We start from the raw sequence: 57,671 nt of genomic DNA, 5'->3' as shown, positions 1-57,671 counted from the left end.
CCTGTTGGTTTAGAAAAAGATGGAAAAAGACCATATGCAGTTGTGCAATTAAGACAGGATAATGCTGTGGGATCTCTTTATAATATTGTTGGTTTTCAAACCCATTTAAAATGGGGTGAACAGGAACGTATTATTCATATGATTCCTGGATTAGAAAATGCGAAGATTGTTCGATATGGTGTGATGCATCGTAATTGTTTTATCTGTTCGCCACGTTATTTGAAATCAACCTATCAATTTGTTCATCGTGATGATTTGTTTTTTGCTGGTCAAATGACAGGTGTTGAAGGATATGTGGAGTCTGCTCAAAGTGGAATGGTTGCCGGTATGAATATGGGACGTTATCTCCAACAAAAAGAGTTGCTTGTTTTCCCAAGGGAAACTGTGATGGGCTCACTGGCTTATTATATTACTCATGGTGATGAACAGGATTTTCAACCAATGAAAGCAAATTTTGGAATTTTGCCAGAACTAAAGGAAAGAGTCAAAAAGAAGCAACGTAAGGAAGCTTATGCAAAACGTGCTATTGAAGCGATGGAGGCTTTTATAGAAAATGTCTAAATTCAAGGATGATACGAATGCCTATTTGAATTATTTGCAGTATGTTAAGAATTATTCAACACTGACAATCGAGGGATATCAAAGAGATATTCAAGAGTTTATTCAGTATTGCCATCAGGAAAATATCGAGGATTTTAAAGAAGTGGAATATCCTTTTTTAAGAGGATATTTAGCTTATCTGCATACAAAAAATCTGTCTCCTAAAACAATTAATCATAAAATGAGTAGTTTACGAGGCTTATATCGTTATTTACAAAAAGAAGAATTGATAGATGATAATCCTTTTTTACTTGTGAGTTCCTTAAAAGAACCACAACGTCAACCGGATTTCCTATATATTGATGAAATGATTGATTTGTTGGATAGCATTGATACCCATACATCTTTAGGACGACGAAATAAGGCTATGCTGGAATTGATGTATGCTTCTGGATTGCGTTGTTCGGAAGTTGTTTCTTTACAATTGTCTCAAATTGATTTTTCTCGCCAATTTCTATTGATTCATGGAAAAGGTGGTAAAGATCGTTATGTTCCGTTTCATGATTATGCAGCAATGTGGCTGAAAGATTATATTGAAAATGATCGTCAGGAAATTATGATGAAGAATCATCAGGAACATGAATTTGTTTTTGTGAATAAATTTGGAAAGACTCTTACAAATCGAGGTGTCGAAGATATTGTGAATCGTGTTGTAAAAAACTATGATCCAACCAAGAAGATTCATCCTCATACATTTCGTCATTCTTTTGCAACACATCTATTAGAACAAGGGATTGATATTCGTATTGTCCAGGAACTGCTTGGGCATTCAAATTTATCGACAACGCAAGTTTATACCCATATAACAAATCAGCATTTAAAAGAAGTTTATGAACATGCTCATCCTCGCAATCAATAGTTGAAAGATTGCAAGAATATTTTTAAAAAAATATTGACGATAAGATAAGAAAATGATAATATACAAATGTTGTAGACCTCTAGCTACAACCGCACATACAAGGTATTAAAGCTAAGCTGCCTTGATTGGCGAGTCTGAGATTATAGTAAAAAGAAGGAGGTACATCATGTACGCAATTATTGAAACTGGTGGAAAACAATTAAAAGTTGAAGTTGGAGATACTATTTTTGTTGAAAAATTAGATGTTGCTGAAGGAGAAGAAGTTGTTTTAGACAAAGTTTTATTCATTGGTGATAAAACAAGTAAAATTGGTAACCCTTATATCAAAGGTGCTAGTGTAACTGCAAAAGTTGAAAAACAAGGAAAAGAAAAGAAAGTCTTAATTTACAAATATAATCCTAAGAAACATTATCATAAAAAACAAGGGCATAGACAACCTTATACAAAATTAGTTATCGAAGATATTAAAAAAACTGCTAGAAAAGCAGCTAAAAAAGAAGAAACAACTGAAGCTGCAGAATAATGATTGAAGCCGTTATAAAAAAGAGTCATCAATCAATATTACAAATAACAGTTTCTGGTCATGCTGAAAGTGATGAGTATGGTAAGGATTTGGTATGTGCAGGTGTGAGTACAGCCTGCTTTGGTATAGCAAATGCCTTAGCTCATTTTGATTTTTTATCACAGAAACTGGGAACAATTGAAATAAGAGAAGGATTTATGGATATTAAGGTTCATCAAAATCATAAGACAGTTCAAGTGGTGCTAGAGACATTTGAAGTGATGCTTAAAACAATTGAGGAATCTTATTCAAAATACATAAAAATCATAGAGATGGAGGTATGAAACCATGATGTTTAAATTAGATTTACAATTATTCGCTTCTAAAAAAGGTGTAGGTTCAACAAAGAATGGTCGTGATTCTGAATCTAAAAGATTAGGAGCAAAATTATCTGATGGGCAATTCTGTACTGCTGGTTCTATCATTTACAGACAAAGAGGAACAAAAATTCATCCTGGTGTAAATGTTGGAAAAGGTGGAGATGACACTTTATTTGCAAAAGTAGATGGTGTTGTTAAATTTGAAAGAGACGGAAGATCAAGAAAGAAAGTTTCTGTTTACCCAGCTGCTTAATAGGAACCCCTGATATGGGGTTCTTTTTTTGAAAAAGATAAAAAAGAAGGTGAGAAAATGAAGTTTATTGATAAGGTGCATATTTATGTTGAAGCTGGAAAAGGTGGAGATGGTGTTGTCGCTTTCCGTCGTGAAGCTTATGTTCCTAAAGGTGGTCCTGCCGGTGGTGATGGAGGAAAAGGTGGAAGTATTATTTTTGAAGCAACGACATCACTTTCAACATTATTAGATTTTAGATATCATCGTGAATATAAAGCCAAAAGTGGTGGTCAGGGAATGGCCAAGAAAATGCATGGAGCGGATGGTGCCGATATGATTTTGAAAGTGCCTGTTGGAACTATCATTTATGATGAAAATACAGGTCGCATTCTTGCTGATTTAACTCATGATAAGCAACGTGCCACTATTGCCAAAGGTGGACGTGGTGGTCGTGGGAATGCACGATTTGCGACAAGTCGTAACCCAGCACCTACGATTTGTGAAAGAGGAGAACCAGGTGAAAAGTATCATCTGATTTGTGAATTGAAATTATTGGCTGATGTTGGACTGGTTGGATTTCCTTCAGTAGGAAAGTCAACGTTACTTTCTGTTGTAACACGAGCAAAACCAGAAATTGCCGATTACCATTTTACAACGATTGTACCTAATTTAGGTGTTGCGCAATCAAAAGATGGGCGTTCATTTGTTATGGCAGATTTACCAGGTCTTATTGAAGGAGCTAGTCAGGGTAAAGGTTTAGGCCATCAATTTTTAAGACATATTGAAAGATGTCGTGTTATTGTACATGTTGTTGATATGGGTGGCACTGAAGGTCGTGATCCGTATGAAGATTATCTTGCAATTAATAAGGAATTGGGAGAATACAAATATCGTTTGTTAGAACGACCACAGATTATTGTTGCTAATAAAATGGATGAACCTGGTGCCCAAGAAAATTTAAAACGTTTTAAAGAAAAACTAGGTGAAGATATTCCTGTTTTCCCTGTGATTGCACTGATTCAAGAAGGTGTCGATATGGTTTTATATGCTATTGCAGATTTATTGGATCGTACACCATCATTTGCATCTGAAGCTGAAGAGCAGGAAAATAGTGTTCTTTATACATATGAAAAACCAGATGAAATTGGTTTTGAAATTCATAATATGGGAAATGGACAATGGCATGTCACTGGTGAAAAAGTAGAGAAGATTGTTCAAATGGCTTCTTTAGGTAGTGATGATGGTGTGAAACGTTTTGCTCAAAAAATGCGTAATATCGGTTTGGATGATGCATTACGTGTTGCTGGAGTTCAAGCTGGAGATACAGTTTCTATTTTAGATTTCGAATTTGAATTTTATGATTAAACCCATTTCTAAAAAAATGAGAAATTTGATTCTCATTTTTTTATTTATGATAATTTTGTGCTATAATGATGAAGATATTATGAAATGGGAGTTGTCAAATGTATAGTTATATTAAAGGTGTTATTATGGATATGTCTAAAGATCATATCGTTTTGGATAATCAAGGTATTGGTTATCAAATATATGTTTCAAATCCTTATCAGTTTACGAAAGGAAAGGAAACACTGGTTTATGTTTATCAGCAAGTGAAAGAAGATGGAATCCTTCTTTTTGGTTTTTTAACAAAAGAAGAAAAAGAATTGTTTTTAAAATTGATTTTAGTCAAAGGAATTGGTTGTAAAACAGCTATTGGTATTTTAGCAACGGGAGATGTCCAAGCTATTATTAATGCGATTGAATCAAAGAATATAGCTTATTTACGAAAAATTCCAGGTATTGGACCTAAAGCTGCACAACAGATTGTTTTGGATTTACAAGGAAAATTCCAGGTATCTTCATCTGAAATGGTTTTAACATCTGTAGAATTTGATGAAGCTGTGGAAGTACTTGTCGCTTTGGGATATAAACAACAGGATGTTGATCGTGTCATGAATACACTTGTGAATGAAAAATTAGATACAAATGGATATGTCAAAAAAGCACTTGGGTTATTAGTTAATATATAATGGGAGGTTCATTATGGATTTAAGTCAGGACATTTTAGATACAAAAGAACATATAGAAGATGAAGAAAATCAATTACGTCCTCAATCTTTTGATGAATATATTGGACAGAATACTTTGAAAAATAATCTTAAGGTTTTTGTTGGAGCAGCGAAGCTGAGAAATGAAACTTTAGATCATGTTTTGTTGTATGGACCACCTGGTCTTGGTAAGACAACAATGTCCATGATTATCGCTAATGAAATGGGAACGCATCTGAGAACAACAACAGGACCAAGTATTGAAAAAACAGGAGATTTGGTTGCTATTTTAACTTCCTTAGAACCTGGAGATGTCTTATTTATTGATGAGATTCATCGTTTAAATAAAGTCGTTGAAGAAATTTTATATCCTGCGATGGAAGATTTTTATGTTGATGTTGTGATTGGCAAGGAAGCATCTACACGCTCTATTCGTATTGATTTACCACCTTTTACGCTTGTTGGAGCAACAACCAGAGCAGGGGATTTATCAGCACCTTTACGAGATCGCTTTGGAATCGTTTCAAAGCTTGACTATTATAATGTTGATGAATTGACATATATTATCAATCGTACGAGCCAGGTTTATCATATTGAAATGGATGAGGAAGCCAAAAGAGAATTGGCTAAACGTTCACGAGGAACCCCAAGAATTGCCAATCGTTTATTTAGACGTGTTCGTGATTTTGCACAGTATAATGGTGATGACAAAATCACAAAAGAAAGAACAATAGAAGCTTTACAATGTTTAAAAGTTGATGAATTAGGATTAGATGATGTTGATCATAAATATTTATTAGGTATCATTCAACGTTTCAAAGGGGGACCTGTTGGTTTGGAAGCTATTGCAGCCAGCATCGGAGAAGAACCTTTAACATTGGAAGATGTTTATGAACCTTATTTATTACAAACAGGATTAATTAAAAGAACGCCAAGAGGACGCATTGTTACTGAATTGGCTTATCAGCATTTTCATATTTCAAAAGAATCTTAGGATTCTTTTTTTATTTGAGGAGGCAAATGAGATGAAAAAGAAATTTCAAATTGTAGGATTGATTGTATTAATGATTTGTTCTATTGTTTATGATTTTCAAAAACCAGAAAAACAGGAAAGTGAAGTGGTTTCTTTGTCATATGTCATGTTGGAAGGAGAGTTTTTACAAAATGGCAAGTATGAGTATGAAGGAGAAAAAACAGTTCAGGATCTTGTTGATGAGGTGGGTGTGACCTCACAAGCTAATTTACATGCTTTAACAATGGATAAAATTGTAGAAGATGAGAGTCGCTTGTATTTACCACCACAAAATGAAGATGCGATTTCATTGAATCAGGCGACACAGGAAGAATTAATGACTTTAAAAGGTGTTGGTGAAAAAACGGCTCTTAAAATTATTGATTATCGACAGCAACAACCTTTTGAAACAATTGAAGATATTATGGAAGTGAATGGTATTGGCGAAAAAACATATTTACGATTAAGAGAAAGTCTATGTTTATAAGATATCATCTTTTTTATTTTGCAATCGCAGCACTTTGCCTTGTTCTTGCCAAGATTATTCATCCGATATTTTATTGTGCTTTATTTGTTTATTTGTGTTTTATTTATCAAAGGTTGTCATTTTTTTATGTTGTGATGATGTTGATTTTATGTACTCTTTTGTGGTTTTGGTCAAGTCATATGGAAAGTTTACCTACAACCATTGAAGGATATGTTGTCAAAGAAAGTGAGAAATACTGCTATTTGAAAACAGATGAAGGGATAGTGAAACTCTATCATCAGTTTGATAATATAGAATATGGTGATTTTTTAAAGGTTAAACAAGAACCATTAGACATATATGATGCGAGTAATGATTATGCTTTTAGTGAGAGACATTATCTTTATGGTCAGAAGATTTTCCATAAATCATTTTTAAAACAGTTATTATCCCATCAAAAATCAGAAACATTCTATCATTGGATAAAAGATCATTTATCTACACATCAGGATGTTCGAGATTATCAGCTGCTATTTGTTTTAGGAGAACGTAGTGAAAATATCGCAGAAGATTATCAGTTAATGACAGATCTTTCTTTAGTTCACCTTTTTGCTTTGTCTGGAATGCATATTCATATTCTTTTTGCAATGTTAAAAGGACTTTTAGGATTGCTTTTACCACGCAAACTGTCTCGTATATTGACTTATCTGTTGATAGGTTTCTATATTTTTTCTATACCAATGCTCGTATCTTTATATCGTGCATTTTTTATTTTACTTTTATATGATTTATTGAAGAAATGGTTCAATAAATTAGATATTTTTGCTTTATTGGTTATTGCATCATTATTTTATAATCCTTATATGATCTATAATATTTCTTTTGTTTTTTCTTATTTTGTTTATTTTATTGTATTGTTGACACATCGTTTTCGTTATTCTGCTTTATGGATTTATTTATCAACAATACCTATTATTTTATCATTAAATGCTCAAATTCCCTTGATTGCTGTTTTTGTGGGTGATATTTTAAATCTCTTTATTGAATATTTTTATAGTTTATGTCTTTTATCAGTATTCTTTCCTATCTTAGAGAATGTAGTGATGATTTATGTATATGTTTTTCAAAATGTTTTATCTTTTTTACAGGTCATTAATCATTTTATAGTGTTTTCAAAACCACCACTAGCTTGGATAGTTATCTTTTATTTTATATATTTTCAAATGATCAGTCGTAAAGAACTTCAACAAAAAATACAACATCAAATATCTATGCTTATTGCATTGATGATTGTTTTACAGATTTTTGGACAATATAAGATTTATGGTGAAGTGACTATGATTGATGTTGGACAGGGGGATTGTACTTTCATTCGTCTTCCTATGAATCAGGGCAATATTTTGATTGATACAGGTGGTACCTATGACTATGATTTAGCAATGCAGACAATTATTCCATATTTAAAATCTATAGGTGTTTCTCATTTGGATTATGTTTATATATCACATTCAGATTTTGATCATAGTGGAGCTTTATCTTCATTAGTTGAACATTTTTCCATTGGACAAGTGATAGATGATTATGAAGCCAATCGTCAGATTGGCTGTGCACGTATTCAAATGTTGCAAACAAATAAAGTTTATACAGATACTAATGATCAATCATTAATAATGTATGTCACTTTGCCAGCTATGAATATTTTATTTATGGGTGATGCTTCTATACAGATCGAGAATGATTTACATGAACAGTTCAAAGAATTAGAGGTTGATATTTTGAAGGTTTCTCATCATGGAAGTGCCACAGCGACTTCATCTTACTTTTTAGATGCCATACAACCAGAAGTTGCAATGATTGGCGTTGGAAAAGATAATATGTATAACCATCCATCCTCACAAGTGATAGAACGTTTAAAAAGAAAAGGGATAACTATTTTGAGAACGGACGAAGATGGAATGTTTCATATCAGATTTTATGGAAAAGAGCGTTACATTTTACGCTGATTCATGTATAATGGAAAAGCGAGGTGGTATCATGAACTTTGTTATTTATGGTGAAGATAAATTGTTGATGGAACAAAGACTGAATACATTAAAGAAGAAATATCATATTCGTGAAGAAGATATGAATCTGGTTGTTTATTGGTGTCAGGAAACACCAATGTCAACTATTATTGAAGATGCTTTAACACCTCCTTTTTTAAGTGAGTATAAAATGATTGTTTTAAAGAATCCAACTTTTTTAACAACACAAAGACAAAAAGAGGTCAGTGATGAAGATATTGCCAAGTTTATGGATTATTTAAAGATGGATAATCCTACGACCATCTTTGTGATTTATCATGATCAGAGAAATTTTGATGAAAGAAAAAAGGTTGTGAAACAATTAAGAAAACAGGCACATTTTTATGAGATTGAAAAAATGGATGAGCATCAATTGTATAAAACAACTCATAAAGCATTTAAGAGTAGAGGTTGTGATATTGATGAAGATGCTTTAAGATTATTTTTATCACGTATGCCTAATAATTTACTGGAAATATCACAGGAAGTTAATAAATTGTGTTTATATACTCATCATATTACAGTGGAAACAATTGACTTATTAGTGACTAAACAGGTAGAAGAGAATGTTTTTGAGTTAAGTCAGGCTATATTAAAGAAAGAAACAGCAAAAAGCTTTCAAATTTATAAAGATCTGATTATGAATAAAGAAGAGCCTATCAAATTGATTGTTTTAATAGGAAATGCCATGCGTTTACTTTATCAGGTTAAATTATTGGATAGAAAAGGTTATAATGATAGAGAGATTGCACAAATGTTATCCATTAATCCCTATCGTTTAAAATATATAAGACGTGATAGTCAAAATTTTGATTTGAAAGAATTACTACAGCATATTGACGAATTGTCACAGCTTGATGTCGCTATCAAAACAGGAAAAGTTGATAAATATAAGGGATTAGAATTATTTTTAATGCGAATTGGAGGAAATGAATAATGGAATCAATGAGAGAATTGTTTAAGATTGGCTTTGGACCATCGTCCTCACATACGATGGGGCCACAGCGTGCAGCTCAAAAAATTTTGGAAATGTATCCTGATGCGACACACTTTCATGTTGATTTGCATGGGTCATTAGCATTAACAGGAAAGGGGCATCTGACAGACTATATTATTGAAAAGACTTTTGCACCTAAACCAGTCGATTTCTCTTTTAAAAGTGATGAATTACCATTACATCCTAATGGCATGATTGTTCATGTTTATAATCATGATCAAAAAATCAAGGACATTGAAGTCTATTCTATTGGTGGGGGTTCTATTCTTTTTAAAGGAGAACTGGCTGAAAAGCCTGTTCATGTTTATCAGCAAAATACAATGACAGATATTTTAAAATATGTTGATGAACATGGGATGTCTTTATATGACTATGTTTTAGAAAATGAAGGAGAAGATTTTGAGTATTTTCTTTCTTCCATTTTATCGGCTATGTTTGAAAGTGTTGAAAATGGTTTAAAGAAAGAAGGAATTATTCAAGGAAAGCTTCAGCTAAAAAGAGTGGCAAAATCGATGTTTCAACAGGCACAGAATACAAGACGAGAAGCGGATAGAGAAAGGTTATTTATTTCCAGTTATGCCTATGCCGTTGCTGAAGAAAATGCTGATGGTGGAAAGATTGTAACGGCGCCTACTTGTGGAGCAAGTGGGATTATGCCTGCTATTCTTTACTATTGTTATAAGCAGTTGCATATTGAAAAGAAAGATTTGATCAAAGCTCTAGCAATTGGTGGATTGTTTGGAAATGTTGTCAAAACCAATGCAACCATTTCTGGTGCTGATGGTGGTTGTCAGGCTGAAGTAGGGACAGCCTGTGCCATGGGGGCAGCCACTATGGCGTGGATTTATGAATTGAATAATTCTTTGATTGAATATGCTGCTGAAATGGGATTGGAACATAATTTGGGATTAACTTGTGATCCTGTTGGAGGATATGTACAAATTCCATGTATTGAACGTAATGGATATGGTTCTTTACGTGCCTTAGATGCAGCTATGCTTGCTAAACAATTAGGATATTTAAGAAAAAATAAAGTCTCTTTTGATACCATTGTCAAAGTCATGAAAGAAACTGGAAAAGATTTGTCAAGTGCCTATAAGGAAACTTCTTTAGGTGGCTTGGCCAAAGAGTTTGGTTTATCATGAGTGCTTTATATGTTCATATTCCTTTTTGTCAACATATCTGTAGTTATTGTGATTTCTGCAAGGTTTTTTATAATGAAAAATGGGCCTGGCAGTATTTGGAGGCCTTATCTTTTGAAATAAATGAGAAATCTTTACAAACAGATTATGACACGATTTATATTGGAGGAGGAACACCAACTGCCTTATCTTATGAACAGTTGAAATCTCTTTTTGAGTTATTAAAACCATATGCAAGTCAGGTCAAAGAATATACTATTGAAATCAATCCTGAAACAATGGACAAAGAAAAACTACAATTATGTGTGGATTATGGTGTCAATAGGTTGAGTGTGGGGATCCAAACATTTCATGATCATTTATTAAAAAATATTGGCAGAGTACATACTTCAAAGCAAGCTATATCATTTATTAAAGAAGCTCAACAGCTTGGTATTCAAGATATCAATGTCGATTTGATGTATGGATTACCCCAACAAACATTTGAAGATGTTAAAGAGGATATTGCTGTTTTGGCTCAGTTGGATGTAGGACATGTCTCTTATTATAGTTTGATTTTAGAAGACCATACTTTTTTGAAAAATCAGCATTACCAGCCGCTTGATGATGAAGAGGATGCACGCTGGTATGCCTATATTCGTCAGGAATTAAAGAGACAAGGATATCATCAATATGAAGTCAGCAATTATTATCGCTATAAACCTTCTTTACATAATCTGGTTTATTGGCATTATCATGATTATGATGGGATTGGTGTATCAGCACATGCTTTAAAGCAGTCGCATCGCTATGAAAATACGAAATCTCTGACACGTTATTTTCAGCATCAATATTTAGAAGAAGATATTGAGTTATCTAGACAAGATCAGTTATTTGAAAAGATAATGATGGGTCTGCGATTAAATCAGGGTATCAATATTCAAGACATCAATCAGTTATATGATATTGATTTTGAAAAGCAGTATCATCATGTGATTGAACGTTATCAGAATATGAAATTATTAGAAATTGATAATGGCTTTTTAAGAACGACAGAATTGGGTATGAATTATTTAAATACAATACTTATTGATTTTTTGGATGATTAACAAGTGAAAACTTGTTTTTCTTTGCTTTTTAGCACAAAAGTGTTGACAGTGCTAAAAAGATGAGTATAATGTAATTAGCACAAAGGTAAAAGGAGTGCTAAAGGAGGTTGTGATATGCTGACGGCTAGACAATTACTAATTCTAAAATGTATTGTTGAAGAGTTTGTTGAAACGGCTGAACCAGTAGGATCGAAAACCTTAATGACAAAGTATCAGCTTCCTTATTCGAGTGCAACAATCAGAAATGAAATGTCATTTCTAGAAGAACATGGTTATCTGGAAAAGACACATACGTCTTCTGGACGTGTTCCTTCAACGGCAGGGTATCGTTTTTATGTTGATACTTTAATGCAGCCTAGTGTAGATGATGAGATTAAAAATCAGGTTTCAACAATTTTGGGAGATCGACATCGTTCTTTAAATGAAATCATTAAAGAAAGTTGTCAGATTTTAAGCCAGTTGACTCATTTAACAACTGTTGCATTAGGACCAAATGCTATTTATGAACATTTGCAAAACATTACTCTTGTTCCCTTATCTGAACATACAGTAACAGCAATCATTGTGACAGATAAAGGACATGTAGAAAATCGTAATTTCAATATTAAGAATAATGCTTATATGGAAGATTTGACAAGTTGTGTAAATGTCATGAATGAATTGCTTGATGGAACACCAATGAATCAAGTTGTTTATCGTCTTGAAAGAGACGTCAAACCAATCTTGAGTGCTCGTATTAAAGAACATGAGGTTCTCTTTAATGCTTTTCTAGAGGCTTTCATGAAGTTCGCAAAAAATAACATCTATTTTTCTGGTAAAGAAAATATGTTATATCAGCCAGAATATAATGATGTGAATAAGTTGCGTCGCTTAGTGACAGCGTTTGAAAACTCTCAATCATGGAAGAGTCTGGAACCGATTGCTTTGGAGGATGGTGTGAGTGTAAGAATTGGTAGTGATTCACCTATTAAGGAACTTAATGATGTTTCGGTGATATCAGCTTCATTCAAAACAGGGAATGAATCTAAAGGATCTATTTCAGTCATTGGGCCAACACGTATGCCTTATGAAAAAGTCGTTTCTTTAGTTGAGTATATTTCAAAGAGCCTGGAAGAGGTTCTTGCAAATCATGATGATGACGAAGAAGATGAATAGAGGTGAAACAATGGCAAAGGAAAAAAACATGAAAGAAGAAAACGTAACAGAAGAAAAAGAAGTCAATGAAGAAGTCGTTGATGAAACGACAGAAAATCAGGAAGAATCAACACAAAATGATGATGACAAAGAAAGTTTAGAACAACAGTTAAGTAAATTAGAGGAAGAAGTCAATACATGGAAAACGGATTATTATAAAGTTTTTGCTGATATGGAAAACTTAAAAAGACGTTTAGAAAAAGAACATCAGAATTCATTAAAATTTATGATGCAATCTTTTATTGAAGAGTTACTTCCAGTTGTGGATAATTTTGAACGTTCTTTAAATGTTCAAAATCCAAGTGAAGAAGTTCAAACTTTCTTAAAGGGGTATCAGATGATTTTTGATCAGTTGATGGCTATTTTAAAGAAAAATGGTGTAGAAGTTATCGAAGCACAAGGTAAAGAATTCGATCCAAATCTACATCAGGCAGTGATGACAGCGCATGATGAAAATTTCGATCATAACGTTGTTGTCGAAGAACTTCAAAAAGGTTATAAGTTAAAAGATCGCGTTATTCGTGCATCTTTAGTGAAAGTGAATGAATAAATTTTAGGAGGATGATAATTATGGGTAATAAAATTATTGGTATTGATTTAGGTACAACAAACTCATGTGTAAGTGTGATGGAAAATGGTGAAGCAAAAGTTATTGCAAATCCAGAAGGTTCAAGAACAACTCCATCAGTTGTCGCATTTAAAAATGGAGAAATTATTGTTGGTGAAGCTGCTAAACGTCAAGCAGTTACAAACAAAGAAACTGTTATGTCAATTAAAAGACATATGGGTACAAATTATAAAGAACATGTTAATGGTAAAGATTATACACCTCAAGAAATTTCAGCTATGATTTTACAAAACTTAAAAGCAACTGCTGAAGCTTATTTAGGTGAACCAGTCAATCGTGCTGTTATTACAGTGCCTGCATATTTCAATGATGCTCAACGTCAAGCAACAAAAGATGCTGGTAAAATTGCTGGATTAGAAGTTGAACGTATTATTAACGAACCAACAGCAGCTGCGTTAGCATTTGGTGTTGATAAATTAGATAAAGAGCAAAAAGTTTTGGTTTATGACTTAGGTGGAGGAACATTTGACGTATCTATCCTTGACTTAGCTGATGGTATGTTTGAAGTTTTAGCAACTGCTGGTGACAACCATTTAGGTGGAGATGACTTTGACCAAGCTATCATGAATTGGATTGTTGATGAATTCAAGAAAGAACAAGGTGTTGATTTAAGCAATGATAAAATGGCTATGCAACGTGTTAAAGAAGCTGCAGAAAAAGCAAAGAAAGATCTTTCTGGTATGATGCAAACACAAATTTCATTACCATTCATTTCTGCAGGTCCAGCTGGTCCATTACATCTTGAATTAACATTAACAAGAGCTAAATTTGATGAATTAACACATGATTTAGTTATGCGTACAGAAGGACCAGTAAAACAAGCGTTAAGTGATGCTGGTATGTCTCCAAATGATATTGATCAAGTCTTATTAGTTGGTGGTTCTACACGTATTATTGCAGTTCAAGAATCAGTAAAGAGATTACTTGGAAAAGAACCTAACAAATCAGTTAACCCTGATGAAGTTGTTTCTATGGGTGCTGCAATCCAAGGTGGAGTTATCGCTGGAGATGTTAAAGACATTGTCTTATTGGATGTTACACCATTATCATTAGGTATTGAAACAATGGGTGGAGTTATGACTGTCTTAATTGAAAGAAATACTACTATCCCAACAACAAAATCACAAATCTTCTCTACTGCCGCTGATAATCAACCAGCTGTTGATATCAACGTATTACAAGGTGAAAGAACAATGGCTAAGGATAATAAACAATTAGGTTTATTTAAATTAGACGGTATTGAACCTGCACCAAGAGGAGTTCCACAAATTGAAGTCACTTTCAGCATTGATGTTAACGGTATTGTTAATGTTAAAGCTAAAGATATGAAAACACAAAAAGAACAATCTATCACTATTCAAAACTCAACTGGTTTAAGTGATGAAGAAATTGATAGAATGGTTAAAGAAGCTGAGGCTAATAAAGCTGATGATGAAAAGAAACGTAAAGATATCGAAACAAGAAATAAAGCTGAACAAATGATTAATGAAATCGATAAAGCTTTAGCAGAACAAGGTGATAAGATTGATGAAAATCAAAAATCACAAGCTACAGCTTTAAGAGATGAATTAAAGAAAGCATTAGATGCTAATGATATGGCTACACTTGAATCAAAAATGAGTGAATTAGAACAAGTTGCTCAACAAATGGCAGCATATCAATATCAACAATCACAACAAGGAGCTAATCCAACAGGTGATGCTTCAAATACAGCAACTAATGACGACGATGTTGTTGATGCAGACTTTACAGAAAAAAATTAAAATAAAGCCAAGGCTTTGCCTTGGTTTTATCTAGTCAAGAGGTGAGATTATGGCTGAAAAAAGAGATTACTATGAGGTGCTTGGTGTTTCTAAAAATGCCAGTGCTGATGAAATAAAAAGAGCATATCGTAAAATGGCTAAAAAATATCACCCTGATGTCAATAAGGAACCTGGTGCTGAAGAAAAGTTTAAAGAAGTTCAGGAAGCTTATGATGTCTTATCAGATGACAATAAGAAAGCTGCCTATGATCGTTATGGTCATGCTGCATTTGATCAAGCTGGTGGTTTTGGCGGAGGAGCCGGTGGCTTTAGTGGATTTGGTGGCTTTGAAGATGTTGACTTAGGTGATATTTTTGGTTCATTCTTTGGTGGTGGCGGATCACGTCAAAGAAAAAGTGGTCCAATGCGTGGAGAAGATCGTTTTGTTCAATTAGAAATTGATTTTATGGATGCTATCAAAGGAAAGAAAACAGATATTAAAATCAATTTTGATGAACAGTGTCCTCATTGTCATGGTACTGGGGCGAAGACACCAAATGATTACCAGACATGTTCTCGTTGTGGAGGAACAGGAACAATTCGTACGCAACAGCGTTCCCCATTTGGAACATTTGTTAATCAATCTACGTGTCCAGATTGCCATGGTACTGGAAAAGTGGTTAAAGAAAAATGTCCACACTGTCATGGTAATGGATACATCAATAAAAATATTACAGTTGAATTAAATATACCAGCAGGTATTAATACACATCAGCAATTGCGTGTTCAAGGTAAAGGACATCGAGGAACAAATGGTGGTCCTAATGGTGACTTATATGTTGAAATTTATGTCAGACCACATCAACACTTCCAACGTGATGGTAGAAACATTTATATTTCCATTCCAATTTCAGCAGTTGATGCCACACTCGGTTGTGAAGTAGATGTACCAACAGTTTATGGTGATGTCACATTAAAAGTTCCAGAAGGAACACAACCAGGAACAACATTGCGTTTAAAAGGTAAAGGTGTCAAAGACTTGCGTAGTGATAATTATGGTGATCAATATGTTAAGATTGATGTTAAAATTCCTACAAAATTGTCACGTGAAGAAAAAGACCTTTATCATAAACTGAAAAAAGCATCAAAGAAGGAATCTATCTTTGATCAGTTTAAAAAGGGATTTAAAAGATAACATGAATTTGTTATCTTTTTTTTCGTATAATATATATTATGATAAATAAAAAAAGCATCCTTATAGGATGCAATCTTTATCATTAAGCACTCTTTCTTAGACTTCTTAATTCTCTTGCTGAAATTTTTACTTTTTTTGGTTTACCATTGACTAAAATAGTAGCTTTTTGTAAGTTAACATTCCATTTTCTCTTTGTTGCATTTAATGCATGAGAACGAGAATTACCAGACATAGGTCCTTTTCCGCTCACTTCACATTTTCTAGCCATTATTTTCACCATCCTTTACAAAGTGTCATTCACATACTTTAGTATAATAGCATTAATAAATAAAAAATGCAAATACTTTTTTATATAATTCGTAAAATTAAATGTTATACGAATGAAAATATCATATATGAAAAGTATGAATATTTCAATATTTTTTTAAATTTTATTTACAAGATATTCTAAGTGGGTTATAATGCGTATGCATTACTATGAAATATTGTCATTAATTTAAAAATAAGATATAATATATTTAACTATTTATAAATTTATGATAAGAACGGAGGAATAGTTATGATAACAAAAACAACTGATTTAGGAGATATACATCTTTCATTAGATGTTGTTGCAAGCATTACTGGGGGAGCTGCAACAGAATGCTATGGTGTTGTTGGTATGGCAAGTCAAAAGATTATGAAAGATGGTTTTTATGATCTTTTAGGCAAAGATAATTATGCTAAAGGGATTGTCGTAGAAGATGGGGAAACTGGGATTATTTTAAATGTCTATATTATCGTTGGATATGGAGTCAAGATTTCTGAAGTTGTGTATGAAGTTCAAAAGAAAGTGAAATATGTTTTAGAAACAACTTTGGATATTGATATTGAAGCAGTGAATGTTTTTGTACAAAGCATTCGTGTGACTGATTAGTGGAGGGTTAACATGAAAATCATTGATGGTAAGCTGTTTAAAGAGATGGTTATTACAGGAGCAGCAGTCTTGCATAATAATCATCCTGAAATTGATGCGCTCAATGTCTTTCCGGTTCCTGATGGGGATACTGGAACAAATATGTCTTTGACATTTAGTTCAGGTGCGAGCGAAATCGAGAAAATTGATTCTAACGATATTTATGAAATTTCAAAGAAATTATCTAAAGGTTTGTTGATGGGAGCAAGAGGAAACTCAGGTGTTATTCTATCTCAGATTTTTAGAGGGATTTCTATGGCGTTTGAAGGAAAAAAACAGGTTGATGCTGTAGAACTGGCACAAGCTTTACAAAATGGTGCGAAGGTGGCTTATAAAGCTGTTATGAGACCGGTAGAAGGAACAATCTTAACTGTTATTCGTGAATCTAGTGAAGCTGTTGTAAAATATGCACAACCTGGAATGGAAATTGAAGATGTTTTTTCTTACTTTGTTAAGGAAGCTGAAGAATCATTGGAAAGAACACCAGAATTGTTACCAGTTTTAAAAGAAGTTGGTGTTGTTGACAGTGGTGGAGCTGGACTATTATTAATTATGACTGGGTTTATGGCTGCTTTAGCTGGTGAAGAAATTGAACGTGTAGATATTAAAGGTGAAAATAAGAAAGAAGCATTGGTAGAAGTTGAATCTGATAGTGAAGATGCTTATGGATATTGTACTGAATTTATTTTTAGATTAGATCCTGCAAAGATGAAAGCTTTCAAGGAAGAAAATCTAAGAAATGAATTAGAAAGATTACCTGGAAATAGTATTGTTGTTGTTCAAGATGATGATATTGTTAAAGTGCATGTACACACATTAAAACCAGGAAATGCTTTGAATGTGGCACAACGTTATGGTGAATTTATAAAGTTAAAAATAGAAAATATGCAGGAACAGCATAATTCTATTTTAGAAGCTAATAATACTCCAGCTGCCAATGCCAAAGCAACTTTAACTGCACCAAAAGCAGAACCAAAAGATGTTTCAATTATTAGTGTGGCTGCTGGTGATGGAATTAAAGATATGTTTTTAGAATTACATTGTGATTACGTTGTTAGTGGTGGGCAAACAATGAATCCTTCAGCTGAGGATATTGTTCAGGCTATCCGAGATGTTCATGCAAAACATGTCATTATCTTACCTAATAATTCTAATATTGTAATGACTGCTCAACAAGCTGCAATTATTTTAGAAGATGAAGTTGATGTTCATGTGATTCCTTCTAAAACAATTCCTCAAGGATTATCTGCATGTATCATGTTTAATCCTGAAGTTTCTTTAGAAGACAATTTGAATGAAATGAATGATGCGATTGCTCATGTGAAAACTGGACAAGTCACATTTGCAATTAAAGATACAAATATTGATGGTATAGATATTAAAGCTAATCAGTATATGGCACTATGTGAAAAAGAAATCGTCGCATGTGTACCAGAAAAAGTTGAGGCATTGAAAGAAACATTAAATGGATTAGTAGATGAAGATTCAGAAATTATCACTTTAATTTATGGTGAAGATGTGACTGAAGATGAAGTTGAAGAAATTGAAAACTATGTCGAAGATCAATTTGATGTTGAAATTGAAACAGTTAATGGAAAACAACCTGTTTATTCATTTATTGTGGGTGTTGAATAAAATATTTATTGTAGAATACGAAAAGCTCGATTTTATCGAGCTTTTTTCATGTCTGAATGTCATAAAAAATCAAGTAATGTTTTTCTAATGATTTTTAGTACGTATTTTTATTTGGTTTTGTTTATTTAAACAATTTATTTTTTCTATAATAATATCAAATATTGTTTTTAAAATATTTTTTTATTGCTATTCATTAATAAAACAATAAGTATTAGACATATTTATTTTGTTTAAGAAAAAGATAAATTTGATAAAATTGTTTTTACTACTACTTAAAGTATTGATATAATGAACTGCGTGAGATGAAGTATGATATGATTCTATTAAAAGGTTAAGGTGAAAATGATGCTACAAATGACATTATTAAATATGTTTTCTGAGTTTTGTTTTTTTGACGCTTATTATAAGACAATCAAAAAAAAGAAATCAAGACTGTTACTCCTCATGCTTGGCTTGATTGCAAGCTGTTTAAATTCATTTGTTTTATATCCTCTTTATTATCGTTATCATCTAGGACCTCTTTCTTTTAGTACGATTATCAGTATAACACTTAATTGTTGTGCAATCATTGTTCTTGAAAGAAGAAATATAAAAGAAATTATCATGCGAATTACAATCCTCTATCTTTTCTTTCTTATGATAACATTTCCTATTGCAATGATATTGGTATCACTCTGGCAATATGTCTGCGTTATTTTAAATGTTTCTGCATCAATTTTAAGTATTGGCAATACTTTATCAAACGCAATAGGTTTCATTGTCTATTATTATTTAATGCTTTGGATTTATAAAAGGTTTGAATTAGAGAATGTAATGCAAAACATTCTTAAAAAATATAAAAGAACATGGAAAATGATATGTTTCGAAGCAGCTGTTTTCTTTTTGATATGTGGTATGGAGATTTCACAAAGTATTGAGTTAAATACAGTAGGCATTAATATTTTAACGTATATCTTTATGTATGTAGGTGTTATTTCATTTACAAGAAGAGTACGACTTCAACAGCTTCAAAAAGAAAGCGAAGAATTGAAAAACATGATTGTTGATCAACAAAACATGTATATTAATGAATTAGAAGATATTCAAAAACAAATGCGTATTTTTCGACATGACTATCAGAATCAAATGTCATCATTATATTTATCAAGCCAAAAAGGGGATATAGAAAATGTAGAAAGATCATTAAAAACAATGATCAATGATTTTGATGAACACATTGGAAAGAAAATGAACATAACCAATCAATTAGCTAATATTCAAATTCCAGAAGTGAAAAGTTTGTTGATGAAGAAAATGACAGAGATGCAGAAATCTCATATCTCAGTAAAGTTGGAAGTTTTATATCCATTTTCTAAAATAAATATGCCATTATTTGATTTTATACGTTGTCTAGGAATTCTTATCGACAATGCAATAGAAGAAGTAAAAGATAATAAAGGTTTTATTCATCTTGTTTTACTGGTGGGTTCCCACGGTCAGCTGACATTAACTATTAGCAATACGATTCATAGAGAAATTGACTGCGAGAAAATATTTCAAGAAGGATATTCAACAAAAGGAAATAATCGCGGGATGGGATTAAGTATACTTCAAGAAATCATACATCGTAGTGAAAATATGACGATGGAAACAAGAGTGGAAAATAATGAATTTATTCAGGAGATAATGATATGTTAGTAACTATTTTAGAAAATTTAATTTTAAACTTTCTTTTAGCTTTTCTGATTCTCATTCATTATCAAAAAATAAGATATATGCAAGTTAATTATTTGAAAGCATTCGGAGTAACATTATTATCTTGTATTGTCTATACACCTCTATTTGGAATACTGCAGATGCTTTTTCCTTCTCTCAATTCCTTTTTAAATAGCAATAGCGCTATTTATTATTTTTTTGCGAATATATCCAATATTATAGTCTTTGAGATTATGATTTATTTTTTAATTGATAGAAATCTAAAGTTATCCATCTTTCTTTTTTCACTTTTATGGTCCTTATATCAGCTAATTATCTATACATTTAATAACATTATTTACTTATTTTCTAATCATCAGCATATACTTTATTACTTGTTTTCCTATGTGAATTTATTTTTAACATATATGGTCATTGATTATCTAATCAAACGAAGTCATATTCATACTTATATCAATATGCTAGAGGAACATCCTATATCCTATTCTAAAATCATTGGATTATCTGTTGGGTTTTTGTCAATTTTTCCAGTAATACAGATAATCATTCAAAGAGAAGAACCAGGGTTTATGGCAATAGAACAATTCATACTGACATTTGTTGTTATAGGTATTCTTGCTTTATTCTATTTCGTTATTCAAAGTGTTCAAGCCAAAGAACAACAAAAATATTTGAGTATGATGTTACAACAACAAAATCTTTATATTCAGTCATTGGAAACAATTCAACAGAATATGAGAGAGTTTAAACATGATTATCATAACATGATGGTTTCCCTGTATTTACAAAGCAAAGAAGGAAATGTACAGAAAATTGAACAGCAGCTAGCTCAAATGATGAATGATTTTGATGATTCTATTGGTGAAAAAATGAATCTTGTAACACAATTATCGAATATTAAGATTAGTGAAATAAAGTCTTTGCTGATGGAAAAACTTACCATTATGCAAAAAAAGAAAATCCCTGTTAAACTAGAGATATTATATGAAATCAAATCTATCAACATGAATGTTATAGATTTTACACGTATTCTAGGTATCCTATTAGATAATAGTATTGAGGGAGTTGAATCCTATCATGGAGATATTGTAATTATTATGCTTCAGCAGGATTCTCGTCTTTCTTTGCGTGTTGAAAATACCATTCATGAACAGATAGATATTCATGAAATCAGTAAACCAGGGTATTCAACAAAAGGAAGTACAAGAGGAATGGGACTTTCAAGTTTAGAAAAAATAATCGTGAAATATCCCAATATTATACATAATGTCATGTGTGAAAATGATAGATTTATTCAGGAAATAACGATTCTAGAGAGGAGTAGGACAAATGATAAAAATCTTTCTTTGTGATGATGAGACAGTTATTTTAAATAGAATCAAAGAACTTATAGAAAAAGAAATTATCATTCATGCATATGATTTTTGTATAGAGGGTTCATTTGACAGTCCTATAGCATTATTGGAAAAGGTTCGTACATCTAAAGATAGACGCAATATCTATTTTTTAGATGTTGAATTAAAACATCCAGAGTATGATGGATTTCTATTAGGAAAAGAAATCAGAAGTATGGATCCCAATGCGACGATTGTCTATATAACGAGTTTTAAGGATTTAGCTTATAAAACATTCCAGTATCATATAGAAGCTTTTGACTATATTGTGAAAGATAAAGATAAACTTAAGGATAGTATTTCAAAGTGTTTGCAATCAATTATTTCACGATTACAAGAGGAAAGAAAAGATCCAGTGGAATGCTATACATTTCGTAGTGGTGATATGATTCGTCATATTCCTATTGATGACATTCTATTCTTTGAAACATCTTCACGTCCTCATTTTGTGATATTACATGGACTTCATCAGCGCATTGAGTTCATTGGTAATTTAAGTGATATTGAAAAAGAGCTAGGAAAAAACTTTCTAAAGATCCATCGCTCTTACCTGATAGCGTTAAATAAAATAGATCATATCGATCTTAAGAGAAATATTGTAAAAATTGGAAACAGCGAATGTGCTGTATCTAGAAGAATGAAATCAGAACTATTGAAACGTATGAATCAGTAGTTCTTTTTCATTTTAGGAAGTGAGACATACCGATTAGGAAGGATGAATCACAAACTTTCTCTATTTTGATATATTGCTCTTGTAAAGGAGGAATTATCTATGGATAAAGAAGTGATTCGTTTGGATCATATTTCAAAACAGTTCAATCAGACACCAGTATTAAAAGACATCACTGCAAAACTGCATAAAGGTGAAATCTTAGGTTTTTTAGGACCAAGTGGTGCTGGAAAAACAACAACAATAAAGATCATCACAGGACAATTACATCAGACATCTGGAGAAGCTTATATTTTAGGAATCAATTCCAAACACATAGATGAAACAATCTATGAGCAGATCGGTATTGTCACAGACACAAGTGGAATCTATGATTATGTCAGTGTTTATCAGAATATGGAAATGTTTGCGAAAATCCTAGGAGTCAAGAAAACAAATATTGAAGAGATTTTAAAGAAAGTTGATTTATGGGAACATCGTCAGAAACTAGCTGGTAAGTTATCCAAAGGACAGACACAACGATTGATTCTCGCAAGAGCTATTTTGCATAAACCAAGAGTGTTATTTTTAGATGAACCAACGTCTGGACTTGATCCATCAACAGCAATGGAAATTCATAAACTATTAAAGCAGTTGAAAGAAGAAGGCATGGCTATCTTTTTAACAACGCATAACATGGAAGAAGCTACAAAACTATGTGACTATGTCGCTTTATTAAATAATGGAGTTATTGTTGAATATGGAACACCAGAATCATTATGTTTGAAATATAATCAACAGAAAAAATACAAAATCAAACTTAGAGATGGAAATAGCTATTTTATGGAACAGAATCCTGAAAATTCAAATCAGATTTCAAAGTGGCTCATTCAAAAGGAAATAGAAACGATTCATTCATGTGAACCAACATTAGAAACTGTATTTTTAGAAGTGACAGGGAGGGAGTTATCATGAAAACAATTCATATCAACAAGATAGCAGCCGTTATTGAAATGAAAACGAGAGCATTCTTTAGAAAAAACTGTATCATCATGCCAATATTTGCGATTGGTTTTACCATTATGTTACGATTCTTATATCAATATGTCGCAAACGATGGTGCGTTTAATGCAGTATTGAATGCTGAAGCATTAGCAATGGGACTTGTGACCAATATTGGAGGAAATGGAATTTATTGCTGTAGTTTATTATTAGCAGAAGAAAAGGAAAAGAAGACACTAAGAGTATTGATGACATCTTCTGTCAATGCATTGGAGTTCTTTCTAGGAAGTATTCTACCCGTTTTTTTCTTTACATCAGTGATTAACTTTCTTTTAGTACCTATCAGTGGAATGACTTTAACATTAACGCAATGGACTTGGTTTGCAGTTATGACAATACTAGGAACACTAACAAGTTGTATCCTTGGTATGTTATTAGGCATTTTTGCGAAAGATCAGGTCAGCACATCAACAATCACAACACCATTCATTTTAACATTAATGCTAGTGCCAATGTTTTCAACAATCATTGAAAGTTTCAAAACGTTTTCGCATTTCATATTTACAGGAGCCATTATGGAAATGATATCAAACATGGCATCTCATCAAACTCCATATGTAGAATTGGGAGGTCTATTTGTCATGATTATAGAGATTATTCTCGCTATTTTATTGTTTATCTTTTTTTATAAGAAAAATGGATATGAGAAAGACTAAAAGGCTGTAACGAGTTATGAGATTAAAATTCTCACTCGTACAGCCTTTTGTCTGTTATTGATGGATAAAATCTATAACCATCTGTGCTGTTTCTAAAGCTTTTGTAGCAATCAAAGGATGATTTCCGTTTTCCCATATTTTATATTGAATAAGTGTATTGTTTTTTGCAATCTCATGAAATTCTTTTTCTAAATCATTATTCAACATTTCATCAGTTTTGCTTGCACTCATCAATAATGGAATCTTTATATCAGATATATCAGAAATAAATAAAGGGATATTTTTCTTTTTCAGATTGATAAGTGCTTCTGTATCTTTATCAATGACTTCTTCCCAATCATATCCTTGACACCATTCATAAAAACCTCTTGACTGCTCATCAGATTTCGCAAATTCCCTTTCTTTTAAAATACCTTCTGCAAAACCAACTGGAAGTGTTCTTCCATCAAAACTGTCTGCGATGACTTTATGAAATCGTTCAGGTGCTTCTAAAGCGGCATTAATGGCGGCATATGCACCACCGCTTGTTCCTAAAAGATTAATATTGTCGATATTTAAATGATTTGCTAGGGCTATGATTTGATGTCCTTGGTCAATCCAAATATTTTCAGGAAATTGATTAATACGCTCAGAAAGACCGTTTCCTAAAAAATCAATGAGAATAATTTGAAAATCATTTTTATAGAAATCTAGAAGAAACGTGAACATTTTTGATGATGCAGTATTTCCATGAAGCAACATTAAAGGAATTCCTTCACCAATAACAGAATAATAGATATTTTTATTATGATATTGAAAATAGCTCATATTGTTAGCCTCTCATAAATTTATCATTGTTTTATCGCAAGGCTCATATGATTGCCTTGCAGATTATTCGATTCTCATTTTGATCACCATTCCTTTATATAGTTAATTGATTGATTTTCTGTTGTAAAAGATCTAAAAATTCACAAGCTTCCATACCATCCATTTGGACATGATGAAATTGAAAAGATATTTTGAGTTCTGTTGTTTGGTTGTTTTCTTTATATTTTCCCCATAGCATAAATGGATTATTAAATATACCACTATACATATTAATGATGCCATCAATATCATATTTGATTAAGCTAGATGTTCCGATGATCATATGATCTTCAATTTCATAGTCTTGGCAAGTTTCATAGACTTTCTTGGTTAATTGAAGATATGACTGATTAAAATCTTCTAGATTTGAAGTAAATGGGATATCACAAGTATTTATCGTACCTGAGTTATTTGCAACAATGACATTTAATCCTATCTTGTTATACTGAAACATTTTTTGAACTATAGGTAATAAATAAAACTCTTTAATTTCACTGGCGGCCAATCCAATGCAGTAGCACATCAGCATGTTTAATTTATATCCACCTTTTTTTAATTTCATTAAATGAGATATATCTAGTGTTTTAAATATTGTCACCATAGGCATTGGGGCATTGATATAGAGTTCAAAACTTTTCGCTCGATTGGTATCTTTTGGATTGATTTCTTGCATATTCCTACCTCCACTATATATTTTTATTATAACGCTATTTGAATAAAAGTTAAATCTTCATTGTTTTGATTACTTTTTTAAAGTGGGAACTATTATAATTTGTTGAAAACAATCTTGACATTTTATTATCTATCTTCTTTTGTTAGAAAAATGAATATAAAAAGATTGAAAATGAGTATAAACTGAATTTTTTTCATTTATGAAAAGAAGTATATTGACATCTGTACATAACAGTATTATACTGTACTTGTAAAAGCAATACAGTATAATACAAAAGGACGGTGATTGAATGGAAATATTTATAAATAATCATGCGAGCGTTCCTATTTATGAACAGATTTCATCACAAATAAAAGCACTGATCATTAGTGGAGAGCTAAAAGCTGGTGAAGCACTTCCTTCTATTCGAGGACTTGCAAAATCATTGCATATTAGTGTTTTAACGGTACAGAAAGCATATGATACTCTTCAAGCAGATGGTTTTATTGAAACAACAGCAGGAAAAGGATGTTTTGTATCTGCACAAAATCAGGATTTCTATTTAGAAGAGCAACAGAAAAGGATTGAAGAGCATTTTACAGAAGCTATAGAAATAGCGAAAGTCAGTGGAATAAAACTTGATCAACTGCAGTCTTTATTATCTTTGTTATATGAGGAGGATTAAGATTATGGAGAAATTAGCATTAAAACTTGATGGTGTGACAAAACATTATAAGGATTTTACCTTAGATAAGATTTCTTTTTGTGTTCCTGAGGGAAGCATCGTGGGATTGATTGGTGAAAATGGTGCGGGAAAAAGTACAACTATTCAATCGATATTAGGTTTGACTAAAAAAGACAGTGGAACAATTACATTGTTGGGAAGTTCCGATATTGATGAAGTTTCTAAAGATGAAATTGGAGTTGTATTTGATGGAAATAATTATCCGGATGTACTCAATGCAAAACAGCTAGGAAAAATTTTTGCCAATATCTATAGTTCATGGGATATGAACACATATGAACAATTACTGTCAAAATTTAAACTTCCAATGAATAAAAAAATCAAGAATTTCTCTAAAGGAATGAAAATGAAATATGCCATATCTGTAGCTTTTTCGCATCATTCAAAACTATTGATACTTGATGAAGCGACAAGTGGCTTAGATCCTATCATTCGAGATGAAATACTAGATATGCTGTTAGACTTTATCCAAGATGAAGAACATTCAGTTTTGGTTTCATCTCATATCACAAGTGATTTAGAAAAGATAGCTGATTATATTGTATTCATTCATGAAGGTAAGATCATTTTCTCAAAACCTAAAGATGAACTGTTAGAAAAATATGGCATTATCAAATGTGGTGCAGCTCAATTTGATGCATTGGATAAGGAAGAAATTATCGCATATAGAAAACAGGATTATGAATGGCAGGTATTGGTAGCTGATAGACAGAAAGCAGAAAAGAAATATCCAAAAGCTATGGTTATACCTGCAAATATTGATGAAATCATGCTGATGTATGTAAAGGGGGCGAACTAGATGAAAGGTTTATTATTAAAAGATTATTACATTATCAAAAGCAGTTTGCTTATCTTAGCAGTCGTATTTGTTATTATTGGAGCAAGTCTATCTTATCTTTCAACACCATGGGTGTTAACCGTATTGGCAACAGTATTATTAGGAATGATTGTTACAACGACGATTACTTTAGATAAATCATCAGGATGGATCAAAACAGTCTTAACAACTCAGATTTCTAGAGGAACATACACTGATAGTAAATACATTTCTTATTTAGGATTAAGTTTAATTGGATTAATATTTGGAATCATCTTTGGTTATATCGCCTCAACTGTCATTGGAAAAAGCAATGATGGTGCAATGGTATTTGTATGTGTCAGTGTCGCCATGGCATTGCTTGCAGGCGGAATCATTCTGCCATTCTATTTTCTTACTGATGAAACAAAAAGTATTCTAGGTTCAATTATCGCTTATCCTGTTTCTGCCGGAGTGTTTATTGGTTTATTCCTTCTTTTAGGAAATCACTTATCAACATATGTGATTATTTTGATTGTATCACTAGCTGCCTTCATTGTATCTTGGGTTCTTACTAAAAAGGTATTGTTAGTAAAAGATTTATAGGGAGGAAATCATATGAAACAGTATGAATATGTTGAATTAAAATATGAAGCTAAAGATGTATTGTTTCTCATGACTTCTGATTATAAGAAAATCATCAATGAATATGCAGAAAACGGATATTCCTATGTAGGATACATCCCAAAGTTGATTGATACAAAAGGATGCTTAAGAAAAATTGATTTGATATTTGAAAAAGCGAATTAGGCATTATTTAACTGTACCAAAAAAGGTGCAGTTTTTTTAATGCCAGTTTTAATTTGATATTATATAGTTTATGTTGAAAATAAAAGAATCCTATACATTCTTAATAAAGAATTATATGTAATGTAATTATAGTTTTGAAAAATGAACGTAACTTAATTTATGATTTTTTATAATGACTATCTATTGTATTATGAGTATCTTTGCCATATTCTATAAATATGGAGGAGATAAAAATGCAAACAAAAAAAGAAGATATAGAACAGAGGATTATCGAAGTAGCAACAGATGAATTCATGAAAAAAGGATACGAGAACACTTCAATGAGAGTCATTGCATATAAAGCAAATACTAGCCTCGGAAATATATATCATTATTTTAAAAACAAGGAACTCTTATTACAAACAATTATTATGCCAACATTAGAAAATATTGAATATATGATGGATCAGCATATATTCAATAGTAAAGATAATATGCTAACGAAAGATGAAGCAATGGCGTATGCAGATCATCTGGATGAATTATTTGAACAAAGTGAGTTAAGATGTTTTCTTGATAAAAAGGTCGTTATAATTCTAAATTTAGAGAGTTCTTCTTTGCTAGAGAGAAAAGAAAAACTATTAAAAAAATTACAAGAACATATACAGCTACATTTTTATATGCAAGAAAATGGGCATTATTCAAAATTGATAATAGATGTATTAGCAGATTGTTTAAGACATGTTCTAATAGAATATGAGGATATTGAACAAGCAAAGATAGAATTTATTAATGTATTCAAATTATTCAGTACAGGAATAATAGGTCAAATGAAGTGTCAGTAATCCAAAAGGAGCATAAGGTTATGGCAAAAAAGAGGATGCTAAAAATCAGCAGATACTATTTAATGTTTATGCTAGTTGCATGTACTGGCGCAAGTATATGGCAATTATATTTACCACAAATAGGAGAAGCATTTACAGATTGGGGTATATCTGTTGGCTGGCAACGTGAAATTTCGTTATGGAATATAGCGATTATTGTTTCAATTGTAATTGCTTTAAGAAGCAATAATACAGAAATGATAAAAATATTAGTTATACAATCAGTAATACTCTGCTGGTTACTTGGAATCAATCATCTTATTTCGTTGTTAATGAATTTCACTTTTAAATATTTGATTCACATATTAGGAATATTTGAAGTAATGCTAGTAGGGGGTGTATGGGGAACATATATTTTGTATAAATATTTCATTCAACAAAAATGTATCTCAATTGAACATATGAATTAAAACTGTGCCTAGTAAAAGGTGCAGTTTTTTTGAAACATACTTGTTTATTTTTTTGCATATATCGTAGACTAAATAATGGGTTTAAATATCTATATTTCAATATAAATTTTAATTCATTGACATAAAATTTTTATTCAATTAAGATTGAAATTGAGGAAGATCTTGCTCGAAATCAACGAGGAGGAAAAATAATATGTATCATGGAAGATTCAAAGGTAGTCACTATGATTGTGGTTTTCGTTGGGGAACTTTATTAAGAAAAAATAATAAAATTATTGCGAATCAGCATACATTTGTTGTCAATGAAGAAAAAAAGGAATTTGCTAAGCAATGTGTGTCTATTTATGAAAAATATTATCCAGAAATTTTAGATGAAATAAAAGGGATTGCTGATGGACAGCAAACGTCATATGAAGATATGCTCACTTTTTTATTGAGTATGTACTGTTTTGAATTCAATAATAAATGTACGTGTATGGCAATCAGTGATAAAAATCAAATTATCTTAGGAAGAAACAGTGATTTTTTAGTTGAATTAGAGAAACTTTATATGAACTGTTTGTATAATTTAGATAATTGCTACTCATTTAATGGAAATACGACAGCGTTTGTTGAAATGGAAGATGGTATCAATGAGCATGGCTTAGCAGTAGGGATGACATTTATTTATCCGCAGAACATTATGCCTGGAATGAATGCAGGAATGCTCGTTCGCTATATTCTGGAAAAATGTCAAACACTACAGGAAGCTATTCAATTTATTAAGACAGTTCCCGTTGCTTCTAATCAAACGATTACAATAGCAGATGCTTTAGGAAACATTGCAATAGTAGAGTGTAATAGTCAAAATGTTGTGGTCATTTATCCTTTAGAAAATGAAAATTTTGTTACTACAGCAAACAACTTTAACTCGTCACAAATGAAAAAATATAATGAACACAATATTGATGACTGGAATTCATCATTAAGACATCAAATTGCATATCAGTCATTAAAAAATAATGATTTATCAATGGAACTTATTTTTGATATATTATCTGGAAAGCATGGATTTATGTGTCAGTATGATAGAAGAAAAGGTGCAGATACTGTATGGTCTGTAGTTTATGATATTAAAAATAAAAAAATATATAGAGTTGAAGGAAATCCATCAAGAAAACAATATCAGGAAGATCATCGATTTAAATTTTCTTATTGATATAGTTAATGATTGTCAAACATTTTTTATAATGGGATAATGATTATATCAAGTACATTATAAAGGAGAAAATAAAAATGAAATTAAAGAACCCTATGTTAGTAGTCACTGATATAGATAAATCAGTTGAGTTTTATAAAAGAGTCTTTGGACTTCATGTGATTATGGATTTTGGAGCTAATAAAACTTTAACTGGAGGTTTGTCTTTACAGACAGTTGAAACATACAAAGAATTTATCAGTGCAAGTGAAATCACCTTTGGAGGTAATAATTTTGAAATTTATTTTGAAGAAGATAATTTTGATAAGTTTATTGATAAATTAAAAGAGTGTGACATTGAATATGTACATCCTGTTATAGAACATTCATGGGGACAACGTGTAGTTCGATTCTATGATCCAGATAAGCATATTATCGAAGTTGGAGAAAATTTAAAAGTCGTATGCAAACGTTTCTTAAATAGTGGACTGACACCTGAAAAAGTAGCAGAACGTATGAATGTACCCATGAAATTTGTAAATGCGTGTTTAAAGTAAATCAATAAAAATAGTCAAAAAGAAGTTATTTATATGGTCTAGAGATTGTAAGCATTATTTCAAACAGTCTCATTGCATTGAATTTCTTATCTCTTTATAATAAAGATAGGAGGTGTTAAAGTATGGCTAATGAAGAAAAAAAGGATTTTAATGCCATGTTACACGATAATAAAGATATGCCTAAGTTTCAGGTAATTACAGATCAAAAAAGTATTGAAAAATATGGTGGAAATAATATGTATTTTGCTCCACCAATTGATTACGACAAAGTCATGAAGAAAATACCTTATGGAAAAGTTATCACTATAGGGAAAATTCGAGAATTTTTTGCAAAAGAGAACGGTGCAGATTTTACCGAACCTATTACTGCAGGAGTTTTTGTATCTATTGCAGCATGGGCGAGCTATCAGCGAACTGAGGATGAAACTCCATACTGGAGAACATTAAAAGCAAATGGAGAATTGAATTCAAAATATCCAGGAGGTATAGAAGTCCAAAAAGAAAAACTTGAGGCTGAAGGACATACAATTATAAAAAAGGGACGCAAGAATATAAAGTATTATGTAAAAGATTATGAAGATGTACTTTTTGATTTGAATAAGGAACATTGAAGGTGATTAAAAAACGAAAGTGAGGGGAACTCATTTGAAAAAAGTTATTATATATATTCATGGTAAAGGTGGCAATTATCTTGAAGCTGAGCAATATAAGAAAAATTGCCCTGGCTTTGATATTTACGGAATAGATTTTAACGACTATCTTCCTTGGATTGTAAAAAATAAATTTGTTGATTTTTATAATAATGTTCAAAATACATATGATCAAATTTATATACTGGCAAATAGTATTGGTGCCTATCTAGCAATGCACTCACTACAGAAATGTAAAATCAAAAAAGCGTTATTTATATCTCCGATATTAGATATGGAGCAGTTGATAATAGATATGATAAATTGGGCAAATACTTCAGAAAAAGAATTGGCTGAGAAAAGAGAAATACAGACAGATTTTGGAGAAACATTATCTTGGGAATACTTATGTTTTGTTAGAGATAATCCAATAATATGGAATGTTAAAACTGAAATATTGTATGCAGAACATGATAATTTAACATCAAGAAAAACGGTAGATGAGTTTATAAATGATCATAATGCACATCTTACCATAATGGAAAATGGTGAGCATTGGTTTCATACTGATGAGCAAATAGAGTTTTTAAATAACTGGATGAAAAATGTCATATAACAAAAAAACTTATAGAAAGTTATAAATACGAGTTGAGGAGGTACATAGCCATAAAAAATATGATTGCATATTGTGGACTTGATTGTGAAAAATGTGATGCATATCTTGCAACAATGAATGATGACCAGGAGTTGAGAAAGAAAACTGCTAAGCTATGGTCTCAATTAAATAATGCCCCAATTTTTCCAGAGCATATTAATTGTCAAGGGTGTCGTGTTAATGGTGTGAAAACTGTATTTTGTGATAGTATGTGTGGTATTCGTCAGTGTGCATTGAAAAAGGGTGCTGGTACTTGTGGTGATTGTTCAGATTTAGAAAAATGTCCTATTGTTGGTGCAATTCTAAAAAATAATCCGTCTGCTTTAAAAAATTTAAAAGAATGAATTTTCATTTGAAAGGAAGTGTAAAAATGCCGACTTCTCATATAAAAGTACTGATTGATAGTGATATCCAAAAAGTTTGGGAAGTTGTTTTCAATGTTGATCAATACAAGTTATGGCGTAGTGATTTAAGTCAAGTAGAAATCATAAATGAAAAACAATTTATTGAATACACTAAAGAACATTTTGCTACTACTTTCACTGTTACTGTTGTAGAACCGTATAAACGTTGGGAATTTGATATGGAAAATAATAATATACAAGGTCATTGGATTGGTATTTTTATTTCTAAAGAAAAGCAAACAGAAATAGAATTTATTGAAGATGTACAAGCTAAAAAATGGTTTATGAAGCCATTTGTTAAATCTTATTTAAAGAAACAACAAGTACAATTTGTTGAAGATTTGAAGAAGTCATTAAAGAGGTATTGAAATTAAGGAGGGGGTATTCATGAAAATAGAGATTGGAAAGGATTTTCCTAAGTATTTCAAGTCTTCATACCCAGAAGAATTTGAATTGTTTTCACATTTTGAAGTGACAGCAGGAATACCTACAGTTTTATTTGCAGTGACGACTTGGAAAGAGAATGGGTTCCCAAATGTATGTTTTCATTCCTGGAGCAGTTTTCATGGAGATAAGACAGCTTTCTTTGCGGTGATGGGGAATTTATACCAACATACGCATACATATGCAAATATAAAACGAGATAAATGTTTCTGTATTAATTTTCTTCCTATTAGTTACTATGATCAACTTGTCAATACAATTCATCATAATCAAATTGAAGATGATGAATTTTCAGTAGGGCAATTGACACTTGATTATGCCAAAACTATATATGCGCCTGTTATTCGTGAAGCTTTTATCAATATGGAATGTACTTTAAAAGATATACAAGATTTGAGTGGAACAGGAATCACTGCAATGATTATTGGTCAAGTACAGCATATATCGGTTGATGAGAATTATGCACAAGGATATAAGCGATATGAAGAGGATGGATTTATGATGCTTATACCTGCACCTCAAGATCTTCTTACTGGAGAACCGAATCAATCTGCTATAGCTACAATAAAAATTGAAAAATACGATTAAAAAATAGAAAAAACAAAATTGAGTTAATTGAAGATGAAATATATTAAATAAAGATACTTTGAGTATGTTTCAATTGATTCTTTTTTGTTTTTCATTTATAATTATACATACCAAGAGTATGTAAAGGAGTGATGATGATGGCAAGAAATAAACATCCTGAAATAACAGTCAACAAAATATTAGAAGTCTCTCAACGATTATTCTTAGAAAAAGGATATGATAACACAAAAATTCAAGATATAGCAGATGAATTAGGTATGACAAAAGGAGCCATATATCATCATTTTGAGTCTAAAGAAGAAATCATGAATAAGCTGGGTGAAACCATGTTTATTCATAATAATCCTTTTGAGATAGTCAAAAAAAGAAAGGATTTAAATGGTTTAGAAAAAATGAAGTTAGTCATTCAACTTCATCAGTCTGATGAACACATGGTAGAATTGACAAACCAGGCATTACCACTTTTAGAAAATCCTCAAATACTAGCCAAAATGTTTGAATCTAATTATCAGAATTTGCTTCCTTATTGGCTTGAATTGATTAAAGAAGGACAAGAGGATGGTTCTATAAAAACAAATCAGCCAAAAGAGTTAGCTGAACTCTTCATATTAACGGATTTATGGATGATTCCATCACTGTTTCCTGGAAATGCCGATGACATCAAGAATCGTTATAAGTTTGTTACTATCATGTTAGGGAAGATAGGATTGCCGCTTTATGATGAAGAGATGATCGAAAAAATTGGTAAGTTACCATATTATAAATGAAAATATTGCCTTTTGATAAGGCAATTTCAAATGGGAATATACATACTTCAGGTATGTATTTGGTAAGAAGGAGGAAGAAAAATGACAAAAATATTTATTCATGGTTCAGGGCATAAAGGTAGCAGCTGGAATGAAGTGGTTAAGAATATGTATTATAACAAAGATATATTATGTCCAGATTTATCGTCAATTCTTAATGGCAAAGGAGCATGTTATTCTCATTTGTATTCTTCATTTGTTGAATATTGTCGTGAAATGGAAGGACAAATTGATTTATGTGGGCTTTCATTAGGTGGAATATTAGCTTTAAATTACGCTATAGAATATCCTGAAAAAATAAGATCATTAGTCCTTATTGGAACACCGTATAAAGTGCCAAAATTTATGTTTCTTATCCAAAATATTATTTTTAGATTATTACCAAAGTCAACATTTAAGGGTATGGCTTTTGATAAGAAAAATACATTTATTTTAGGACATTCTATGAAGAAGCTGGATTTTAGTCATAAAGTACAACTGATCAAATGTCCAACATTAATCATTTGTGGAGAAAAAGATAATGCTAATATGAAGTCAGCTTCTTTTTTATCTCAAAATATCACAAAATCAAAATTTGTTGTTATCAAACAAGCTGGACACGTTATCAATGAAGATAAGCCAAAAGAATTAGCATATATACTTGATCAATATTATGCTGGAATTGAATGACTCTTTTTCATTATAAGATTTTAGTTTATAAATATTTGATTAAAGAGATGAGCAAATCTCATTTCTATAAAGATTATACTGTGCTTTCTTTTAAGTAAGTACTTTACAAATTGGGTATATCAAAATATAATAGAATTGTAACTATTATAGGACAAGTGAGTAAGTTTATGGAATCCATTCATTCGCAAGATTTTAAAGATATTTCACGCATTTTATCATATTGAAATGATATCAAAATGTAATGAAAATCTTATGAAATCAGTATTTGTAAAATGGTTATTGGATGAATATGTAGATTTCATGTATTTAGCAAATGAATGGAAAATATTTGCTAGAGTTTTGACTTAATTTTAATAAGGAGGAATTTGATCATGAGAAAAAATATTCAAACAACTGAGGCTATATTCCCAATGCCAGTATTGATGATAGCGACTTATAACGAAGATGGAAGCATTGATGTTATGAATGCCGCTTGGGGAACAATGTTAAGTAGAGATCAGGTGATATTAAATTTAACTGAAACACATAAGACTGTTAAAAATATTAAACAAAGAAAAGCCTTTACTGTTAGTATTGCTGATGGTCAACATGTTGTAGAAGCTGATTATTTTGGAGTTGTATCAGGTCATAATACACCAAATAAATTTGAAAATAGTGGCCTTACAGCAACAAAATCAGAAAATGTAGATGCACCAATTATCAATGAATTTCCTATTTGCTTTGAATGTGAATTTATCGAGTATCAAGATGATGAGTATGGATGTGGAGTCATTGGAAAAGTTGTCAATGTTACTGCTGATGAAAAAGTTATGAAAGGAGACAATGTTGATATTGAATTAGTGAATGCTATTGCATTTGATCCATATACTCATGGATACTATACAGTAACAAAAAGAGTTGGAGAAGCCTTTAAGGACGGCTTAAAATTAAAAAAATAAGACTTTGATGAAAAGACAGATGATTAATGAAAGTTATCTGTCTTTTATAGTCTAAAGGCAAATAATCATTATACATTGAATGATATTGTGTCAAAATAATCAATGTAAAAAATAGTTATTGGAAAACTATCAAAATAGCATTAGAAACACATGGTGAAATGAAAGATTAATTTTATTGAAAAAGAAATGATGATATTACTAAAAATAATTTTATAAAATATATAAAAAAATTACTCTCATTTAATAGAAAGTGTTGATTGAATGAATTCTTTTGTTGAATTCATGTTTTTATTAGGACTGAACTTGTGTGAATATTCACATATCGTTATTTGTTTATCATATTGACTTATTTTTGTCAGTGTTCTTTTGCTTGTTTAATTTTGTTTAATTCTTCCTCGAGTTTTTGGAAACTTTTCTTTAAAAGATCATATTCTTTGTCTGAATGATCTGTTTGTGTATCTGGACTTTGTTCATCTGATTGATCAGAAGTTTGAAATAAAGAAAGATAGCTGCTATTAAGGGCTAATAAATCACCAAGTACATTAAAAAATGCGCCCACAATCGCTTGTTCATCAACTGATAAACTTTCTGTTAATGGAGCAACTAATAAAATAGCTAAACCATCAAGAGCGATAGGATGAATAAGGGGTAAGGACATTGTGATCACCATGAATATCATATGTTAAGGTTGATAATTTGAATATTATAAATGACTTGAGTTGGTTGAGTATGAGTAGATTTTTTTTCATAAGTTGAAATTTATATGCATAAAGCGTCATTTATGATATGATAATAGTGACTTTCAACAAGACTTAACGAAAGTAATGAAATCTTTTATCAAAGAATGGGAAGCGTGATATTTTGTCAAAAGTTAATGATTTAAAACACATGAATATTCAAAAAGTGAGACAATGTTTTTATGATGGAAAAGTATGGACAAAAACGCAGTTAGCTGATGTGACACAATTGTCTTTATCATCTATGACAAATATTTTACAACAGCTTTTAACGAACGAAGAAATATTTTTTATTGGTGAGAGTGCTTCAACAGGTGGGAGAAAATCACAACAATATGTTTTAAATCAAGATTATTGTCATATATTGAAGATTATTCTCAAAAGACAAATCAATAGTTATGAATTTCTATGTCAAAACGTTAATCTTTTCAATCAGGTTATTTCATCACAAAACATTTCTTCATTATATGGTAGTGTTGATGAATTGATATCATTAGTAAAAAATATTTTAACAAATGATACATCTATCAAAATGATTTGTTTGAGTATTCCAGGGGTCTGTCATGATGGTTATATTGATGTTTGTGATTTTGAATTATTTGAAAATGTGAATCTTTCACAAAAAATGAATGAATTTTATGATGGACAAATGGTTTTGGAAAATGATGTTAATATTGCCAGTATTGGTTTTTATCATCATTATCCAAAATGTCAGCATTTGGCATTTGTTTATCAGCCAGCTGTTCAATATATTGGATGCGGGATGATTATAAATGGAAAATTATATAACGGCTTTACACATTTTGCAGGTGAATTAAGATATTTACCGTTTTATACACCTGAACAACAAAATCAAATGTTAAAAACACAACCCAAAGAATTGTTGGAAAAACAGTTGTCGGCGCTTTGTTGTGTTGTCAATCCTGAAATGATAGGGGTTTGTAGTGATGTTATTGATTGTTTGGATGATTTTCATTTAGATGCTATTCCATGGAGACATAGACCACAATTGATTTATGTGAAAGATTTAGATTCATTGATAGAAGATGGGCTTTATCAAATGAGTATTCAAAAAATATTAGAGGAGGATAAATGATGACAAAAAGTTATATTGATTTACATATGCATAGTATGTATAGTGACGATGGAGAATATACACCAACACAATTAGTAGATATGTGCCATGAGGCAGGAGTGAAAATCATGGCAATTGCTGATCACAACTGGGTGAAAGCGAATAAAGAAGCTAAACAGCATGCTAATGAATTGGGGATGATATATATTCCTGCTATTGAAATTGATTGTACTTATAAAGGGGTTAATTTACATGTTTTAGGTTATGGTATTGATGATTGTCAGGATGCTTTTAACCAATTAGGTGAAAATATTGAAAAACAGGAAATTACATGTAGTATCAAGAAATTAGAGTTGACGAATGCTTTAGGGTTTGATTTGAAAAAAGAACAGTTGGATACATTATCAGCAAATGGTGTTTATACCGGTGAAATGTTTGGAGAAGCATTGTTAAATGATCCACGATATGAAAATCATGAATTATTGAAACCTTATCGTCCAGGTGGTTCAAGAAGTGATAATCCATTTGTGAATTTTTATTGGGATTATTATGCACAAGGAAAACCATGTTATACCGAAATTCATTTTTCAACATTAGAAGAAACGATAGCATTAATTCATCAACATGGTGGAGTTGCTGTGTTGGCTCATCCTGGTAATAATTTAAAAGGACAATTTGAACTGTTTGATGAAATGGTCACTTTGGGATTGGATGGCGTAGAATGTTTTTCAAGCTATCATACAACAGAAACAAATGAGTACTTTTATCATAAAGCGAAAGCATTCAATGTTTTATATACATGTGGAAGTGATTTCCATGGTAAAACAAAACCATCTATTCATTTAGGAGAAAATGGTTGTTTAAATCCACAGGAAATAGAAGACTGTTTAAAAAACTATCATCTTATCTGATGCAATAAAGCACTACATTCTTTGAAAGAATAAGTAGTGTTTTTTTATTTATCTATGAAGTTGTCTTTTTCTTTAAGCGCTTACATAAAAGTGATAAAATATGAATATGTAGGTGAGGAGGGAATGTATGTTAAGAGATTATAAATTTGAACAAATTGAAATTGCACCTGATATTGAAGAATGTCTAGAAAATGCAAAACTTGAATTATCTAAAAAGCAGATGGTATTAAAGGAAAAGAAATTGCCTGTTGTGGTTTTGTTTGAAGGATGGGGAGCATCAGGAATTGGCACAACTCTTGGCAAAGTGATTCAAAATATGGATCCCCGTTTTTATAATGTAGAAACAATGAATAAGATCAGTGAAGATGAACAAAGAAGACCATTCTTATATCGTTATTTTTTACGTATACCAGAAAATGGGATGGCAACATTTTATGATCATGGCTGGATGAATGATGTGACAAAACAATATATGCATAAACAGCTTTCGAAGAAACAATATCATCAAAGAATTGAAAGTATTCAAAAATTTGAAAGAACTCTCGTAGACAATGGTTATATTGTCATTAAATTCTTTTTTCATATTTCTCAATATGAACAGACAACACGTACTCATAAATTATTGAAAAGCAAGAATACAAAATGGCGTGTCAGTGATGAGGATTTGTGGCAGAATAAACATTATGAGGAATATTTGAATTTGTATGATGAGTATATGAATGCGACAAATGAAGCCTATGCGCCATGGTATATTATTGATGCAACAAATAAAAAATTGGCTCAATTACAGGTTCTTGAAACATTGATGAGTTGCATTCAGGAACGTTTAGAACATGCTAAACAGGATGTACCATTGATTGATAATGTTTTTGAAATGAGAGAAAGAATTCATTTAAAAGACTATGATTTGAGTGTAAGTATCAGTGAAGAAACATATCGTAAAGAATTGAAAAAATGTCGTAAAAAAATGATGAAACTACATAATAAACTTTATCGTAAAAAAATACCTGTGATTATTGCCTATGAAGGTTGGGATGCAGCAGGTAAAGGTGGAAATATCAAAAGAGTGACTTCTGGATTAGATCCCCGTGGTTATACTGTTTATCCTATTGCTGCACCTGATAAGAGTGAATTGAATCGACATTATTTGTGGCGCTTTTATAAACGTTTGCCAAAGGATGGTCATATTGCTATTTTTGATAGAACATGGTATGGACGTGTTATGGTTGAAAGATTAGAAGGATTATGTAGTGAAAATGACTGGCAACGTGCCTATAATGAGATGAATGAATTTGAAAAAGAACTTTGTGACTGGGGTGCTATTGTTATTAAATTTTGGGTTCAAATTGATAATCAAACACAGCTAGAACGTTTTACTGAACGACAAAATACACCAGAAAAGCAATGGAAGATTACCGAAGAAGATTGGCGTAATCGAGAAAAATGGGATTTGTATGAAAATGCTATTGACGAAATGCTTCAAAAAACGAATACAGTTTTTGCTCCATGGTATGTATTAGAGTCAGTAGATAAAAAATATGCACGTATTAAAGCAATGAAAATTGTGATTCGTGAAATTGAAAAAAGACTAGATGCATACAAAAAACAAGAATAAGACATCCCCTTATTCTTGTTTTTCAAATAATTGGAAATGAGCACAGGCATGCAAAATGCCATCATCATCGACATCATCTGTGATATAATCGGCAATAGACTTGACTTCATCACTGGCATTACCCATTGCGACACTGATGGCAACATGTTGTAACATAGGAATATCATTACCACCATCTCCAAAGGCCATAGTCTCTGATAAATCAATATGATAATGTTTTAAGAATTCATCAATGCCATGTTGTTTTGACCCACCGATTGGAGATATATCGCAAAAAGTTGGATACCATCTTGAAGCATGACAATGAGGCATGACTTTTAATAATTCTTTTTCTTCATTTTCATCAACAAAACACATACATTGGTATATTTTTTTATGAATCACCTGACTACAATCACGAGCAGGATGATCATCATTATGAGTAATGGCATGAACTTCATCAACAAGATGATTACGCATATTAAAATACTTTGTATGTTCTTCAGTAAAACCACAAGGGAAAGGCTTTTCTTTTAAATAGTCCAATAAAGCTGAAATATCCTGTGAATCAATTGTGTTTTCATAAATAAGTTCATCATTTGTAAAACAATATTGCCCATTTAATGTAATATAGCCATCAAAAGGGAAGTTCTGTAAAATATCTAGGCCATCTTTTCCTCTACCAGTTGCGATAAAGAGTTTGATTCCATTATTTTGAAGTCTATTGAGAGCATCAAAAGTTGATTTGGGAATTTGATGAGTTTTGAAACTGGCTAATGTTCCATCGATATCAAAGAATATAGCTTTTATCATTCAATGCTTACCTCCTTATTGCCCTATTATATCAAGTTTATTTCATTTTATAAAATTTTTTCATATTTTGTTTGTTTTCTGTTTTTTTGAAAAGAAGTGTTATAATGCAAAAAGGAGAGGGGCAGAAAAATGTTTGAAGTATTAGTGACATCATTAACTTTTGTTTTCATTATTATCATTGCATATACTCTCAAAAAAATAAAAGTTTTAAAAAAGAGTGATGCAAATATTTTAGCAACCATTATTATGAACGTAACGTTACCTTGTGCACTGATTACAAGTGCTAATGGAATTACCTTAGATATCACAATTTTTATTCTGATTTCTGTAGGAATTCTTTCTAATGTTACAATGATTATTATAGGATATTTCTTTTCAAGGAAAGAGAAATCAATTATGAAGGGTGCGTATATGATCAATGTGTCTGGTTACAATATTGGGAATTTTGTTTTACCATTTGTGCAATGTTTTTTCCCGGGAATGGGAGTGGCGTATCTATGTTCTTTTGACATAGGAAATGCATTAATGGGACTTGGAATAACATATGCTTTAGCAGATCATGTCGCAAGTGGAGAAAATCATTTTGATATTAGAGAAGTTTTTAAAAAATTATTTTCGTCCATTCCTTTTGATGTCTATTTATTGATTTTTGTGATGGCAATTTTCCAAATACAGTTCCCATCATTTATTTTATCTATGGCAGATACGATTGGATCGGGAAATAGTTTTTTAGCTATGATGATGATTGGGCTTATGCTTGAAATTAAAATATCACCTAGAGAATCACATCATGTTTTCAAGGTTTTGATATTAAGAATTCTAGGAATGATTGTTATTGGTAGTTTGGTTTTCTTTGTATTGCCTTTACCTTTATTAGCAAAAGAAATATTAATGATGGCTTGTTGTGCACCATTATCAACAGTTTCAGCAGTTTTCACACAAAGAATTGGATACAATGGAGATATGGCAGCAACAGCAAATTCTTTAAGCATTATTTTATCTATTATCATTATGGTTGTCTTGTTATTGATTTTTATTTGATTTTTTTATAAGGTATTCTCAATGAGGGGAGTATCTTTTTTTTGAATTTATGGTAAAATAGTCAGCAGGCAGGTGATCAGATGAATGATATAAAATTGTTGAAAACAACATCAAAACGTTATGATATTCTTTCACAGATGAATATTAAGACTTTAGAAGATCTGATTCATCATTATCCTTATCGCTATGCAATCATTGAAGAAAAATATCCTACAGATGAAGATGAGCATATGATCATAGAAGCGACTGTTATTTCGCCAATAAAGATTTTTTTTAAAGGAAGAATGTCAAGAATGACTTTTGAGGTTGAAGATCGATATTTACAACATTTTCAAGTCACGATTTTTAATCGTCATTTTTTAAGACAATACTTAAAGTTAGATACGACGATTACAATTATTGGGAAATGTCACAATCATCGTATTACAGCCTCTGATATTAAAATAAAAACATTAAACGAACTTGCAGGGATTTATCCTGTTTATTCATTGAAGGAAGGCATTAATCAAAAATCATTCAGACAATATGTACAAAAAGCTTTACGTTTATTAAAAGGACAAATTGTTGATGATATTCCTGAAAAATATATCATGCAACATCGTTTGATTCATAAAGAAAATGCTCTTTATTGCATTCATTTTCCAGAAAATAAAAAAGATATTCAGGAAGCTTTAAAATATTTGAAATATGAAGAATTTTTACAGTTTCAATTGACAATGCAACTGACAAAACAACAAAGAGTACAGACCATGGGAATTGAAAAGAAATTAGATGTTATGAAACTGCAAGATTTTATTTTATCATTGCCTTTTTCTTTGACAGCAGATCAACAAACATCTATTAAAGAAATTGTGACAGATTTGATGAGTCCACGTATGATGTATCGTTTTTTACAGGGAGATGTTGGAAGTGGAAAAACAGTTGTGAGTTCAGTGGCTTTATATGCCAATTATCTGGCGGGATATCAAGGAGCACTGATGGCACCAACTGAAATTTTAGCGACACAGCATTATAAGACTTTGAATGCTTTTTTTGAAAATACTGATGTTTGTGTGGAATTGTTGACTGGGTCTTTATCAGCTAAAGAAAAAGAACAGGTCTATGAAAGAATTGAAAGTGGCCAAGCTGATATTATTGTTGGAACGCATGCATTATTTCAAAAGAAAGTTCAATATCATAATTTAGGACTGGTCATTACGGATGAACAACATCGTTTTGGTGTGATGCAAAGAAAAGCATTAAAAAACAAAGGACATCAGGTTGATTTTCTGATTATGAGTGCGACACCTATACCACGTACGCTAGCTATTTCCATGTATGGCGATATGGATGTTTCTACAATCAAAACAATGCCTCAAGGGCGTTTGCCTGTTGTGACCAAATATATTCAATCTTCATCTATGAAACCTATTTTAAAAGAGTTAAAAAATTATTTGGCTCATGGTGGACAATGTTATGTGATATGTCCATTGGTTGAAGATAGTGAACATTTAGAAGCTAAAAGCGCTTCACAGATTGCAACAGCGATGCGGGCTTATTTTAAAACACAGTATCATGTTGGTTTATTACATGGACAAATGAAGGATGAAGAAAAAGAAAAAGTCATGAATGGCTTTTTCAATAATACAATTCAGATACTTGTTTCAACAACAGTTGTAGAAGTTGGCGTTGATGTCAAAAATGCCAATATGATGGTGATTTATAATGCGGAACGTTTTGGAATGAGTCAGTTACATCAGTTACGTGGGCGTATTGGACGAGGAAAAGAGCAGGCCTATTGTTATCTGATGAGTTCTTCAAAGGCACCTGAAGCTATTGAACGTTTAAAATATATGGAAAAGAGTCATGATGGTTTTGAAATTTCTTTATATGATTTGAAGTTAAGAGGTCCAGGAGAGGTTTTGGGACAAAGACAAAGTGGATTGCCAACCTTTTTGATTGCCGATATTATGAAAGATTTTCCTGTTTTATCTATTGCCAGAAAAGATGCTGAAGAAATTGTGAACGATTATATTGAAAAAAATGAATATTTTGGGCTAATTGGCAGGATACAGGATAAATTAAAAGAGAATAATGAATATATTGATTAAATATGTTATACTATACAAACAAGGAGTGAAGGAATCATGTATAAATTATCAATAGATGCTATGAGTGGAGATTTAGGGAGTTCGATTGTTGTGGAAGCTTGTCAGATGTTTATGCAGACACATCAAGATGTTGAACTTTATGTCACTGGAAAAAAGGAAGAACTGGAAAGTTTATCATCATATGAAAATATACATATTGTGGATGCTAGAGATGTTGTGACAATGGATGAAGGAATTATGTCAGTGCGTCGTAAAAAAGAATCAAGTATGGTCAAAGCTGTGATGATGGCACGTGAAGGTGTTGTCGATGGTGTTGTTTCATGTGGTTCAACAGGAGCTTTTTATACAAGTGCAATGCTTTTTTTAAAACGTATTCAAGGTGTAGAAAAATCATGTTTGATGGTAACAATGCCAACATATAATCAAAAAGGTGTATTAATGTTGGATGTGGGAGCTAATGCCGAAAATACACCAGAGCAATTGTATGATTTTGCGATTATGGGAAATATTTATGCCAAAAATATAAGAGGAATAGATAGTCCGCGTGTTGCTTTACTTAATATTGGAAGTGAATCTAAAAAAGGTGATGAAGTTCATCAGCAGACATATCAATTATTACAACAAAGCGATCGTTTACAATTTGTAGGTAATGTTGAAGGTCGTGATATTTTAAGTGGTGATTATGATGTTGTGGTAACAGATGGATTTAGTGGAAACATTGCTTTAAAGACTTGTGAGGGTGTGGCTTCAACATTAATGAAGATGATTAAAGAAACCATGATGTCTTCATTGAAAGGAAAAATTGGAGCTTTGTTTGCGAAATCATCTCTTTATAGTCTGAAAGAAAAATTCGATTATAAATCTGTTGGAGGAGCATTGATGATGGGATTTGAAAAGGCAGTCGTCAAAGCTCATGGAGCAAGTGATGCGAAAGCTTTTTGTAATGCGATGGATTTGGCTTATCGTATGGTCAAAATGGATGTGGTTTCTCAAATGAAGGAAGGATTAAATCAAAAATGAAAATATTAGACTTTTTACAAAAGGAAGATATTCCTTTTCATGATATTGCAATTTATAAAGAAGCTTTTACGCATGCATCTTATGCTAATGAGTCTCATTATGTTCATAAAGATTATGAGCGTTTAGAATTTATGGGAGATGCTGTATTACAGTTATATGTTTCAGAATTTTTATTTAAACTTTTTCCGGATGCACCTGAAGGAACTTTAACAACACTTCGTAGTAAGCTTGTACGCGAAGAATCTTTGGCGCGTTTTTCTAAAGAACTCGGGCTTGGAGAATTATTGTATTTAGGTGTTGGTGAAGAAAAAAGTGGTGGAAGAGAAAGAGAAAGTGTTTTGGCTAATATTTTTGAATCTTTCATTGGTGCTTTATATTTAGACTGTGGCAAAGATGAAGTCTTAAAAGTCTTGCAGCAGACGATTTTTAAACATGTCAATGATTTAGATTATGATGATATTACGGATTATAAGACAACTCTTCAGGAGTTAATTCAAGCTGATCAGCGTCGAACAGTGACATATGAACTTTTAGAAACTTCAGGGCCATCTAATGCACCTGAATTTAAAGTGGCTGTTATGATGGATGATATGTGTTTGGGTATTGGAAAAGGAACAAGTAAAAAAAGAGCAGAGCAACAGGCAGCTAAAGATGCTTTGAATAAATTAGCAACGAAATAAAAAAATACTGTTTTTTGCCTATACATGATCAACATTTTTTCATAAATTATTTTGGGAGTGATAATCATGTATAATCCATATATGTATGATGACGAAAGAGTCATTAATCCAAGAGTAGGAGAAATTGTATTATATACTGTGCATAAAGGTGATAATGTTTATCGTATTGCGAAAACGTTGAATAGTGAAGTGGCTTGGATTCAGGCAATGAACCAGTTAGGTGATGATTTATTGATTCATCCTCAACAACAATTACTGGTTCCTATTGTTTTCCAAAAAATACCACCAATGCCACAACCTTATCAAAGAGAAACTTATGATTTATATTTTTAAAAAATTGCATAAGATTTGATTTTAAGCAAAAACTATAAATAGGAGGTTTGAAATGATGAAAAAAATAATCATCCTGTTTATAGCAACGCTTTTATGTGGTTGTACACAAAAGGCACCAGATGAAACAAAAGAATCTCAATATAAAGATGGCACTTATGAAACAACAGCTATGGGTTATGGAGGAGAATTTCAGGTAGAAACAGTTATTAAAGATGATCAGATTCAGGATATTGTGATCAAAGAGCATAATGAAACGCCTTCTATTGGAGGAGTGGCTTTAGAACAAATGATTGAAAATATGAAAGAACAAAATCGATATGATGTTGATACCATTTCTGGAGCAACCAGATCTTCTCAAGCCTTAAAAGAAGCAGTTGAAAAAGCTTTTGAGCAAGCAAAAAACAATTCTTGATTGAAAATGGATAAAGAGTAGTTACAGTGATTGTGGCTACTTTTTTCGTGTTTCAAAAAGAAGAAAGGCTTTATTTTTTAAGAAAATTGGTATATGATAATGAAAAATGATAGGGGGATAGATAATGGAAAAAAATTATGTTGGTCAAGAAAGAAATATCACTCTTATTATGGATTTTTATGAATTAACAATGTCTTATAATTATTTTAAGATGGGTAAGAAAGATGAAATAGTTTATTTTGATATGTTTTATCGAAAAAATCCAGATAATGGTGGTTTCGTTATTTTTGCTGGATTACAGCAATTGATCGAGGCTATTGAAAATATGCATTTTAGTGAAGGAGATATTGCGTATTTAAGATCTTTAAATGTTTTTGATGAAGAATTTTTTGATTATTTAAGAACTTTCAAGTTTACTGGGACAATTTATTCTGTCAAAGAAGGAACACCAGTTTTTCCATATGAACCATTGGTGACAGTGAAAGCAAAGCTCATTGAAGCTCAGCTTATAGAAACATTTTTATTAGTGACTATTAACCATCAGTCTTTAATTGCGACAAAGGCGCGACGTATTGTTCAGGAAGCCAAAGGAAGAGCTGTCATGGAGTTTGGCGCAAGACGAGCACAAGGTTATGATGGTGCTCATTATGGAGCGAGAGCGGCTTATATTGGTGGTGTTGCAGGGACAGCTACTGTTTCTGCTGGAAAAGATTTTCATATGCCTGTTTTAGGGACAATGGCTCATTCTTTTGTTCAATCATTTGATTCTGAATATGAAGCATTTAAAGCGTATGCTCAAATTTATCCAGATAACTGTGTTTTATTAGTTGATACATATGATACTTTAAAGAGCGGTGTTCCTCATGCGATTCGTATTGCTGAAGAAGTTTTAGCGCCAATGGGGAAACGATTAAAAGGAATTCGTTTAGACAGTGGAGATATTGCTTATTTAACGAAAAAAGCAAGAATGATGCTTGATGTAGCTGGTTTACATGATTGTCAGATTACAGTTTCTAATTCCTTGGATGAATATTTGATACGTTCTGTATTGGAACAGGGTGCACAAATAGATTCTTTTGGAGTTGGAGAAAATATGATTGTATCAAAATCTTCTCCAGTTTTTGGTGGTGTTTATAAACTTGCTGCAATAGAAAAAAATGGAGAAATTATTCCTAAAATTAAAATTTCTGAAAATAGAGAAAAGATTACAAACCCTGGTTATAAAAAGGTATATCGTTTAATTGAAAAAGAAACAAATAAAGCTATTGCGGATATTATTGCTTTCCATGATGAGGTTTTAGATGAAAATCAGGATTTGACAATTTATCATCAATTAGATGCATGGAAACATAAGACGCTTTATGCTGGTACATATGAAGTCCATCCACTACAGACTTTAGTTTTTGATGAAGGAAAGAATGTTTATCCACATTATACATTAGATGAAATTTGTGCTTATTCAGCACAACAAAAACAATTCTTATGGGATGAAATCTTCCGTTTAGAATATCCTCATTTATATTATGTGGATTTAACACAAAAATTATTGGATTATAAACTCAAAATGTTGGCAGAAGGGAAAAAGGGACATTAAAGTTTTCTTTTAAGGATCAATGCTGATATGATTATTACAGTTGTAGGATTAGGTGTTATAGGTGGAAGTTTTGTTAAAGCACTTAAAGGTAAAGGTTATGATGTTTATGGTGTTGATTGCAATCAACAGACTTTAGATATGGCCAAAGAAGAAGGTTGTATTATTGAAGGATATCAGGATGGACATGAAATTATTGAAAAAAGTGATCTCACAATTATTTGTTTATATCCATCACAAGTGCTTGATTTTATCTCTCAACATACTTTTAAAAAAGGAAGTATTGTGAGTGATGTCGTGGGGATTAAATCGTATTTTTTAGCAAAAGCTTTAGAAATTATCGATCAAGATGTTGAATATATTAGTGGTCATCCAATGGCAGGAAGAGAAAAAAAAGGATATTTGTATGCAAGTGAAAAAGTGTTTCATAATGCAAATTATATTGTCATACAACATGAAAAAAACCATCAGAAATCAATTGATTTTATGTGTCAATTTGTTGCTGAATTAGGATTTAAAAGTGTCAAAATTATGAGTCCTTATGCTCATGATGAAATTATTTCATTTACTTCTCAATTACCACATACATTGGCTGTGGCACTAATCAATAGTGATGATGAAAAATATGAGACCGGAAAGTATATTGGTGATTCTTTTCGTGACCTGACTCGTATTGCCAATATTAATGCGGATTTATGGATAGAATTGTTTTTTAATAACCAGGAATACTTATTATCATCAATGGCACGCTTTGAAAAAGAGTTCGATCAATTAAAAAAAGCAATTTATCAAAAAGATGAAAAAGCTTTAAGAGAGATGTTTTTGAAATCATCAAAGCGTCGCGAGAAATTGGAAAAATAGTCTTAAAATCAACAATATTTGTACATACGTAATGAAAGAGATTGAAAACTTTATAAAAAATCTCTTTCATTATTCTTTTGAGAAACATTTTGAAATGTAAAAAAAACAAAAAAAGGTATTGCATAAATGTGGAAAATATTATATACTATTTGAGCAACGAGTTAAGGGAAATGGTTCCATAGCCAAGTTGGTAAGGCTACAGACTGCAACTCTGTCATCGTCGGTTCGAGTCCGGCTGGAACCTCCATTGTTGCCCAGGTGGCGAAATTGGTAGACGCACAGGACTTAAAATCCTGCGGACCTTAAAATCCGTGCCGGTTCGACTCCGGCCCTGGGCACCAAATAAAAAAATTAAAAAAAGTGTTGCAATTGATAAAAAAATGTGATATTATTGAATGGCACTGTTAAGAGGCGCTAGTAGCTCAACTGGATAGAGTGCTTGACTACGGATCAAGAGGTTGTGGGTTCGATTCCTGCCTAGCGCGCCAATCAAATATCAAACGGGAAGTAGCACAGCTTGGTAGTGCACCTGGTTTGGGACCAGGGGGTCGCAGGTTCGAATCCTGTCTTCCCGACCATTTAATGGGGCTTTAGCTCAGCTGGGAGAGCGCCTGCTTTGCACGCAGGAGGTCAGCGGTTCGATCCCGCTAAGCTCCACCATTATGTTGCGGAGGTTTACCCAAGTCCGGCTGAAGGGATCGGTCTTGAAAACCGACAGGGGATGAAAGTCCCGCGGGGGTTCGAATCCCTCAACCTCCGCCATTTATTAAATTTCATATCGCGGGATGGAGCAGTCTGGTAGCTCGTCGGGCTCATAACCCGAAGGTCGTTGGTTCAAATCCTTCTCCCGCAACCAAATGGTCTGGTAGTTCAGTTGGTTAGAATGCCGCCCTGTCACGGCGGAGGTCGCGGGTTCGAGCCCCGTCCAGACCGCCATTTATTTTGGTTCCGTAGCTCAGTCGGTAGAGCAGAGGACTGAAAATCCTCGTGTCGCTGGTTCGATTCCGGCCGGAACCACCATTTTTTAAACGATTCACTACATGGCGGGGTAGCTCAGTTGGCTAGAGCAATCGGTTCATACCCGGTGGGTCGGGGGTTCGAATCCCTTCCCCGCTACCATTGAGTCAATGAGTGGTGAATACCACTTTTTATTTTGGACCCTTAGCTCAGTTGGTTAGAGCTATCGGCTCATAACCGATCGGTCGAAGGTTCGAGTCCTTCAGGGTCCACCATATTGTTGATAACCTCTTATGAGGTTTTTTTTGTTTTTTTGTAAAAAAAATTGTGCTATGATATTCTTATGGACTTTCACATAAATTCCATAAAGTTTTATTAAGATACAAGCAGGTGATATAATGGAAGATATAAGACATATGGGATTAACTGATCAGCAAGTTGAATCACGTATTCAACAGGGACATGTTAATATTTCTCATGATAATATTTCTAAAACAAAGAAGCAAATTGTTTTGGAACATACTTTGACATATTTCAACTGTTTAAATGTTTTTTTAGCAGCTATTATTATATCGACAGGGAGATGGACTAATCTCACTTTTATGGTTGTCGTTATTATTAATGCTTTTATAGGTATATATCAGGAATTTAAAGTTAAGAAAATTATTGATCAGTTAACATTAGTCACTGTGAAAACAATAAAAGTCATTAGAAATCAACAAATCCAAACTATTCCTATAGAAGAACTCGTTCTTGATGATGTTGTTTTTTTAGAGGCAGGAAATCAAATTGGTAGTGACTGTATTGTTTTAAAATCACAGGGTATGGAAGTTAATGAATCTATGTTAACGGGTGAATCAGAGCCAGTAAAGAAGATGAAAAATGATGAATTACTTTCTGGAAGTTTCGTTGTGGCAGGAAGTGCTTATGCGAAAGTTATCAGAGTTGGTAATGATAACTATTCAACAAATCTTGTACGCAAAGCTAAAAATAAAAATAATGCTTCTTCGGAAATGAAAAATTCTATTGAAAAAGTTATCAAGATTTTAAGTGTTGTGATTATTCCGGTAGGAATTGTTCTTTATTTTTCTCAGTTAACTGCTTTTCCTAATGATCAGGCAAGCGCGATTGTGAAAACTGTTGCAGGCGTTGTGGGGATGATTCCTGAAGGGCTGGTTTTGCTAACAAGTTTGTCTTTTATTATTGGTGTTGGTAAACTGGCAAGAAAAAATGCTTTGATTCAGGAAATGGAAGCTATTGAAGCCCTGGCAAGAGTGGATGTTTTATGTCTTGATAAGACAGGAACCATTACAACAGGGGAACTTAAGGTAGATCGTGTTTTGCCACTTCATTCTTCTTCTTTTCATGACATTGAAACGATTATGGGAGCAATGGCACATGAATTTGATGATGTGAATGCGACACAGCTGGCTTTACAAGATTATTTTTTAAAGTCTGAGCATATTGAAGTTTTGGAACGTATTCCATTTTCTTCGCAGCGTAAAATGAGAGCTTTGCATATTCAGGGAAAAGGGCACTACGTTTTAGGAGCACCAGAATTTCTCGTATCTGATGATTCTCAAACGTTGGAAATGGCTGAGTCCTATGCGAAAGAAGGCTATCGTGTCTTGTTGTTGGGTGAGACAGATTGTCTTGATTCTCATACATCTCAAATAGGCCATGTCAAAGCGATGGCTCTCATTGTGATTTATGATTGTATTCGCCCTGAGGCTAAAGAAACGCTTCGTTTTTTTGAAAATGCCCATGTTGATATACGCATATTATCTGGGGATAATCCAATGACTGTTTCACGTGTTGCCCAATTGGCAGGATTAAAAAATGGTGATCTATATATTGATGCATCCACTTTTCCTGATGATGACATGGAACTTGAAAAGATTGTCTCTCACTATCGTGTTTTTGGGCGTGTAAAGCCAGAACAAAAACAACGTATTATCAAAGCTTTACAAGCCAATCAACATGTTGTAGGGATGGTTGGTGATGGTGTGAATGATGTTTTGGCATTGAAGGATGCTGATTGTGGGATTGCTATGGCGGCAGGTAGTGATGCGGCTAAACAGGCAGCACATATTGTTTTATTGGATTCTTCGTTTGCATCCATGGTCGATATCGTCAATGAGGGGAGAGCTATTATTGCAGATATTGAAAGAGTCAGCTCTCTTTATCTAACAAAAACGATTTATTCGACTGCTCTTTGTTTGATTTTTGCTGCTCTAAGATTCAGTTATCCATTTACACCTTTACAGTTAAGCCTCATCAGTGGTCTTGCGATTGGACTACCAAGTTTCCTTTTAACATTAGAGCGTGCTTCTACATTATCATCACAAGGTTTCTTTAAACATGTGATGTCTACAGCTTTACCATGTGCTCTCACAATGATTATTTATATGTTATTGATTACTTGGATTGGTAGCTACTTCCATTTTGATTCCAAACTTTTATCTACATACTATTATTTAGTTGCCGGTTTTATCAGTTTTTTAGTGGTTTATATTGTATGTATGCCATGGAGTCGTTTAAGAGTTACTGTAACGAGTCTGTTTGCGGTTGTCTTTTATTTGATCTTGATGATTATGCATGATTTCTTTGGGATTTATTCATTCTTTACAAAATCACTTATTTTTGTTATTCCACTTTGTTTAAGTTCTATCTTTGTCATTTTTCAACTTAAAAAATGGATTGTCACTTTATATCATCATTTTGAAAAGCATTAACGCAGAAGTTTCAAATTATGAACGGATATAAATGTTTTCTCCTTTGAAAGAATTTGTTGACATTGCTCTTTAGAAAGATCAAAGAGTTTATAGGGATGAATGTTAATGGTTGAAACATAAATGCCACATTTTATAAAAAAAGAACATTGTTGATGAAGATATTCAAATTTCTTATCTTTTAAATATAAATGAAGTTTGATAAATGCTTCCTCAATTTGTTCTTCTGCGATGTTAAACATAACGAGAAAAAAGAAGTTTGATCTTTCATAATACAAATGTGCATGACCAAAATCCAAAAAGTCTTCTACTTTTTTGACAAGATGTCTGGATACATGAAAATAGAGTTGGGGATATTCTTCGATAGAGTAGGGGTCAATATAATAATCGATATATATTCCTGTAAGAAAATGAACATCCAAAGGAATGTCAAGTTGTTTAAAAAAAGGATAGAGATTTTTTTGATAGTCTGTTTGCTGATATGAAAAATCAGGATCTAAAATTGGAAATTGATATTGATTATTTGTTGTATCATAGATATTCATTTTTTTCACCAAATAAATTTTAACATAGGAAAGTGTCGATTTATGTCTAATTGTGCCAAAAAAAGTCACATTGGACTTTTTTTGTATTTGTGACATATAAATATATAGGTGATACTATGGGAATAAGGCGTTATGTTGTTTTGGGTTTAGGTTTAATCATCTATATATTGATAATCAAATATATGTTTTCACTCCTTTTTCCTTTTTTGATGGCTTTTCTTTGTTTTTTCATTTTAAAGCCTTTCATTAATAAAATTCAAAATACAATTCCTTTACAAGAAAGTGCTATTGGTATTTCTGTTTTATTGTTGATTTATCTTTTCTTGGCATTTGTATTAGGGGCTTTATTGACTTTTTTGTTTTTATTAGGAATACGCTTTTTTCAGCAGCTTCCTGTTTATTATGATTCTATATTTTTGCCCTTTATTTCCAATATTATTCATTATTTGGAAGATACTTTCTCTTTTTTGCCTCAAGATATTGTTGTTATATTTCAAAATTGGATTCATCAAAATATCATTGGCATAATGAATTTTGCTTCTTCTTTTGTCAAACTGATACCTTCTTTCATTGTGTCTTTTTTTATATTTGTGATTTCAACATTTTTTTTAGTTTTAGATTATGAGAATATGAAAAACAGTTTTTTAAGATTAACACAGAAGAAAACCTATCAGAAATTTGTTTATATTAAAAATGGAGTCTTAAAGAGTTTATTCATTTATCTGAAGTGTCAGTTCATATTAATATTTGTGTCATTTTTGATGTTATGGGCGGGTTTTTGGATTTTGCATATTGAACCATCATCTTTATATGCACTCGCAATTTCTTTGTTAGATACACTGCCATTTATTGGCATTGGGATTGTTCTGATTCCTATGATTATTCTTTTGTTGATGCAATCATCATATATGAAAGCAATTTATATTTTGTGCCTTTATCTGATTATTAATATGGTCAGAAGTTTTTTAGAGCCCCATATATTAAACAAAGAAACAAAGATTCCATCCTTTTTGCTTCTCTTATCAATGGTCATTCATGTGAAGTTTTTTGGGATAGCTGGTGTTTTTCTTAGTCCGATTCATTTGAGTTTCCTGTATGAGTATTTGAATACAGTTGATGATTTGGTATAATGATGCTTAAAGGAGGAAGTGAGTATGCATAAAAAATATTTTTTCTTTGATATAGATGGGACATTAACCAATAAAGAAACAGGAGAGCTTGTAGAAAGTGCAAAAGAAACGATTCAAAAATTACAGGATAATGGACATTTTGTCTGCATTGCAACTGGAAGGGCTCATTATAAAACAAAAGATTTTGCGAAAATGGCTGGAATACATCATATTGTCAGCAATGGAGGTGCTGCTATTACTATTAATGATCAGGTTATTGAAAATAAACCATTAGATCGTCAAAAAGCTATTGCTTTATGCCAAGAGGCTCATCAAAAAGGGATGGGAGTTTTAATTTCTCCAAATGATAGTATAGATGTGATTATGAATGATGAGTTATTTATTCAACAGGTAGGTTATAGAAAAGAACCGACAAGATATTTCTTTGATTCATCACTAACATATCAGGATATTAAAGACTATTATAAAATATATATTGCTGTGGATGAAAAACGTGAAAAGGAATTATCTTTGCTTGATTCATTAGGACATATTCGTTTTATGAAAGAATATCTGACATATCAGCATGATGCCAAAGATCAAGGCATTAATAAGATGTTAGAATATGTTCATGGTCGTATAGAAGATGTTGTTGTTTTTGGTGATGACTATAATGATTTGATTATGTTTAAACCAGAATGGACATCTATTGCGATGGGAAATGCATGTGAGGAATTAAAGAAAAAAGCTGATTTTATAACAAAGAAAAGTACAGAAGATGGTATTCAATATGCCTGTCAATACTTTGGGTGGATTTAGGAAAGATATTTATTGTATACAATTATACAAAAATATGATATAATCTTTGAATATAAGGGGTGAGAGTTCATGGAAAATCAGATTCAGGATTTTTTTGAGAAATCATTAGTTGAAAATAAAATTGATAATGAACTTTATCAAACATATTCAGTAAAAAAAGGTTTACGAAATGAAGATGGAACAGGAGTCTTAGTGGGGCTTACAAAAATATCTGATGTTGTTGGATATAAAATTCAAAATGGAGAAAAAACGGATGACTATGGTCGTCTTTATTATCGTGGTATTAATGTTGAAGACATCATTAATGGAAAAAGAAAAGAGAAAAGATATTTGTTTGAAGAAGTATGCTTTTTGATTCTTTTTGGTTATTTGCCTTCATATGATGAGTTTGAGAGATTTAAAAAAGTTTTAAGTGATCATTATGAATTACCACCACATTATTTGGAAGCTAATATTTTAGGGTTTCCAGCTAAAAATTTAATGAATAAATTACAACAGGAAGTTTTAATGTTGTATGGATATGATGATGATCCTGATAATACAAGTATCATAGAAACTCTTAATAAGGGCATTAATTTATTAGCTAAAATTCCAAGTATTGTTTGTTATACATATCAAACAAAAGTACATTATTTTGATGAAAAGAGTTTGGTTATTCATCATGTTCAAAAAGATTTAAGTATTGCTGAAACCATTTTATCTTTGTTAAGAAATGATGGGAAATTCACTCCAAAAGAAGCAGAAGCTCTTGATATTGCATTGGTTTTACATGCTGATCATGGTGGAGGAAATAACTCTACATTTACAAATGTTGTGATTTCATCAACGGGGACAGATATCTATTCTTCAGTAGCTGGAGCAATTGGGTCTTTAAAAGGTCCACGTCATGGTGGAGCAAATTTGGCTGTTAAAAAGCAAATGGAGAGCGTTATTGATGAAATTTCATTAGATGCGACTGATGAACAAATTGATATGATTGTGAATCGTATTTTAGACAAGGATTTTAATGATTGTAGTGGTTTGATTTACGGAATTGGTCATGCTGTTTATACATTAAGTGATCCTCGTAGTGAGATGTTAAGTCAGATTTGTGAAGAACTGGCGATTGAAAAAGGACGATATCAGGAATATCTGTTTTATCAACGTTTCAGTCATATTGCAGTTAGAGAAATTTATAAACGAAAAGGTATTCATGTATGTACAAATGTCGATTTTTATAGTGGATTGGTTTATAATATGTTGAATATTCCAAGTGATTTATATACATTGTTGTTTGTTGTAGCGAGAACAGTTGGATGGATTGCACACAACGTAGAAAATAAATTGTATTCAAATCGTATTATCAGACCAGCTACAAAATATGTTGGTGAACTGAAAGAATACAAAACAATAGATGAACGTTAAAAAAGCAAGCTAGGCTTGCTTTTCATTTTGCATTTTTAAACGATAAGTTAATGATGATGGGTGTTTTCTTCCAATGGCCATATAAATCAGGATAGAGAGGATATTTGCAATAGCGATGATAGCAAACATATGATTATATCCAGTAAGATCAATCAAAAATCCAGCAATTCCACCACCTAAACCAATGCCCATATCATAAGCACATAAGAATGTTGAGTTCGCTGCTCCTCTTCTTTGAGGTGAGGCAATACTGACGGCCATGGACTGTAAAGCAGGTTCAATGCCTCCAAAGGCATAACCAGAAAGTGCAGCTGAAAGTAGGAAAGTGATGTTGTTTGGTATAAAAGCTATCAAAAATAATGCTATAAGCATGCAAATATTACATGTATAAACAAAGATGGCTTCACCTTTTTGATCAGCAACCTTTCCTATTAAAATTCTGGTTAAAAATAACATGACTGCCATAATTGTAAAGTATAGGCCACCTGACAAAGTAATCATACTCTCTTTAGAAACGAATTTTAAAATATAGTTTTCTAAAGAACCATAAGTGAAAAGGAAAACCAAGACCACGCAAGAAGCGGGTAATGCATTTTTTTCAACCAGTTCTTTTATTTTTAATGGTTTATATGTTAAAGGGATAGTAGGTGTTTTTAAAATACTGAATAAGATTAATGAGATAATCATAATCAATGTTGCAACAAAGAATAAAAGATAAAAACTATGCTGCATTAAGATTTCTCCAATGCTTGGAGCAATCGCTG

At 31.9% G+C, this 57,671-nt stretch carries 62 protein-coding genes, 11 tRNA genes and 1 other annotated feature (2 of these 74 running past the window's edge); of the genes, 66 read left to right on the top strand and 7 right to left on the bottom strand.

Annotated elements, in window-relative coordinates; translation table 11 throughout:
* The 17 genes from trmFO to dnaJ form a co-directional block, all read left to right on the top strand.
* Positions 1-561, top strand: the 3' portion of a protein-coding gene (gene trmFO / locus ACZYT4_RS03275) for a methylenetetrahydrofolate--tRNA-(uracil(54)-C(5))-methyltransferase (FADH(2)-oxidizing) TrmFO (protein ID WP_463782218.1). Its footprint begins 729 nt before the window's first position; the window shows 561 of its 1,290 coding nt (coding positions 730-1,290); its start codon lies beyond the left edge, outside the window; it ends in the stop codon at positions 559-561.
* Positions 554-1,459 carry a tyrosine recombinase XerC gene (gene xerC / locus ACZYT4_RS03270; protein ID WP_463782217.1) on the top strand — a complete coding sequence of 302 codons (906 nt, stop codon included), beginning with the start codon at positions 554-556 and terminating at the stop codon, positions 1,457-1,459. Before trmFO ends, xerC begins: the two co-directional genes overlap by 8 nt.
* Before the next feature lie 77 nt (positions 1,460-1,536).
* Positions 1,537-1,605 (top strand) — a sequence feature (ribosomal protein L21 leader region).
* A 20-nt stretch (positions 1,606-1,625) separates the two neighbouring features.
* Positions 1,626-1,982, top strand: coding sequence for a 50S ribosomal protein L21 (rplU, locus tag ACZYT4_RS03265; RefSeq protein ID WP_463782216.1), 357 nt, complete (start codon positions 1,626-1,628; stop codon positions 1,980-1,982).
* On the top strand, positions 1,982-2,305 hold the full coding sequence (locus ACZYT4_RS03260; RefSeq protein WP_463782215.1) for a ribosomal-processing cysteine protease Prp: 324 nt from the start codon (positions 1,982-1,984) through the stop codon (positions 2,303-2,305). Before rplU ends, ACZYT4_RS03260 begins: the two co-directional genes overlap by 1 nt.
* A gap of 4 nt (positions 2,306-2,309) precedes the next feature.
* Entirely contained in the window at positions 2,310-2,594 is a 285-nt protein-coding gene (rpmA, locus tag ACZYT4_RS03255; RefSeq protein ID WP_463782214.1) for a 50S ribosomal protein L27, read from the top strand.
* Positions 2,595-2,651: 57 nt separating this feature from the next.
* Positions 2,652-3,938 carry a GTPase ObgE gene (gene obgE, locus ACZYT4_RS03250; RefSeq protein WP_463782213.1) on the top strand — a complete coding sequence of 429 codons (1,287 nt, stop codon included), beginning with the start codon at positions 2,652-2,654 and terminating at the stop codon, positions 3,936-3,938.
* Positions 3,939-4,036: 98 nt separating this feature from the next.
* On the top strand, positions 4,037-4,603 hold the full coding sequence (gene ruvA, locus ACZYT4_RS03245) for a Holliday junction branch migration protein RuvA (RefSeq protein WP_463782212.1): 567 nt from the start codon (positions 4,037-4,039) through the stop codon (positions 4,601-4,603).
* 13 nt (positions 4,604-4,616) lie between these two features.
* Positions 4,617-5,615: a Holliday junction branch migration DNA helicase RuvB gene (gene ruvB / locus ACZYT4_RS03240; RefSeq protein WP_463782211.1), complete on the top strand. Its 999-nt coding sequence runs from the start codon at positions 4,617-4,619 to the stop codon at positions 5,613-5,615.
* A gap of 31 nt (positions 5,616-5,646) precedes the next feature.
* Complete coding sequence (locus ACZYT4_RS03235) at positions 5,647-6,120, top strand: ComEA family DNA-binding protein (protein WP_463782210.1); 474 nt, start codon at positions 5,647-5,649, stop codon at positions 6,118-6,120.
* A complete protein-coding gene (locus ACZYT4_RS03230; RefSeq protein WP_463782209.1) occupies positions 6,111-8,102 on the top strand; it encodes a ComEC/Rec2 family competence protein in 1,992 nt (663 codons plus the stop codon). The genes ACZYT4_RS03235 and ACZYT4_RS03230 overlap by 10 nt, the downstream gene beginning before the upstream one ends.
* 31 nt (positions 8,103-8,133) lie before the next feature.
* On the top strand, positions 8,134-9,099 hold the full coding sequence (gene holA / locus ACZYT4_RS03225; RefSeq protein WP_463782208.1) for a DNA polymerase III subunit delta: 966 nt from the start codon (positions 8,134-8,136) through the stop codon (positions 9,097-9,099).
* The gene (locus ACZYT4_RS03220; RefSeq protein WP_463782207.1) at positions 9,099-10,304 is read left to right on the top strand and encodes an L-serine ammonia-lyase, iron-sulfur-dependent, subunit alpha; all 1,206 of its coding nucleotides are present in this window, start codon (positions 9,099-9,101) and stop codon (positions 10,302-10,304) included. Before holA ends, ACZYT4_RS03220 begins: the two co-directional genes overlap by 1 nt.
* Positions 10,301-11,389: a radical SAM family heme chaperone HemW gene (hemW, locus tag ACZYT4_RS03215; RefSeq protein WP_463782206.1), complete on the top strand. Its 1,089-nt coding sequence runs from the start codon at positions 10,301-10,303 to the stop codon at positions 11,387-11,389. The genes ACZYT4_RS03220 and hemW overlap by 4 nt, the downstream gene beginning before the upstream one ends.
* A 114-nt stretch (positions 11,390-11,503) precedes the next feature.
* On the top strand, positions 11,504-12,544 hold the full coding sequence (gene hrcA / locus ACZYT4_RS03210; protein WP_463782205.1) for a heat-inducible transcriptional repressor HrcA: 1,041 nt from the start codon (positions 11,504-11,506) through the stop codon (positions 12,542-12,544).
* Positions 12,545-12,554: 10 nt separating this feature from the next.
* The gene (gene grpE, locus ACZYT4_RS03205) at positions 12,555-13,133 is read left to right on the top strand and encodes a nucleotide exchange factor GrpE (RefSeq protein WP_463782204.1); all 579 of its coding nucleotides are present in this window, start codon (positions 12,555-12,557) and stop codon (positions 13,131-13,133) included.
* 20 nt (positions 13,134-13,153) lie between these two features.
* Positions 13,154-14,974: a molecular chaperone DnaK gene (gene dnaK, locus ACZYT4_RS03200; RefSeq protein WP_463782203.1), complete on the top strand. Its 1,821-nt coding sequence runs from the start codon at positions 13,154-13,156 to the stop codon at positions 14,972-14,974.
* A 49-nt stretch (positions 14,975-15,023) separates the two neighbouring features.
* Positions 15,024-16,148 (top strand): molecular chaperone DnaJ, encoded by a 1,125-nt coding sequence (dnaJ, locus tag ACZYT4_RS03195; RefSeq protein ID WP_463782202.1) that lies wholly within the window; start codon positions 15,024-15,026, stop codon positions 16,146-16,148.
* Between the two features lie 82 nt (positions 16,149-16,230).
* Here the strand turns inward: dnaJ and rpmB are convergent, their stop codons facing one another.
* Positions 16,231-16,416, bottom strand: coding sequence for a 50S ribosomal protein L28 (gene rpmB / locus ACZYT4_RS03190; protein WP_087357353.1), 186 nt, complete (start codon positions 16,414-16,416; stop codon positions 16,231-16,233).
* 291 nt (positions 16,417-16,707) lie between these two features.
* On the opposite strand from rpmB, the gene ACZYT4_RS03185 reads away from it, so the two are divergent.
* The 7 genes from ACZYT4_RS03185 (at position 16,708) to ACZYT4_RS03155 (ending at position 24,194) form a co-directional block, all read left to right on the top strand.
* Positions 16,708-17,064 (top strand): Asp23/Gls24 family envelope stress response protein, encoded by a 357-nt coding sequence (locus tag ACZYT4_RS03185; RefSeq protein WP_087242856.1) that lies wholly within the window; start codon positions 16,708-16,710, stop codon positions 17,062-17,064.
* A gap of 12 nt (positions 17,065-17,076) precedes the next feature.
* Positions 17,077-18,738, top strand: a complete 1,662-nt coding sequence (locus ACZYT4_RS03180) for a DAK2 domain-containing protein (RefSeq protein WP_463782201.1) — start codon at positions 17,077-17,079, stop codon at positions 18,736-18,738.
* 345 nt (positions 18,739-19,083) lie between these two features.
* Positions 19,084-20,415 carry a sensor histidine kinase gene (locus ACZYT4_RS03175; protein WP_463782200.1) on the top strand — a complete coding sequence of 444 codons (1,332 nt, stop codon included), beginning with the start codon at positions 19,084-19,086 and terminating at the stop codon, positions 20,413-20,415.
* The gene (locus ACZYT4_RS03170; RefSeq protein WP_463782199.1) at positions 20,409-21,785 is read left to right on the top strand and encodes a sensor histidine kinase; all 1,377 of its coding nucleotides are present in this window, start codon (positions 20,409-20,411) and stop codon (positions 21,783-21,785) included. The genes ACZYT4_RS03175 and ACZYT4_RS03170 overlap by 7 nt, the downstream gene beginning before the upstream one ends.
* Positions 21,763-22,500 (top strand): LytR/AlgR family response regulator transcription factor, encoded by a 738-nt coding sequence (locus ACZYT4_RS03165; protein ID WP_463782198.1) that lies wholly within the window; start codon positions 21,763-21,765, stop codon positions 22,498-22,500. Before ACZYT4_RS03170 ends, ACZYT4_RS03165 begins: the two co-directional genes overlap by 23 nt.
* Positions 22,501-22,599: 99 nt before the next feature.
* Complete coding sequence (locus ACZYT4_RS03160; protein ID WP_463782197.1) at positions 22,600-23,451, top strand: ABC transporter ATP-binding protein; 852 nt, start codon at positions 22,600-22,602, stop codon at positions 23,449-23,451.
* Positions 23,448-24,194: an ABC transporter permease gene (locus ACZYT4_RS03155; protein ID WP_463782196.1), complete on the top strand. Its 747-nt coding sequence runs from the start codon at positions 23,448-23,450 to the stop codon at positions 24,192-24,194. The genes ACZYT4_RS03160 and ACZYT4_RS03155 overlap by 4 nt, the downstream gene beginning before the upstream one ends.
* Before the next feature lie 54 nt (positions 24,195-24,248).
* Here the strand turns inward: ACZYT4_RS03155 and ACZYT4_RS03150 are convergent, their stop codons facing one another.
* On the bottom strand, positions 24,249-25,001 hold the full coding sequence (locus tag ACZYT4_RS03150; RefSeq protein WP_463782195.1) for an alpha/beta fold hydrolase: 753 nt from the start codon (positions 24,999-25,001) through the stop codon (positions 24,249-24,251).
* Between the two features lie 94 nt (positions 25,002-25,095).
* Positions 25,096-25,713, bottom strand: coding sequence for a CatA-like O-acetyltransferase, family 2 (locus tag ACZYT4_RS03145; RefSeq protein WP_463782194.1), 618 nt, complete (start codon positions 25,711-25,713; stop codon positions 25,096-25,098).
* Positions 25,714-26,002: 289 nt separating this feature from the next.
* Here ACZYT4_RS03145 and ACZYT4_RS03140 point away from each other — a divergent pair, with 289 nt between their 5' ends.
* The 16 genes from ACZYT4_RS03140 to ACZYT4_RS03065 all read left to right on the top strand — a co-directional run bounded on the left by ACZYT4_RS03140 (position 26,003) and on the right by ACZYT4_RS03065 (position 36,183).
* Positions 26,003-26,377: a GntR family transcriptional regulator gene (locus ACZYT4_RS03140; RefSeq protein WP_463782193.1), complete on the top strand. Its 375-nt coding sequence runs from the start codon at positions 26,003-26,005 to the stop codon at positions 26,375-26,377.
* Between the two features lie 4 nt (positions 26,378-26,381).
* On the top strand, positions 26,382-27,236 hold the full coding sequence (locus tag ACZYT4_RS03135) for an ABC transporter ATP-binding protein (RefSeq protein ID WP_463782192.1): 855 nt from the start codon (positions 26,382-26,384) through the stop codon (positions 27,234-27,236).
* The gene (locus ACZYT4_RS03130; protein ID WP_463782191.1) at positions 27,237-27,839 is read left to right on the top strand and encodes an ABC-2 transporter permease; all 603 of its coding nucleotides are present in this window, start codon (positions 27,237-27,239) and stop codon (positions 27,837-27,839) included.
* Between the two features lie 12 nt (positions 27,840-27,851).
* Positions 27,852-28,043: a DUF4177 domain-containing protein gene (locus ACZYT4_RS03125; protein ID WP_463782190.1), complete on the top strand. Its 192-nt coding sequence runs from the start codon at positions 27,852-27,854 to the stop codon at positions 28,041-28,043.
* Positions 28,044-28,276: 233 nt separating this feature from the next.
* Positions 28,277-28,867 (top strand): TetR/AcrR family transcriptional regulator, encoded by a 591-nt coding sequence (locus ACZYT4_RS03120; protein WP_463782189.1) that lies wholly within the window; start codon positions 28,277-28,279, stop codon positions 28,865-28,867.
* A 20-nt stretch (positions 28,868-28,887) separates the two neighbouring features.
* Positions 28,888-29,316 carry a hypothetical protein gene (locus ACZYT4_RS03115; RefSeq protein WP_463782188.1) on the top strand — a complete coding sequence of 143 codons (429 nt, stop codon included), beginning with the start codon at positions 28,888-28,890 and terminating at the stop codon, positions 29,314-29,316.
* 193 nt (positions 29,317-29,509) lie between these two features.
* Positions 29,510-30,514: a C45 family autoproteolytic acyltransferase/hydrolase gene (locus ACZYT4_RS03110; RefSeq protein ID WP_463782187.1), complete on the top strand. Its 1,005-nt coding sequence runs from the start codon at positions 29,510-29,512 to the stop codon at positions 30,512-30,514.
* 77 nt (positions 30,515-30,591) lie between these two features.
* Positions 30,592-31,050, top strand: a complete 459-nt coding sequence (locus ACZYT4_RS03105; RefSeq protein WP_463782186.1) for a VOC family protein — start codon at positions 30,592-30,594, stop codon at positions 31,048-31,050.
* 122 nt (positions 31,051-31,172) lie between these two features.
* Entirely contained in the window at positions 31,173-31,661 is a 489-nt protein-coding gene (locus ACZYT4_RS03100; RefSeq protein WP_463782185.1) for an MGMT family protein, read from the top strand.
* Positions 31,662-31,695: 34 nt separating this feature from the next.
* Positions 31,696-32,295, top strand: a complete 600-nt coding sequence (locus ACZYT4_RS03095) for an alpha/beta hydrolase (RefSeq protein ID WP_463782184.1) — start codon at positions 31,696-31,698, stop codon at positions 32,293-32,295.
* A 59-nt stretch (positions 32,296-32,354) separates the two neighbouring features.
* Complete coding sequence (locus tag ACZYT4_RS03090; RefSeq protein ID WP_463782183.1) at positions 32,355-32,678, top strand: DUF3795 domain-containing protein; 324 nt, start codon at positions 32,355-32,357, stop codon at positions 32,676-32,678.
* A gap of 26 nt (positions 32,679-32,704) precedes the next feature.
* Positions 32,705-33,106: an SRPBCC family protein gene (locus ACZYT4_RS03085; RefSeq protein ID WP_463782182.1), complete on the top strand. Its 402-nt coding sequence runs from the start codon at positions 32,705-32,707 to the stop codon at positions 33,104-33,106.
* Between the two features lie 19 nt (positions 33,107-33,125).
* On the top strand, positions 33,126-33,770 hold the full coding sequence (locus tag ACZYT4_RS03080; protein WP_463782181.1) for a flavin reductase family protein: 645 nt from the start codon (positions 33,126-33,128) through the stop codon (positions 33,768-33,770).
* A gap of 137 nt (positions 33,771-33,907) precedes the next feature.
* Complete coding sequence (locus ACZYT4_RS03075) at positions 33,908-34,537, top strand: TetR/AcrR family transcriptional regulator (protein ID WP_463782180.1); 630 nt, start codon at positions 33,908-33,910, stop codon at positions 34,535-34,537.
* Between the two features lie 81 nt (positions 34,538-34,618).
* Positions 34,619-35,245 (top strand): alpha/beta fold hydrolase, encoded by a 627-nt coding sequence (locus ACZYT4_RS03070; RefSeq protein ID WP_463782179.1) that lies wholly within the window; start codon positions 34,619-34,621, stop codon positions 35,243-35,245.
* 371 nt (positions 35,246-35,616) lie between these two features.
* Positions 35,617-36,183 carry a flavin reductase family protein gene (locus ACZYT4_RS03065; RefSeq protein ID WP_463782178.1) on the top strand — a complete coding sequence of 189 codons (567 nt, stop codon included), beginning with the start codon at positions 35,617-35,619 and terminating at the stop codon, positions 36,181-36,183.
* Between the two features lie 355 nt (positions 36,184-36,538).
* Here the strand turns inward: ACZYT4_RS03065 and ACZYT4_RS03060 are convergent, their stop codons facing one another.
* Entirely contained in the window at positions 36,539-36,841 is a 303-nt protein-coding gene (locus ACZYT4_RS03060; RefSeq protein ID WP_463782177.1) for a hypothetical protein, read from the bottom strand.
* Between the two features lie 203 nt (positions 36,842-37,044).
* On the opposite strand from ACZYT4_RS03060, the gene ACZYT4_RS03055 reads away from it, so the two are divergent.
* The 3 genes from ACZYT4_RS03055 (at position 37,045) to pap (ending at position 40,521) form a co-directional block, all read left to right on the top strand.
* Complete coding sequence (locus tag ACZYT4_RS03055; protein WP_463782176.1) at positions 37,045-38,016, top strand: ROK family protein; 972 nt, start codon at positions 37,045-37,047, stop codon at positions 38,014-38,016.
* On the top strand, positions 38,016-38,906 hold the full coding sequence (locus tag ACZYT4_RS03050) for a PHP domain-containing protein (protein ID WP_463782175.1): 891 nt from the start codon (positions 38,016-38,018) through the stop codon (positions 38,904-38,906). Before ACZYT4_RS03055 ends, ACZYT4_RS03050 begins: the two co-directional genes overlap by 1 nt.
* Positions 38,907-39,033: 127 nt before the next feature.
* A complete protein-coding gene (gene pap, locus ACZYT4_RS03045) occupies positions 39,034-40,521 on the top strand; it encodes a polyphosphate:AMP phosphotransferase (protein ID WP_463782174.1) in 1,488 nt (495 codons plus the stop codon).
* Positions 40,522-40,530: 9 nt separating this feature from the next.
* Here the strand turns inward: pap and ACZYT4_RS03040 are convergent, their stop codons facing one another.
* Positions 40,531-41,313 carry a Cof-type HAD-IIB family hydrolase gene (locus ACZYT4_RS03040; protein ID WP_463782173.1) on the bottom strand — a complete coding sequence of 261 codons (783 nt, stop codon included), beginning with the start codon at positions 41,311-41,313 and terminating at the stop codon, positions 40,531-40,533.
* A gap of 129 nt (positions 41,314-41,442) precedes the next feature.
* Here ACZYT4_RS03040 and ACZYT4_RS03035 point away from each other — a divergent pair, with 129 nt between their 5' ends.
* From ACZYT4_RS03035 to ACZYT4_RS02940, 20 genes are all read left to right on the top strand, one after another.
* Positions 41,443-42,354, top strand: a complete 912-nt coding sequence (locus ACZYT4_RS03035; protein WP_463782172.1) for an AEC family transporter — start codon at positions 41,443-41,445, stop codon at positions 42,352-42,354.
* An 80-nt stretch (positions 42,355-42,434) separates the two neighbouring features.
* Positions 42,435-44,444: an ATP-dependent DNA helicase RecG gene (gene recG, locus ACZYT4_RS03030; RefSeq protein ID WP_463782171.1), complete on the top strand. Its 2,010-nt coding sequence runs from the start codon at positions 42,435-42,437 to the stop codon at positions 44,442-44,444.
* Between the two features lie 36 nt (positions 44,445-44,480).
* Positions 44,481-45,464: a phosphate acyltransferase PlsX gene (plsX, locus tag ACZYT4_RS03025; protein ID WP_463782170.1), complete on the top strand. Its 984-nt coding sequence runs from the start codon at positions 44,481-44,483 to the stop codon at positions 45,462-45,464.
* Positions 45,461-46,144, top strand: a complete 684-nt coding sequence (rnc, locus tag ACZYT4_RS03020; RefSeq protein WP_463782169.1) for a ribonuclease III — start codon at positions 45,461-45,463, stop codon at positions 46,142-46,144. Before plsX ends, rnc begins: the two co-directional genes overlap by 4 nt.
* A 66-nt stretch (positions 46,145-46,210) precedes the next feature.
* A complete protein-coding gene (locus ACZYT4_RS03015) occupies positions 46,211-46,477 on the top strand; it encodes a LysM peptidoglycan-binding domain-containing protein (RefSeq protein WP_463782168.1) in 267 nt (88 codons plus the stop codon).
* Between the two features lie 52 nt (positions 46,478-46,529).
* Positions 46,530-46,889 carry an FMN-binding protein gene (locus ACZYT4_RS03010; protein ID WP_463782167.1) on the top strand — a complete coding sequence of 120 codons (360 nt, stop codon included), beginning with the start codon at positions 46,530-46,532 and terminating at the stop codon, positions 46,887-46,889.
* A 124-nt stretch (positions 46,890-47,013) separates the two neighbouring features.
* Positions 47,014-48,483: a nicotinate phosphoribosyltransferase gene (locus tag ACZYT4_RS03005; protein WP_463782166.1), complete on the top strand. Its 1,470-nt coding sequence runs from the start codon at positions 47,014-47,016 to the stop codon at positions 48,481-48,483.
* Between the two features lie 27 nt (positions 48,484-48,510).
* Positions 48,511-49,341, top strand: a complete 831-nt coding sequence (locus ACZYT4_RS03000; RefSeq protein WP_463782165.1) for a prephenate dehydrogenase — start codon at positions 48,511-48,513, stop codon at positions 49,339-49,341.
* A 172-nt stretch (positions 49,342-49,513) separates the two neighbouring features.
* Positions 49,514-49,588 (top strand) — tRNA-Cys (locus ACZYT4_RS02995).
* A gap of 5 nt (positions 49,589-49,593) precedes the next feature.
* Positions 49,594-49,682 (top strand) — tRNA-Leu (locus tag ACZYT4_RS02990).
* Positions 49,683-49,752: 70 nt separating this feature from the next.
* Positions 49,753-49,829 (top strand) — tRNA-Arg (locus ACZYT4_RS02985).
* A 13-nt stretch (positions 49,830-49,842) separates the two neighbouring features.
* Positions 49,843-49,919, top strand: a tRNA-Pro gene (locus ACZYT4_RS02980).
* A 6-nt stretch (positions 49,920-49,925) separates the two neighbouring features.
* Positions 49,926-50,001 (top strand) — tRNA-Ala (locus tag ACZYT4_RS02975).
* Between the two features lie 9 nt (positions 50,002-50,010).
* Positions 50,011-50,103, top strand: a tRNA-Ser gene (locus tag ACZYT4_RS02970).
* 17 nt (positions 50,104-50,120) lie between these two features.
* Positions 50,121-50,197, top strand: a tRNA-Met gene (locus tag ACZYT4_RS02965).
* Between the two features lie 3 nt (positions 50,198-50,200).
* Positions 50,201-50,277, top strand: a tRNA-Asp gene (locus tag ACZYT4_RS02960).
* Between the two features lie 8 nt (positions 50,278-50,285).
* Positions 50,286-50,361 (top strand) — tRNA-Phe (locus ACZYT4_RS02955).
* 22 nt (positions 50,362-50,383) lie between these two features.
* Positions 50,384-50,460 (top strand) — tRNA-Met (locus tag ACZYT4_RS02950).
* A gap of 36 nt (positions 50,461-50,496) precedes the next feature.
* Positions 50,497-50,573, top strand: a tRNA-Ile gene (locus tag ACZYT4_RS02945).
* A gap of 123 nt (positions 50,574-50,696) precedes the next feature.
* Positions 50,697-53,033, top strand: a complete 2,337-nt coding sequence (locus tag ACZYT4_RS02940; protein ID WP_463782164.1) for an HAD-IC family P-type ATPase — start codon at positions 50,697-50,699, stop codon at positions 53,031-53,033.
* Here ACZYT4_RS02940 and ACZYT4_RS02935 read toward each other — a convergent pair.
* Entirely contained in the window at positions 53,030-53,575 is a 546-nt protein-coding gene (locus ACZYT4_RS02935) for a hypothetical protein (protein WP_463782163.1), read from the bottom strand. The genes ACZYT4_RS02940 and ACZYT4_RS02935 overlap by 4 nt on opposite strands.
* Positions 53,576-53,691: 116 nt before the next feature.
* Between ACZYT4_RS02935 and ACZYT4_RS02930 the strand changes: the two genes are divergently transcribed.
* The 3 genes from ACZYT4_RS02930 (at position 53,692) to ACZYT4_RS02920 (ending at position 56,907) form a co-directional block, all read left to right on the top strand.
* Entirely contained in the window at positions 53,692-54,705 is a 1,014-nt protein-coding gene (locus ACZYT4_RS02930) for an AI-2E family transporter (RefSeq protein ID WP_463782162.1), read from the top strand.
* A gap of 24 nt (positions 54,706-54,729) precedes the next feature.
* Positions 54,730-55,503 carry an HAD-IIB family hydrolase gene (locus ACZYT4_RS02925; RefSeq protein ID WP_463782161.1) on the top strand — a complete coding sequence of 258 codons (774 nt, stop codon included), beginning with the start codon at positions 54,730-54,732 and terminating at the stop codon, positions 55,501-55,503.
* Positions 55,504-55,572: 69 nt separating this feature from the next.
* Positions 55,573-56,907: a citrate synthase gene (locus ACZYT4_RS02920; protein WP_463782160.1), complete on the top strand. Its 1,335-nt coding sequence runs from the start codon at positions 55,573-55,575 to the stop codon at positions 56,905-56,907.
* Between the two features lie 9 nt (positions 56,908-56,916).
* Here the strand turns inward: ACZYT4_RS02920 and ACZYT4_RS02915 are convergent, their stop codons facing one another.
* Positions 56,917-57,671: the 3' portion of an MFS transporter gene (locus tag ACZYT4_RS02915; protein WP_463782159.1), read on the bottom strand. 448 nt of this gene lie beyond the right edge of the window; only the last 755 of its 1,203 coding nucleotides appear in the window; the start codon falls outside the window, past its right edge; the stop codon is at positions 56,917-56,919.

It is taken from the genome of Massilimicrobiota sp. mt181 (assembly GCF_055420065.1).
Note: the sequence above shows the minus strand (reverse complement) of the source record. Positions and strands in the feature narration are given on the sequence as shown.

Bases quoted from the DNA above. Each gene is read 5' to 3' on its own strand.
- xerC (WP_463782217.1), top strand. From the start codon at position 554: ATGTCTAAATTCAAGGATGATACGAATGCCTATTTGAATTATTTGCAG.
- rplU (WP_463782216.1), top strand. From the start codon at position 1,626: ATGTACGCAATTATTGAAACTGGTGGAAAACAATTAAAAGTTGAAGTT.
- ACZYT4_RS03260 (WP_463782215.1), top strand. From the start codon at position 1,982: ATGATTGAAGCCGTTATAAAAAAGAGTCATCAATCAATATTACAAATA.
- rpmA (WP_463782214.1), top strand. From the start codon at position 2,310: ATGATGTTTAAATTAGATTTACAATTATTCGCTTCTAAAAAAGGTGTA.
- obgE (WP_463782213.1), top strand. From the start codon at position 2,652: ATGAAGTTTATTGATAAGGTGCATATTTATGTTGAAGCTGGAAAAGGT.
- ruvA (WP_463782212.1), top strand. From the start codon at position 4,037: ATGTATAGTTATATTAAAGGTGTTATTATGGATATGTCTAAAGATCAT.
- ruvB (WP_463782211.1), top strand. From the start codon at position 4,617: ATGGATTTAAGTCAGGACATTTTAGATACAAAAGAACATATAGAAGAT.
- ACZYT4_RS03235 (WP_463782210.1), top strand. From the start codon at position 5,647: ATGAAAAAGAAATTTCAAATTGTAGGATTGATTGTATTAATGATTTGT.
- ACZYT4_RS03230 (WP_463782209.1), top strand. From the start codon at position 6,111: ATGTTTATAAGATATCATCTTTTTTATTTTGCAATCGCAGCACTTTGC.
- holA (WP_463782208.1), top strand. From the start codon at position 8,134: ATGAACTTTGTTATTTATGGTGAAGATAAATTGTTGATGGAACAAAGA.
- ACZYT4_RS03220 (WP_463782207.1), top strand. From the start codon at position 9,099: ATGGAATCAATGAGAGAATTGTTTAAGATTGGCTTTGGACCATCGTCC.
- hemW (WP_463782206.1), top strand. From the start codon at position 10,301: ATGAGTGCTTTATATGTTCATATTCCTTTTTGTCAACATATCTGTAGT.
- hrcA (WP_463782205.1), top strand. From the start codon at position 11,504: ATGCTGACGGCTAGACAATTACTAATTCTAAAATGTATTGTTGAAGAG.
- grpE (WP_463782204.1), top strand. From the start codon at position 12,555: ATGGCAAAGGAAAAAAACATGAAAGAAGAAAACGTAACAGAAGAAAAA.
- dnaK (WP_463782203.1), top strand. From the start codon at position 13,154: ATGGGTAATAAAATTATTGGTATTGATTTAGGTACAACAAACTCATGT.
- dnaJ (WP_463782202.1), top strand. From the start codon at position 15,024: ATGGCTGAAAAAAGAGATTACTATGAGGTGCTTGGTGTTTCTAAAAAT.
- rpmB (WP_087357353.1), bottom strand. From the start codon at position 16,416: ATGGCTAGAAAATGTGAAGTGAGCGGAAAAGGACCTATGTCTGGTAAT.
- ACZYT4_RS03185 (WP_087242856.1), top strand. From the start codon at position 16,708: ATGATAACAAAAACAACTGATTTAGGAGATATACATCTTTCATTAGAT.
- ACZYT4_RS03180 (WP_463782201.1), top strand. From the start codon at position 17,077: ATGAAAATCATTGATGGTAAGCTGTTTAAAGAGATGGTTATTACAGGA.
- ACZYT4_RS03175 (WP_463782200.1), top strand. From the start codon at position 19,084: ATGCTACAAATGACATTATTAAATATGTTTTCTGAGTTTTGTTTTTTT.
- ACZYT4_RS03170 (WP_463782199.1), top strand. From the start codon at position 20,409: ATGTTAGTAACTATTTTAGAAAATTTAATTTTAAACTTTCTTTTAGCT.
- ACZYT4_RS03165 (WP_463782198.1), top strand. From the start codon at position 21,763: ATGATAAAAATCTTTCTTTGTGATGATGAGACAGTTATTTTAAATAGA.
- ACZYT4_RS03160 (WP_463782197.1), top strand. From the start codon at position 22,600: ATGGATAAAGAAGTGATTCGTTTGGATCATATTTCAAAACAGTTCAAT.
- ACZYT4_RS03155 (WP_463782196.1), top strand. From the start codon at position 23,448: ATGAAAACAATTCATATCAACAAGATAGCAGCCGTTATTGAAATGAAA.
- ACZYT4_RS03150 (WP_463782195.1), bottom strand. From the start codon at position 25,001: ATGAGCTATTTTCAATATCATAATAAAAATATCTATTATTCTGTTATT.
- ACZYT4_RS03145 (WP_463782194.1), bottom strand. From the start codon at position 25,713: ATGCAAGAAATCAATCCAAAAGATACCAATCGAGCGAAAAGTTTTGAA.
- ACZYT4_RS03140 (WP_463782193.1), top strand. From the start codon at position 26,003: ATGGAAATATTTATAAATAATCATGCGAGCGTTCCTATTTATGAACAG.
- ACZYT4_RS03135 (WP_463782192.1), top strand. From the start codon at position 26,382: ATGGAGAAATTAGCATTAAAACTTGATGGTGTGACAAAACATTATAAG.
- ACZYT4_RS03130 (WP_463782191.1), top strand. From the start codon at position 27,237: ATGAAAGGTTTATTATTAAAAGATTATTACATTATCAAAAGCAGTTTG.
- ACZYT4_RS03125 (WP_463782190.1), top strand. From the start codon at position 27,852: ATGAAACAGTATGAATATGTTGAATTAAAATATGAAGCTAAAGATGTA.
- ACZYT4_RS03120 (WP_463782189.1), top strand. From the start codon at position 28,277: ATGCAAACAAAAAAAGAAGATATAGAACAGAGGATTATCGAAGTAGCA.
- ACZYT4_RS03115 (WP_463782188.1), top strand. From the start codon at position 28,888: ATGGCAAAAAAGAGGATGCTAAAAATCAGCAGATACTATTTAATGTTT.
- ACZYT4_RS03110 (WP_463782187.1), top strand. From the start codon at position 29,510: ATGTATCATGGAAGATTCAAAGGTAGTCACTATGATTGTGGTTTTCGT.
- ACZYT4_RS03105 (WP_463782186.1), top strand. From the start codon at position 30,592: ATGAAATTAAAGAACCCTATGTTAGTAGTCACTGATATAGATAAATCA.
- ACZYT4_RS03100 (WP_463782185.1), top strand. From the start codon at position 31,173: ATGGCTAATGAAGAAAAAAAGGATTTTAATGCCATGTTACACGATAAT.
- ACZYT4_RS03090 (WP_463782183.1), top strand. From the start codon at position 32,355: ATGATTGCATATTGTGGACTTGATTGTGAAAAATGTGATGCATATCTT.
- ACZYT4_RS03085 (WP_463782182.1), top strand. From the start codon at position 32,705: ATGCCGACTTCTCATATAAAAGTACTGATTGATAGTGATATCCAAAAA.
- ACZYT4_RS03080 (WP_463782181.1), top strand. From the start codon at position 33,126: ATGAAAATAGAGATTGGAAAGGATTTTCCTAAGTATTTCAAGTCTTCA.
- ACZYT4_RS03075 (WP_463782180.1), top strand. From the start codon at position 33,908: ATGGCAAGAAATAAACATCCTGAAATAACAGTCAACAAAATATTAGAA.
- ACZYT4_RS03070 (WP_463782179.1), top strand. From the start codon at position 34,619: ATGACAAAAATATTTATTCATGGTTCAGGGCATAAAGGTAGCAGCTGG.
- ACZYT4_RS03065 (WP_463782178.1), top strand. From the start codon at position 35,617: ATGAGAAAAAATATTCAAACAACTGAGGCTATATTCCCAATGCCAGTA.
- ACZYT4_RS03060 (WP_463782177.1), bottom strand. From the start codon at position 36,841: ATGTCCTTACCCCTTATTCATCCTATCGCTCTTGATGGTTTAGCTATT.
- ACZYT4_RS03050 (WP_463782175.1), top strand. From the start codon at position 38,016: ATGACAAAAAGTTATATTGATTTACATATGCATAGTATGTATAGTGAC.
- pap (WP_463782174.1), top strand. From the start codon at position 39,034: ATGTTAAGAGATTATAAATTTGAACAAATTGAAATTGCACCTGATATT.
- ACZYT4_RS03040 (WP_463782173.1), bottom strand. From the start codon at position 41,313: ATGATAAAAGCTATATTCTTTGATATCGATGGAACATTAGCCAGTTTC.
- ACZYT4_RS03035 (WP_463782172.1), top strand. From the start codon at position 41,443: ATGTTTGAAGTATTAGTGACATCATTAACTTTTGTTTTCATTATTATC.
- recG (WP_463782171.1), top strand. From the start codon at position 42,435: ATGAATGATATAAAATTGTTGAAAACAACATCAAAACGTTATGATATT.
- plsX (WP_463782170.1), top strand. From the start codon at position 44,481: ATGTATAAATTATCAATAGATGCTATGAGTGGAGATTTAGGGAGTTCG.
- rnc (WP_463782169.1), top strand. From the start codon at position 45,461: ATGAAAATATTAGACTTTTTACAAAAGGAAGATATTCCTTTTCATGAT.
- ACZYT4_RS03015 (WP_463782168.1), top strand. From the start codon at position 46,211: ATGTATAATCCATATATGTATGATGACGAAAGAGTCATTAATCCAAGA.
- ACZYT4_RS03010 (WP_463782167.1), top strand. From the start codon at position 46,530: ATGATGAAAAAAATAATCATCCTGTTTATAGCAACGCTTTTATGTGGT.
- ACZYT4_RS03005 (WP_463782166.1), top strand. From the start codon at position 47,014: ATGGAAAAAAATTATGTTGGTCAAGAAAGAAATATCACTCTTATTATG.
- ACZYT4_RS03000 (WP_463782165.1), top strand. From the start codon at position 48,511: ATGATTATTACAGTTGTAGGATTAGGTGTTATAGGTGGAAGTTTTGTT.
- ACZYT4_RS02940 (WP_463782164.1), top strand. From the start codon at position 50,697: ATGGAAGATATAAGACATATGGGATTAACTGATCAGCAAGTTGAATCA.
- ACZYT4_RS02935 (WP_463782163.1), bottom strand. From the start codon at position 53,575: ATGAATATCTATGATACAACAAATAATCAATATCAATTTCCAATTTTA.
- ACZYT4_RS02930 (WP_463782162.1), top strand. From the start codon at position 53,692: ATGGGAATAAGGCGTTATGTTGTTTTGGGTTTAGGTTTAATCATCTAT.
- ACZYT4_RS02925 (WP_463782161.1), top strand. From the start codon at position 54,730: ATGCATAAAAAATATTTTTTCTTTGATATAGATGGGACATTAACCAAT.
- ACZYT4_RS02920 (WP_463782160.1), top strand. From the start codon at position 55,573: ATGGAAAATCAGATTCAGGATTTTTTTGAGAAATCATTAGTTGAAAAT.